The organism is Microbacterium testaceum (genome assembly GCF_029761935.1).
GTDB lineage: Bacteria > Actinomycetota > Actinomycetes > Actinomycetales > Microbacteriaceae > Microbacterium > Microbacterium testaceum_A.
The window spans coordinates 2430626-2486851 of sequence record NZ_CP121699.1 but is presented as its reverse complement, the minus strand read 5'-3'; the positions used below and the strand labels follow the sequence as shown (position 1 = coordinate 2486851).

Sequence of the window (56226 nt, the reverse complement as noted above, 5' to 3'; positions counted from 1 at the left end):
TTGAAGATGATGAGGCCCCACACGATCGCGAGGGGCACGGCGAGCCACAGGCTCACGCGCACTCCCGTCAGCAGCGCGAACATCATCGACAGCGACGAGACCAGAGCGGTTCCGGCGAGCACGAGGAACATCTGCACGAAGCGCGGCACCTCTTCGGGCACCTCGTCGAGGACGTCGTTGTCGGCGCCGCCGAGCACCGCCATCCGGCGGATCAGCGACAGACGCGGTCGTCGAGGATCGTGACGGCGCAGGCGGGGCTGGCGCGGCTCGGATGCCGCGGCCACGGATGCCGCGGGCTCGGGCACCTCGTCGGGGATCACCGCGGTCTCGTCGTCGGCGCGGGAGCGCTGGGCGCGGTCGATCACCACGGTGTCGTGGTCGTCGGCGGGGGCGTCGTCGCGGGGGGTCTCGACCGGCTCGGCGTCGCGGGGGGTCTCGACCGGCTCGGCGTCGCGCGCGTCGACGACGAACGGGTCGACGGGCTCGTCGTCTGCGGGCGGCGCGCCCCACGGCTCGGACGTGTGGTCCTGGGCCCCGGCGGAGCGGTGGGCCGCGTTCTGCGCGGCGAGGATGTCGTCGAGATACTGCTCGCGTTCCTCGTCCGTTGTGAACTCGATGCGGCCATCGGAGCCGAAGCGGCCCGGCCGGTGAGCGGAAAAGGACATTCGCACAGAGTACGACGCCCACCCTGCCCTCTCCTGAGCGGCGCCTGAGGCGCAGCCGAGCGCCCCTCTTCGCGTCGCAACGCGGCGGAGCGGAGCCGAAGCCCCGCCCCACCGTCGTCCGCGGGTCAGGCCACGCGCTGCTTCGGCGATACCTCGTAGGTGTTCTCGGGGTCGGAGTACACCGCGTCGCCGAGGGCCGAGTCGATCGCGGCGAGGGTGTCGGCATCCAGAGTGACTCCCGACGCCTTCACGGTGTCCGCGAGCTGTTCGGGTCGCGATGCACCCACCAGGGCTGCCGCGATGTTCGGATTCTGCAGCACCCACGCGATCGCGAGCTGGGGCATCGAGAGTCCGGCTTCTTCGGCGATCGGCTTGAGGCGCTGCACGGCCTCGAGGGTCTCGTCGCGGAGGAACCGCTTGATGAAGGTGGCGCCGCTCTTCTCGTCGGTCGCGCGCGAGCCCTCGGGCACGGGCTGACCGGGCAGGTACTTGCCGCTCAGCACGCCCTGGGCCATCGGCGACCAGACGATCTGCGAGATGCCGAGCTCTTCGCTGGTGGGCACGACCTTGCCCTCGATCACGCGCCACAGCATGGAGTACTGCGGCTGGTTCGAGATGAGCTGGATGCCGAGCTGCTTCGCGAGCGCGTGCCCGTCGCGCAATTGCTCTGCCGTCCACTCCGAGACGCCGATGTAGAGCGCCTTGCCCTGGCGCACGATGTCGGCGAAGGCCTGGAAGGTCTCTTCGAGCGGCGTCTCGTAGTCGAAGCGGTGCGCCTGGTAGAGGTCGACGTAGTCGGTGCCCAGGCGCGTCAGCGACCCGTTGATGGAGTCCATGATGTGCTTGCGGCTGAGGCCGGTGTCGTTGGGGCCAGCGGGGCCGGTGGGGAAGTAGACCTTGGTGAAGATCTCGAGCGACTCGCGCCGCTGCCCCTCGAGGGCCTTGCCGAGAACCGTCTCGGCGGCCGTGTTGGCGTAGGCGTCGGCGGTGTCGAATGTCGTGATGCCGGCGTCGAGGGCGGCGTGCACCGTGGCGATCGCCGCGTCGTCACCGACCTGCGAGCCGTGGGTCACCCAGTTGCCGAGGGTGATCTCCGAGATCTTGAATCCACTGTTGCCGAGATAGCGATAAGCGACCATTCCTCCACGCTAGACCCGGCCACCGACACCGGGGCCGCGGCATCCGGATATCGGCGTGAGGGGTCGGAATGTGTCGCCGCGAAGCGCCGGAAGCGATCGATTCCGACCTCTCACGAGGGCGACCGCAGGATGCCGAGCTCCATCGCCCGCGTGACGGCGCGCGTGCGATCCGCAACCTCGAGTTTTGTGAAGGCCTTGAGCAGATGCGTCTTGACCGTCGCCTCGCCGAGGTGAAGACGGACGCCGATTTCGCGGTTGCTCAGCCCCTCGGCGACGTGCGAGAGCACCTCGACCTCTCGAGGGGTCAGCGTCGGCATGTCGGGCGCCCGCCCCGCCTGCCCCACCAGCACCCGGGCGACGCTCGGCGCGAGAGCCACCTCGCCGGCTGCGACCGCGCGGATGCCCGCGATCAACTCCGCTTCGGGAGCGGCCTTCAACAGGTACCCGCTCGCCCCCGCGGCGATCGCGCGCATGATGACGTCGTCGCTCTCGTAGGTCGTCAAGACGATGACACGCGTCGCGGGCACGCTCTCGCGCAGCATCGCGGTCGCCTCGTCGCCGTCGCGGCGCGGCATCCGCATGTCCATCAGCACCACGTCGGGACGTTCCTTCTCGACGAGGTCCACGACCTCCACCCCGTCGGAGGCCGCTCCGACCACGTCGATCCCGTCTGCGGCGTCCAACAAGCCGACGAGCCCCGCGCGCACGATGGGGTGGTCGTCCGCGACGACGACGCGGATCACGAGCGTCCCGCCCTGACAGGGACTCCGGCGCGTACCGTCGCAGCCCCCGGGGTGCCGTCGACCTCGAGCGATCCGCCGAGGGCGCCCAGGCGTGCACGCAGCCCCTCGATGCCGTAGCCGTGCGCGCTGGCGGTGGCGTCGAAACCGACGCCGTCGTCGCGCACGGTGACCTCCACGACGCCGTGCCGCTCGGCGAGAGTCACCTCGACGCGACGGGCGCCGGAGTGCCGTCTCGCGTTCGAGAGGCCCTCCTGCGCGCACCGCAGGAGCGCCACCTCGGCCTCGCGATCGAGCGGCGGTACGACCGAGGTCACGAGCTCGACGTCGAGACCCGTTTCGCGGACGGCCCGCGCGACCACCGTGCGCAACGCTTCAGTCAGTCCGCCGGCCCCGACCGAGGCGGGGGCTCCCCCGGCGACCAGCTCTCGGGTCTCGGCGAGTGCTGCCCGTGCGGCCTCCTCGACGAGCTCGAGGGTAGACGGCGACAGAGCTCCCTCGACCAACTCGCGCCGGGCGCGCTGTGCGAGCATGACCGTCCCCGCGAGGCTCTGCGCGATCGTGTCGTGCATCTCGGCGGTGAGGCGCTCGCGCTCGGCCATCGCGCCGGCGTCGTGATGCAGAGAGGCGAGTTCGCTCTGCGCTGCCGTCAGCTCGGTGACGAGAGCGTCGCGTTCGGAGCCGTACCGCGAGATCCCGCTGATCCAGAGCCCCAGCACGACGGCGGAGACGAACGACGCGCCCTGTACGAAGGCCATGACCGCCCACGATCCTCCACCGGTCCAGGGCAGCAGCGCGGCGAAGATCGACGCGGCCGAGACGAAGCACGCGCCCACCGCGATGCGGGTCGACGCGGCCAGCGTCCACAGCAGCGGGAAGACCCAGAACTGCAGCATCGCGAGCCACGGCACGAGGGAGGTCAACAGCGCGACCGCGAGCACCGTGACCACCATGGTGACCACGTCGAGCGCGCCCATCGTCCCCGCCTCGCGCCGCAGCAGACGGGGCAGCACGAGCAGGATGAACACGGTGTAGGCCCCGAGAAGCGTCAGCGCAGCGACAGCCGAGGCCCACGGGATGCCGGCGACGACCGCGGATGCCACAGCGATGCCCGCACCCAGGATTCCCGCCGCGAGGAAGGCGACGATCCACCCTCGCGTCGTGGGGAGTCCGACATCCGCCGCGTCCGAGGCGGCGACCGGGGTGGCGGTGAATTGCGACATCACGCGTCCTTCCGAATCCACCGGAACGTCAGCCGCACGAGCGCGAGTCCCAGCACCAGCCACAGCCCCGTCACCAGCAGGATCAGCGGGTGGTCCCACGAGCCCGACGGCTCGCCGGCCGCGAAGCTCTCGGGCAGGAAAACAGAGCGGAAGCCCTGCGCGAGCCACTTCAGCGGGAAGACGCTCGCGACGTTCTGCAGCCACTCGGGGAGGGCGGCGAAGTTGATGTAGACGCCCGAGATGAACTGCAGCAGCAGCACGATCGGAATGACGACGCCCGTGGCGCTCCGGCCGGTGCGGGGCAGCGCCGACAGGCCGATCCCGAGGATCGCGCAGGTGGTGACGCCCAGGAGGAACACCCACGCGAAGGTCAGCCAGCGCTCCGGGTCGGTCGGCAGCGGCACGCCGAAGAACACCGCGGCCACCACGATGAGCAGCGCCGACTGCAGGAATCCGGTCACCAGCACCTGCCCGAGCTTGCCGATGAAGTACGACACCGGACTCAGCGGGGTTCCGCCGAGGCGTTTGAGCGTGCCGTCGCTGCGCTCCATCGCGATGTCGATCGACATGTTCTGCAGGCCCGACAGCAGCACGCCCGCGGCGAGCATCGCGGGGAGGTAGAACTGCGCGGCATCCACCTCGTCTCCGGGCGGGCCGAAGGTCTGCGCGTCGAAGGCGACGGCGAAGATCAGCAGGATCATCACGGGGAACAGGAACGTGAAGAACACCGAGTCGCCCTGGCGGAAGTACGAGCGCACCTCGAACGCGACACGGGCGGCACCCAGCCGCAGCACGCGGCTCACGCGGTGCCTCCCGCCGCGGCCGTGCGGCGCGCTTCGTCGCCAAGGAACGAGAGGTACACGTCTTCGAGGCTCGGGCGCACGACCTCGAGCCGCTCGGGTTCGCCGACACGGGCGTAGAGCTGGGCGACCACCGCTCCGGGATCCTGCGTGCGCTGCTCGCGGGTCTCACCGCCCTCGCGCCACCGCACGAGAGGCACACGGGCATCCGGTCCGCCGAGTTCGTCGATACGACCGACGGATGCCACTTCTCCGCCGACGATGATCGCCGCGCGTTCCGCGAGTTCAGCTGCCTCGTCGAGGTAGTGGGTGGTCAGCAGGATCGTCGTGCCCTCGCGCTGCAGGTCGCGGATGAGGTACCAGAAGTGCCGTCTGACCTCGGGGTCGAAGCCGGTCGTCGGCTCATCGAGGAACAGCAGGTCGGGTCGACCGACGATCCCGAGCGCCACGTCGACGCGACGACGCTGCCCGCCCGACAGCTTGCGCACCGAGACCTTGGCCTTCTCGCTCAGCCCGACCGAGGCGATGACCTCGTCGACGTCGCGCGGGCGCGGGTAGAACGAGGCGAAGTGCGCCAGCAGCTCCCGCACGCTCGCCGTGGGCGCTTCGCCGGTGTTCTGCAGCACGATGCCGAGTCGCGCCTTCCAGTCGAGGCCGCCGCGGTGCGGGTCGATGCCGAGCACGCGCACCTCGCCGCTCGTGCGGTCGCGGTAGCCCTCGAGGATCTCGATGACCGTGCTCTTGCCCGCGCCGTTGGGACCGAGCAGCGCGAACGTCTCGCCCCGGCGGATGTCGAACGACACCCCGCGCAGTGCCTCGAGGCCCCCTCGATAGGTCTTGCGCAGGTCCTGAACCTCGACGACGTTCTCGCTCATGCCCTCAGTCTGGTGGTGCGCGACACCGACGGGAACGACGACCCGGGGGACTCGGCATCCCCCGATCGGTGGATGCCCCTTAACACGACGCCGACGAGCGCGAACCCTGGCAATCGCCTGTGCCATCCAAACCATTCCCCCCGTGCACCCCCGAATCACCCGTGCGAGACGTTTCACCCCCGGTCGTCGCGCATCTCCCCTTACCGCCCTCGAACCGTCCACGTGGACGCTGGAGGTTGTCTTTTGTCGTTCCCGCACGTTCCCCCGCTCACCGCCGCCGCACCCGGTCCCACACCCGAACCGCTCCTCACCCCCGTCGCTCCCGCCCCCGGGCAGGGGTCGACGGGAACCACCGAAGTCCCCCTCCCGGCCCAGCCCGGAACGACCGTGTCGGGCGGTTTCCTGCCCGACTGGTCGATCGGCGAGTGGCTCGGCTACAGCGGCATCATCATCCTGGCGCTCGCCCTGACCGTCGTCGCGACGACGACGCTGTGGTGGATGCTCCACGCCTGGCGTTCCGCCGATGATCTGCGCGCCACGCAGTTCAGCTCCTCGCCGCGTCCCGCGCGGCACCGGTTCACGCTGCTCGTGCCCGGGCGGCACGAGGAAGAGGTGATGGGGCAGACGCTTGACCGCCTCGCGCAGCAGGATCACCCCGATTTCGAGATCATCGCCATCGTCGGCCACGACGACCCCGGCACCGAGATGGTGGTGCGGCAGGCCGCTGCCCGGCATCCCGATCTCATCAAGGTCGTCGTGGATGACAGCGTCCCGAAGAACAAGCCCAAGGCGCTGAACCGCGCCCTGCAGATCGCGACCGGTGACGTCGTCGGCGTCTTCGACGCCGAGGACGAGGTGCACCCCGGCCTGCTGACGGTCGTGGACTCGAAGTTCCAGGAGACGGGTGCCGACGTCGTGCAGGGCGGCGTCCAGCTGATGAACTTCGAGACCAGCTGGTGGTCGCTGCGCAATGTCCTGGAGTACTACTTCTGGTTCCGCTCGCGCCTGCACTTCCACGCCCGCTCCAAGTTCATCCCCCTCGGCGGCAACACCGTGTTCGTCACCCGCGACCGCCTCGCATGGTCGAAGGGATGGGACGACCAGTGCCTCGCCGAGGACTGCGAGCTCGGTGTGCGCCTGTCCAGCGACGGCGCGAAGGTCGTCGTCGCCTACAACCCCGAGTACGTCACGCGCGAGGAGACCCCGCCGACCCTGAAGTCGCTGTACAAGCAGCGCACGCGCTGGAACCAGGGCTTCCTGCAGGTGCTCGGCAAGGGCGAGTGGAAGGCGCTGCCGACGCTGCGCCAGCGCATGTACGCCCGCTATCTGCTGAACATGCCGTTCCTGCAGGCGGCGACCGGACTGCTGATCCCCATCTCGCTCGTGTTCATCCTTCTCGTGAAGGTGCCGACACCGGTGGCGCTGCTGACCTTCCTTCCGCTGGTACCCACGATCATCACCCTCGTCGCCGAGGCGGCGGGACTGACCGAGTTCGGACGCGTCTACGGCAAGAAGGTGCGCGTTCGCGACTACGTCCGCCTCGTGCTGGGACTCGTGCCTTACCAGGTGTTCCTCGCCGCCGCCGCCGTGCGCAGCGTCGTGCGTCAGGTGCGCGGTGACGGCAGCTGGGAGAAGACCGAGCACACCGGCGCCCACCGCGACGCCGCGACCGCGACCCCGTCCACCGCGCGCGACCTCATCGGCGCCGGCGCGGAGGTGACCCGATGACCTCGACGATCGACCGCGTCCCCACCGGGACGATCCCCTCCGACCGCGCGTCCGCGGGGCTGCGCCGCCGGGTCTCGCCCTGGCGCGCCCGGCTCGGCGACGCGCTGTGGCTGCTTCCTCCCCTCGTCCTCGGCCTGCTGGTCAACGCGCTGAACCTGGGCGGCTCCCCGCAGCGCATCGACGACGAGGGCACCTACACCGCGCAGGCGTGGAGCATCGGCAACCTCGGCGAGCTCACGCACTACACATACTGGTACGACCACCCGCCCCTCGGATGGATGCAGATCGCCGCCTGGGTCGGTCTGACCGACGGCTGGAACCGCTACGACGTCGCCGTCCTCGCCGCCCGCGAGGCGATGCTCGCGGCCACCGCCGCAGCCGCCGTTCTGCTGTGGTTCGTCGTGCGCCGCATCGGCTTCGCCCGGTTCACGGCATCCGCCGCGGTCGCGCTGTTCCTGCTGTCGCCGCTGGCGGTGCAGTTCCACCGTCAGGTCTACCTCGACAACATCGCGACCGCCTGGTTGCTCGCCGCCCTGCTGCTGGCGATGAGCCGACGCGCCCAGCTCGCCGGGTACATCGGCGCCGCCGCCGCGTTCGGCGTCGCCGTCCTCACGAAGGAGACCTACCTGCTCGCGCTGCCGTTGGTGGCGTGGTTCATGTGGCGCGGGGCGGAGCGCACCACGCGCCGGTACACCCTGTCGGTCGCCTCGGCCGTGCTGGGACTCATCGGTCTCGCGTACGTCGCCTTCGCCCTGGTCAAGGGCGAGGTCGCCCCCGCCGCCGGGCGCGTGAGCCTGTGGGACGGGCTGGCGTTCCAGCTCGCCTCGCGCGAGGGCAGCGGATCGCTGTTCGACCCCGAGAGCCTCATGGCGCGCACCGTCGGACTGTGGTGGCAGCTCGACGCCGTGCTCATCGTCACGGCACTCGCGGCCGCCGTCGCGGCCCTGTTCGTGCGTCGCCTGCGTCCGTGGGCGATCGCTCTGCTGGCGCTGACGGCGTTCATGTTCCGCGGGGGCTACCTGCCCGTGCCGTACGTCATCATGCTGCTGCCGTTCGCGGCGGTGGTCGTCGCCGGAATGGGTCAGGTGGCCGTCGAAGCCCTGCGCTCGGCGGGCGCGATGCGGCGCCTCGCCGGAGTCGCCACCGCCGTCGGGCTCGTCGTCGCCGTGCTGGCCGCGGGTCCCCTGTGGGCGTCGCAGCTGCGCGGGTTCCTCCTCGCCGATCTCGACCGTCCGCTGCGCGATGCCGAGGCGTGGATGACGCAGAACGCACCGGCCGACTCCCGCATGCTCGTGGACGACGCGATGTGGGTCGACCTGGTGCGCGCGGGCTTCGAGCGCGAGAACGTCGTCTGGTACTACAAGGCCGACACCGACACCGACGTGCAGCAGCTCGCCCCCGACGGGTGGCGCGACTACGACTACGTCATCACGACCGACTCGATGCGCACCTTCCCGACCGAGTTCCCGACCGTGCGTCAGGCTATCGAGAACAGCGCCGTGGTGGCGTCGTTCGGAGAGGGTGCGCAGAAGGTCGACGTGCGCCTGGTCGACACCGCCCAGGCGGCGCTCGCGCAGGCCGCCGACGACGACCTGTACGCCGCCCGATCGGTCGCCGGGCAGCAGGTGCTGCAGAACCCCGGCGTCGGCGTCCCCGGCGAGGAGCAGGATCTGCTCACCTCGGGCGTCGTCGACGGGCGGATCCTGCTGACCCTCGGCCAGCTGTCGTCGCAGGGCCGCATCGACGTGGCCGACATCGCGCAGCTGGAGGGCGATCCCTCGGGCGTGCACCGTCAGCTCACCGTGAGCGAGTTCGCCGGTCAGGACGCCCGGGGGGATGCCGCCGGGGCCGACGCCCTGCTGCGGTTCTACGACTCGCTGACCGGCCCCCTGCGTCCGGTCTCGGTCGAACGCGGCGACGCCGGCGTGGTCATCACGTTCTCACCCGACGAGCCGGTCGACCTGCTCCCCCGTCCCACCTCCTGATCCTCTCCTCCCCCCAACGAAAGGACCGCCATGTTCCGTGTCACTCCCTCCCTTCGTCCCGCGCGGCTCGCCGCGATCGGCGCCGCCGCCCTGCTCAGCGCCGGGATCGGCGTCGCCACCGCCCCGGCCGCCTCCGCGGCCCCCACCGCGCCCGGCGGGTGGGCGCGCGTCGCCCACCTCTCCCCCGACACCAAGTCGGTCGACGTCCAGCTGACGGCGCTCGCCGGTGGGGCCGTCGTCTACGAGCTCGACGACGTCGCCTACGGCGCCGTGAGCCCCTACATCCCCCTCGCCGACGGCACGTACGTCGTGTCGATGGTGCCCTCGGATGCCGCCGACGGCACGCAGCCGGTGGTGCAGCAGTCGATCGACATCGCCGAGGGCGAGCCGCTCACGGTCGCCGCCTACGGCCGCAACGCCGACCTGAAGACCACGGTCTTCGAGGACGACCTCTCGGCCCCCGCCGCCGGACAGGCGCGCGTACGCGTCGTGCAGGCCTCGACAGTGGAGCCGACGGTGGACGTCGACACCGCCCAGGGGCGCCCGATCGCGCGCGACGTGCCCGCGGGGTCGGCGACCGACTACGCCGCGGTGCCGGCCGGTTCGTGGGATCTGGAGCTGACGGGCGCGGACGAATCCGCGACCTCGGCGGTGGACCTGCCGGCGGGGTCGGTCTCGACCCTCTTCGTGCTCGATGACGCCCAGGGAGCGCTCACGGCGCAGACCATCACCGACTCCGCGACCCTCGCCGACATGCCGGTCGGCGGCATCCACACCGGTGGCGGCGGAACCGCCGCCGCCACGACCGCGCCCACGGGTGCCGCCGCAACGGGCGCCGGCGCGATGGCCGTGGCGCTGGGCGCCGTCGCGCTCATCGCGGCGCGTCGGCGCCGCCGCGGCGAGGCGCGCGCATGACGTTCGCACGCCGGGCGTCGACGGTCGGCGCGGTCGCCACCGTCGTCGCCCTGACGATGGCGGCGTGCAGCACCGCGACCGAGCCGGAACCCGACATCGCCGACGCCACCACCGCGACGGCCGAGGCCTTCCTCGACACCTACGTCGACGCCGGTCGCGTGGTGCGCACGGACCAGGGCGGCGACACCGTCAGCGAGGGGCAGGCATACGGCCTGCTCCTCGCCGTCGCCGCCGACGACCCGTCGCGCTTCGACAGCATCTGGGACTGGACGACCACCCACCTGCAGCGCGACGACGGCCTGCTGGCGTGGCAGTGGAAGGACGGCTCCGTCGTCGACGAGCAGCCCGCCTCGGACGCCGACCTCGATGCGGCGCGCGCGCTGGTGCTCGCGGGCGACGCCTTCGACCGCGACGACCTCCGCGAGCAGGGCGTGTCGCTCGGCGCCGCGGTCCTCGACGAGATGACGACAAAGAGCGCGCTCGGGCGCATCCTGCTGCCGGGACCGTGGGCCACGGCTTCGCCCCACGCCTACAACCCCTCGTACGCGTCGCCGGCCGCGTTCGACGTGCTCTCGCGCGCGTCGGGCGACCCCCGGTGGGAGGAGCTGGCCGCGGGTAGCGCAGCGGTGACGAGCGCACTAATGGATGCCAACACCCTGCCGACCAATTGGGCCACGGTCGCCGACGACGGCACCGTCGCGCTCGCGGGCTCCGCGGGCGGCGGGGGCGAGCCGGCCTACGGCTACGATGCCGCGCGCACGACCATCCGGTTCGCCGAGTCGTGTCATGACGGCGACCGCGCCCTCGCGGCGCGCGTGGCCGCGGCGCTCCCCGGCGGGGACGAGCTGCCCGCCGAGCTCGACGCGGGAGCCGGCGCCCTCACCTCGGACCGGCATCCGGTCGCGTACGCCGCACGGGCGGCCGCGCTCGCCGCGAGCGGGCGCGACGACGAGGCGCGAGCCGATCTGCAGCGCATGGCCGACACCGCGGCATCCACCCCCACGTACTACGGTGCGGCCTGGACGGCCCTCGCCACGGCGATGCTCACCGACGACGTGCTCGACGGCTGCCCCGCGCTCGCAGGCGACCCGGCCGCGGCGGACGCGCCCGGTGCGACGGGCGCCGGGGCGACGACGGCGCCGGGCGTCGGCGCGGCGGGCGGCTTCCAGAATCCGGTGACCCCCGCGGCGGCCAACACGGCCCCGCCCGTGCACATCTCGATCCCGGCGATCGGGGTGGACTCCGACCTCATCGGCCTCGACCGAGGGGACGACGGGTGGATCCAGTCGCCCCGGGACTACGACGCGGTCGGCTGGTACGAGAAGGGGGTCCTGCCCGGAGAGGTCGGTCCCGCGGTCATCGCGGGCCACGTCGATTCACCCACCGGACCGGCCGTTTTCTACGACCTCCCGCGACTGACGCCCGGCGATACGGTGTCGGTCCGCCGCGCCGACGGATCGACGGCCGACTTCGTGGTGACCGGACTGCAGACCGTCGAGAAGAACAGCTTCCCCACCGAATCGGTCTACGCACCGACACCGACGCCGCAGCTGCGGCTGGTCACGTGCGCCGGGGCGTGGGATCCGGCCAGCGGCCATTACGTCGACAACCTCGTCGTGACGGCCGTCGCCGCCTGATCGCGGCCTCGGACGCATGCGGGCGGCCCCGCCAAACGTGATCGTCGCCCGCGTGAACACGAAGCGCCCCCGGCCGCTCGGCCGGGGGCGCTTCCGCGAAGGGTGTCAGCCGACCGGGGTCGCCTCGGCGGCCGCCTCGTCTTCTTCGGTCGCGACGAGCTGACCGCACGCCCCGTCGATCTCCTTGCCGCGGGTGTCGCGGAGGGTCGTCGGGATGCCCGCGTCGTTGAGACGGCGCACGAACTCGTTCTGCACCGGCACCTCGGATGCCGTCCAGATCGAGCCCGGGGTCGGATTCAGCGGGATGGGGTTCACGTGCACCCAGCCGCGACCGCGCGCGTTGAGCTTGTCGGCCAGCAGGTCGGCGCGCCACGCGTGGTCGTTCATGTCCTTGATCAGGGCGTACTCGATCGAGACGCGGCGCCCGGTCTTGTCGAAGTAGGCGCGCGCGGCATCCAGGGCCTCGTCGACCTTCCAGCGGGAGTTCACCGGGATGAGCTCGTCGCGCAGGTGGTCGTCGGGGGCGTGGAGCGAGAGGGCGAAGGTCACCGGGATGTCCTCGTCGGCAAGCTTCTTGATCGCGGGGACGAGTCCGACGGTCGACACGGTGATGCCGCGGGCGCTCATGCCCAGGCCGTGCTCCTTGTCGACCATCACGCGCACCGCCTGCATGACGCGCGCGTAGTTGGCGAGCGGCTCACCCATGCCCATGAACACGATGTTCGACACGCGGTCGAGCGAGTGGTCGTCGCGCTTCTTGCCGCCCAGGCCGCCGGCGGCGATGAGGGCGTTGGCGCGCACGATCTGCTCGATGATCTCGGCGGCCGACATGTTGCGGGTCAGCCCCGCCTGCCCGGTGGCGCAGAACGGGCAGTTCATGCCGCAGCCGGCCTGGCTCGACACGCACAGCGTGATGCGGCCGGGGTAGCGCATGAGCACCGACTCGACGAGGGCGCCGTCGTGCAGCTTCCAGAGGAACTTGATCGTGTCGCCGCGGTCGGTCTCGAGCCGACGCACCTCGGTGAGCAGGGGCGGCAGCATCCCCGCGACGAGCTCTTCGCGACCGGATGCCGGGAGGTCGGTCATGTCGGCGGCATCCGACGAGTAGTGCGTGAAGTAGTGCTTCTCGAGCTGTTTCGCGCGGAAGCCCGGGAGGCCGAGCTCCTTGAGCTTGGCGATGCGCTCGTCATGCGTGAGGTCGGCGAGGTGCACGGGCGGCTTGCCGCGCTTGGGGCTGGCGAACTGCAGCAGCGGACGACCGGTCTCGTCCTTGGCCTGCTGCCAGCCTTCGGTCTTCGGGCGCACCTGGCGGATGCCGGTGTCGGCCGGGGCCCCCTCGGGGCGCACCGAGCGGGGCGTCGTCGTGCGCACGGGGGGCTGTTCGGTCATGGTTTCCAGGGTACCGGGCGCATCTGCACCGCGGCTGGGCGCGGTACCGGCTCGCGTGAGGGGTCACGAAGTGTCGCCTCGTGAGGCGGTAGGCGACAGATTCCGCCCCCTCACGCGAGCCACGAAGAAGGGCCGGACCCCAGAGGGCACGTGAGGGGCCGGGATGCCGGGCGTCGGGGGATACACCCGGCGCGGCCCCTCACGCGATCGGGTCAGGCGGCGTCGAGATCCTGCTCGAGCAGCGCCTGAAGTTCGTCGGCGACGCGGTCGGCCTCGGGACCGTCGACCTCGAGGGCCACCTCGTCGCCCGTCTTCACGCCGAGCTGCAGCAGCGCGAGGATGCTGCGGGCGTCGACGGAGGTGTCACCGGCGGCGAGGGTGACGGTGTGCTTCGACGCCGCGGCCGCGCGGGCGAGAGTCGCCGCGGGGCGGGAGTGCAGGCCGGAGGACGAGCCGAAGACGGCGGTGCGCTGTGCCATGGGGACCTTTCGGGGTGTTCAGCTCGACTGGGCGCGAGCGATATGCAGGGCGAGGTAGCCCACCTCTTCGTCGGAGATGGCCACCTCGTGCTCCTTGAGGACGAACGCGCGGATGCGTTCGGCCGTCGCGACGGCGCGCGGGTGCTTGGCCGTCATGGTCGCGAAGAGCAGGTCTTCGTCCTGACCGGCGAGGCGGTCACTGAACAACCGCTCCGCGAAGAACTGCAGGTGGGTGAGGAACCGACGGGTGTGGAGGTCGTCGGCATCCAGGGTCACTCCCCCGGAGTGCGTGACGATCGTCGTGATGTCCGACACGAGCCCGACCACGCGCATCGAGTCGACGGCCGGTCGTCCCACCTCGGAGTTGACGAGGTGGAAGGCGATGTTGGCGGCCTCCTCGTCGGGCAGCGAGACCCCCGTGCGGTCGCGGAGCAGTCCGAGGGCGCGAAGGCCCACCTCGTATTCGCGCGGGTAGACGGTCCGCACCTCCCACGCCAGGCGGTTGGTGACCTGCAGGCCCCGCCGCTGGCGCTCCACCGCGAAATGCAGGTGGTCGGTGAGCGTGAGGTAGATGTGCGCGTCGAGCTCGATGCCCACCTTCTCGGCATCCATCACGATCGCCCTCGTGAGCTCGACGAAGCCTCCGGGGATCTGGGCGAGCAACTCGACGAGGTTCCGCTGATCGGCGTCGTCGAGCGCGACGAAGACCCGGTCCGTCGATCCCGGCGCGACGGTGTCGCCCGGGCGCGCGGCGAAACCGATGCCCTTGCCCAACAGCACGCGCTCCACGCCGCGCTCGTCCTCGACGAGCACGACGCTGGAGTTCAGCACCTTCTTGATGATCTGCATGGGTGTCTCCGTCGACCCCGGCGGACGCGCAGCGAGTGCGGTCGTCACGCCAGGTCGGCCCCGTTCGAGGCGATGACCTTCTGGTACCAGAAGAACGAGTCCTTGCGACGCCGTTCGCCGGTGCCGTTTCCGAGGTCGTCCTGATCGACGTGGATGAAACCGTACCTCTTCGAGATCTGCGACGACGAGGCGCTGATGATGTCGATCGGCGCCCAGCTCGTGTAGCCGCGCAGTTCCACGCCCTCGTCGACCGCGCGGATCATCTCTGCGAAGTGAGAACGGAAGTAGTCGATGCGGTAGGGGTCGTGGATACGGCCGTCGTCCGCGAGCTCGTCGCGCATGCCCAGGCCGTTCTCCACGATGAACAGCGGCTTGCCGTAGCGGTCGTAGAGGTCGATGAGCGAGATGCGCAGGCCCACCGGGTCGATCTGCCACCCCCACTCGCTGGACGGCAGGAACGGGTTCTTCACGCCGAGCACCGTGTTGCCGGGGGTCCGCTCGGCATCCGGGCGCACCGATTCGGTGAGGGTCATGTAGTACGAGAACGAGATGTAGTCGACCGGGTGCTCGCGCAGCAGCTCGACGTCGCCCTCGGCGAAGGGGATCGTGATGCTCTTCGCCTCGAGCGCCTTCAGCGCCAGCCGCGGGTACGCCCCTCCGGCCTGGACGTCGGTGCACAGGTAGAGCAGTCGTTCCTTGGCCTGGGTCGCCGCGACGTCGTCGGGGTGGCAGGTGTTCGGGTAGGTGGTGAGCATCGTGAGCATGCACCCCATCTCCGACTCCGGCCACATGTCGTGCAGCATCTTCGTCACCGACGCGGATGCCACGAACTGGTGGTGTAGCGCCGTGTAGCAGGCCTGTTCCAGGGAACCCTCGACGGTCTCGTCGATGATGCCGCCCGAGGTGAACGGGTGACGGATGATGCCGTCGATCTCGTTGAACGACAGCCAGAGGTCGACGAGGTGGCCGAAGCGCTCGAAGCACGTGCGCGAGAAGCGCTCGAAGAGGGCGATCGTGCTGCGGTCGACCCACGCGTTGTTCTTCAGGGCGAGCGCGAGCGGCGGGTCGTAGTGCGACAGGGTCACCAGGGGGCGGATGCCGAGACGGCGCATCTCGGTGAAGAGGTCGAGGTAGAACGCGATGCCTTCCTCGTTCGGCTCGAGCTCTTCGCCGGTCGGGTACAGCCGCGACCAGGCGATCGACACGCGCAGCACCGAGAAGCCCATCTCGGCGAACAATGCCAGGTCTTCGCGGTAGCGGTGGTAGAAGTCGATGCCGCGGCGCTTGGGGAAGAAGGCGATGTCGTCATCGGCCATCGCGGCGGCGATGGACTCCAGCGTGTGCTGGTGGTGCACCGCGTACTCGCGCGGGTCGACGTTCGGCCGGTACTTCGACACGTCCGAGACCGCGGGACCGCGGCCCCCTTCGTTCCAGGCACCCTCGGCCTGATTGGCGGCGAGTGCGCCGCCCCAGAGGAATCCGTCAGGCAATCCCATTCGCGGTCTCCTTCGCATCGGTCGACAGCAGAGCGGCGCCCGCGGCGACGCGTCCGGTGACGAGGGGGGCGACCTCGTAGGCGTCGCCGTTGAGCACGACGACGGGCGTCGTGATGTCGAGTCCGGCGGCTTCGATCGCCGCGAGGTCTGCGGTCAGCACGGGCTGACCCGCCTCGACGCGGTCGCCCTGGGCGACGTGGGCGGTGAAGGGCGCGCCTTCGAGGCGCACGGTGTCGAGACCCACGTGCACGAGCACCTCGAGGCCGTTGTCGCCCAGGATGCCGAGCGCGTGGCGCGAGGGCAGCAGGCTCGACACGGTGCCGGTGATGGGGGCCCGCACCTCGCCGTCGGTGGGGCGGATGGCGACGCCGGGTCCGAGGATGCCTCCCGAGAACACCGGGTCGTCGACCTTCTCGAGGGCGATGACCTCACCCGTCATGGGGGCGACGATCTCGCCGGCGGCGCGTGCCGCAACCGGGGTCGACGTGCCCGCCTGCTTCTCGAGCAGACGCACGGTGGCCGAGTCGGAGTCCTTCCAGATCACCAGCGACACGATGAACGAGGTGATCATGGCGACGACGGCGCCGATGACCGCGTGCAGCAGGTTCCAGGGGTTGGCCATGTCGATGAACATCGAGATGGACGCCGCTCCCGGGCTGACGAGGGCGAAGGCCGAGATCGCCGCGATGCCGAGGTACGAACCACCCACGAACGCTCCGATGACGACCGAGATGATCGCGCGGCGGTTCTGCAGCGTCACACCGTAGAGCGCCGGCTCGGTGATGCCGAAGAACGCCGAGATGCCCGACGAGATCGCGGTGCCGCGCAGCGTCTTGTTCTTCGTGCGCACGGCGATCGCGAGGCTCGAGCCCGCCTCGGCGAGGTTGTGGGCGAGCGACGCGACGAGGTAGAAGCTCTCCTTGCCCGCGGAGGCCATCGTGGCCACCGTGGGCGGGATGAACGCCTTGTGCATGCCGACCGAGACGATGAACGGCAGGGCGGCGGCCATCAGCGCGACGGCGATCCAACCAAGGGTGCCGTACAGCCACAGCATCGCCCCGGTCAGCAGGGTGCCCAGGAAGAAGCCGAGCGGACCGAGCAGGAAGATCGTGGCGGGCGCCACGATGACGAAGCAGATCAACGGCACGAGGAACGTGCTGATGACGCTGGGGCTGATGCGGCGGGCGAAGCGCTCGACGACGGCGAGCAGCAGCACGGCGAGGATCGGGGGGAACACCTGCGCGTTGTACGCGATCGCGGGAACCGCCAGACCGAACAGTGCGACGCCGCCCTCCTGGGTGAGAAGACCCGCGAAGGTCGGGAACACCAGCAGGCCGACGATGCCGAGCGCGAGCGGGATGTTCACGTCGAGCTTCTTCGCGGCGGTGTAGGTCACCAGCAGCGGGAGGAAGAAGAAGACCGCGTCGGGGATCGCGGTGAGCACCTGATAGGTCTGATCGGTCGTCTGCAGCCAGCCGAGCGCGACGGCGAGGATGAGGAACGACTTGAAGATTCCCGCGCCGGCGACGGCGGGGATGATCGGGGTGAAGACGCCGACGACGAAGTCCATGAACACCGACCCGGCGCGCTTGAGGGTCAGCTTCGGCGCGGCGGAGTCGACGCGCGCCGCGGCGCGCGTGCCGCTCCCGGTGCGGAGCTTCTCGATCTCGCGGAAGTAGTCGTTGACGCCCGAGCCCACGATCACCTGGGTCTGGGTGCCCAGCACCACGCCGATGACGCCGGGCGTGGCCTTGAGGGCGGCCTCATCGGCCTGCGAGTCGTCGGCGAGCGTGAAGCGGAGGCGGGTCGAGCAGTGGTGGAGCGAGGCCACATTGGCCGCTCCGCCGACGTGCTCGAGGATCGCGCGGGCGCTGTCCTGAGTGGTCATCGAAGTCCTTCCTTGGATCGAAGGACATGCGTCGCGACGTCGACTCCGAAGTCGCCCGGGCAACAAAAAAGGACCCGAAGGCGGTGCTCTCGCACTGCGTTCGGATCCTGCCTGCATGACCAGTCACATGTCCGTCGGCGACTCTACACGACGATTCCCGGATGGCGAATCGCGACGTCCCACGCGCGGGCCGGTCGAGTAGCGTGGCGGTGTCGTCGGTTCTCCCGAGACCGGGATCGATGGCCCTCGACGCGGCATCCGCCGTCGATCCCCCGACCTGATTCGCGCCTCGGCGCCGATCGCTGTGGAGTGCACATGACCCGCATCGCCTTCCTCGACGTCGACGGCACGATCCTCGAGCACGGTTCGGTGATCGCCCCCTCGACGGTGACCGCCGTGCGGAAGGCGCGCGAGAACGGCCACCTCGTGTGGCTCTCCACCGGGCGATCGGCGGGCGACATCCACCCCGAGGTGCTGGCGATCGGCTTCGACGGGGCGATCACCAACGGGGGCGCGTACGCGACCCGCGGCGGCGATCCCGACGAGGACGCCCTGATCGTCGAGCAGCCGATGCCCCGCGCCGACGTCGAAGCCCTCGAGCGCTACTTCGAGGCTCACGGCATCCACTACTTCCTCCAGACCCACGGGGGCGTGTACGCGAGCGCCGGCATGGGTCCCGTGATGACCGAGTACCGCCGCGAACGGCATGAGAAGCGCGCCGCCGAGCTCGGAGCCGAGGGCTTGCCGCCCGAGCAGCCCCTCTGGCGTGAGCCGCGGCCGGTCTCCGAGGTCGACCGCGACGCCGTCGCGAAGGCCGTGTTCGTCAGCCCGTCGACCGACACCGTCGCGCACGCGGCGGCCGCTCTCGGCGAGGGCTTCCACGTCATCCCGGGCTCGATCCCGCTGCCCGGCGGGTCGAACGGCGAGATCGGTCAGGCCGGCGTCACCAAGGGCTCCGCGATCACGGCGGTGCTCGATCAGTTGGGCCTGTCGGCGACGGATGCCATCGGCATCGGCGACAGCTGGAACGACGTCGAGATGTTCGAGGTCGTCGGCACGCCCGTCGCGATGGGCAACGCCGCGCCGGAGCTGCAGCGTCTCGCCGGCCGGGTGACCACCGCGGTTCTCGACGACGGCGTGCACAACGCGTTCGCGGAGCTCGGCCTGATCTGAGGTCGGGCCCCGCCCCTCAGCCCCGCCCCAGTCCGATAAACGCTGATCCTCCCGAGACACGCGGCGGCACGGCGTGTCTCGAAAGGATCGGCGTTTATCGAGGCGCGAGGGGCGTCGCCGCTGCCCCCGCGCCCCCCGTCAGTCCAGGAAGATATCCGGGTACATCGCCTCGTCGGGGGTGCCCGGCACGGCCGCGTACCCCGAGAAGTCCGTCACGCCCGAGGCTTCCAGCACGTCTTCGACGATGAGCGTCTGCCCGGTGCGCTCGCGCGCGGGCGCGATCAGCACCTCGTAGGCGGCGTCGGCGTAGATCTCGGGCGTGCGCGACACGGCCATGAGCCGGTCGCCGCCGATGACGTTCTGCACGGCGGCGGTCGCGATCGTCGTGCGCGGCCAGAGTGTATTGGCCGCGATGCCGGCGTCGGCGAACTCGGCCGCGAGCCCGAGGGTGGCCATCGTCATGCCGAACTTCGCGAGGCTGTACCCCGTGTGCGCCCCGAGCCACTTCGGCGTGACGTTCAGCGGCGGCGAGAGCGACAGGATGTGCGGGTTCTCGGCGTCCTTCAGCGGGGGCACCGCAGCGCGCGAGAGGAGGAACGTTCCGCGCACGTTGACGTCCTGCATGAGGTCGTACTTCTTGGTCGCGAGCTCGAGCGAGCCCGAGAGGTCGATGACGCTGGCGTTGTTGACGACGATGTCGATACCGCCGAACTCGCCGACCGTGCGCATCACGGCCTCGGTGATCGAGGCCTCGTCGCGCACGTCGCCCACGATCGGCAGCGCCTGCCCGCCGGCCGCGCGGATCTCGTCGGCGGCCGTGTGCACCGTGCCGGGGAGCTTCGGGTGCGGGGTGTCGGTCTTCGCGAGCATCGCGATGTTCGCGCCGTCGCGGGCCGCGCGCAGCGCGATCGCGAGGCCGATGCCGCGGCTTCCGCCCGACATGAGGATGGTCTTCCCGGAAAGCGTCACGAGCGTTGTCCTTTCGCGGAGGCGGCGGCGAACGCGGCGACCCGCGCCCGCGCTTCGGGGGTCTCGAAGGCCGCGCCGATCGTGGCGGCCTCGTCGTCGAGGTTCTCGGAGAGGGTGCGCGCGGCGCCCACGCGGACGAGGCGCGTGGCCTGCCCGAACGCCGCGGTCGCCCCCTCGAGCCAGAAGCGCGCGATCTCGTCGACGCGCGTCACCAGATCTGCGGATGCCACGACCTCGGCCACCAGACCCCAGTCCAGGGCCTCCGCGGCGGTGAGCATGCGGTCCTGCAGCAGCAGCTGCAGCGCGCGGCGCTGGCCGATCGCGGCGGGCAGCAGTGTCGAGACGCCCAGGTCGGGGGTGAGTCCGATGTTGGCGTACCGGCTGACGAAGCGCGCGTTCTCGCTCGCGACGATGTAGTCGGCCGTGAGCATGAGCCCGAGCCCTCCGCCGGCGACGGCGCCCTGCACGGCGGCGACCATCGGCAGGGGGGCCTCGGCGAAGGTGCGGATGCCGTCGTGGATCGCGTGCGCCGTCTCGGTCACGTCGCTTCCCGCGGCACCCGTGGTCGACATCGCCACGACGTCGCCGCCCGCGCAGAACGCCGGGCCGTTGGCATCCAGGATCACCGCTCCCACCGCGGCGTCGGAGGTGACCTCGTGGGCGACCTCGCGCCAGCGGCGGGCCATCGGGAAGTCCATCGCGTTCAGCGAGGCGGGCCGGTCGAAGGTGACGCGCGCGAGCCCGTTCTCGATGCGGAGCAGGATGCCGTCGGTCATTTCGGTGCCATTCTGATCGCGCCGTCGAGGCGGATGGTCTCGCCGTTGAGGTAGCCGTTGTCGGCGATCGCGAGCACGAGGCGCGCGTATTCGTCGGGGGCTCCGAGGCGCGAGGGGTAGGGCACCTGCTGGCCCAGCGAGTCCTGTGCCGCCTGCGGGAGTCCTTTGAGCATCGGCGTCTCCATGATCCCGGGGGCGATGGTGACGACGCGGATGCCGTGGCGGGCGAGCTCCCGGGCGATGGGGAGCGTCATGGCGTGCACGCCACCCTTGCTCGCGGAGTACGCGGGTTGGCCGATCTGTCCGTCGAAGGCCGCGACGCTCGCGGTGTTCACGATGACGCCGCGGTCACCGCCGCCGGTGGGGTCGGTCTGCGCGATGACGGCGGAGGTCTGCGCGATGACGTTGTACGTGCCGACGAGGTTGACGCGGACGACGCGCTCGAAGTCGGCGAGCGCCGAGGGGTTCCCGTCGCGGTCGAGCACCTTGGCGGGCGGCGCGATCCCCGCGCAGTTCACGACGACGCGAAGCGGTCCGGCGGCGGCGGCGAGGGCGGCGGCCGCGGCGATCTGCTCGGCATCCGTCACGTCGGCGGGGGCGAACGATCCGCCGAGCTCTTCGGCGATCGCGGCCCCGTTCGATGTCGGCAGGTCGACGATCGTGACGCGCGCTCCCGCCTCGGTCAGACGACGCGCGGTGGCGAGTCCGAGGCCCGAGGCGCCGCCGGTGACGAGGCCGGATGCTCCTGCGATATCCATGCGTTCTCCTTCGAAGCTGAAACCGAGTACCACAGTAGTCGAGACTCAGGACCGCGCCGAGCCCCACCTCTTCTTCGCCCGACGCCCCGGCTGCGTGCGGACGGCGCCGGTCGTCGCGCCGTCCACGAGCAGGATCGTCTGCTCGGGCTCCCACCCGTACGCGGTCTGCAGATGGGCGCCCAGGGCCGAGACCGCGTCGGGGACCGTGGTCTCGGTCCCGCGCGGCACATCGGCGGCGCCGGGGTCGAGATCGCGTGCCGCGGAGCGCAGGTCGGCGACGAGGCCTCGCATGCGATCGGGGCCGTAGGCCGTGGATGCCAGGTCCCAGTCCCCCACGACGACCGCCGCTCCCGCGGGACACGGCGCGACCTCCGCCGCGACGCGCGGCCCGAAACGCACGCGGACGACCGCCGCTCCGATCGCGAGGACCGCGGCCGCCCCGAGCACCGTCGCCGGGGCGAACGAGAAGACCACGCGGAACAGCGTCGAATCCCAGCCGACGACGACGCCCACGATCGCCCGCGACAGCGAATAGACGGCGAAGACGGCGTTCGTCAGTGCGATCACGCGCAGCGGACCGAACGGTTCGACGCGCGAATGGCTCGCGACCCACGCACACGCGCCGCAGGTCGCGGCGACGGCGACGGCCTTCACGGCGAGGGATCCCGGAAGCGGCACGGTGGCGGTCACGATGGCGACCGCCAGCGCGAGGACGAGGATCCCGATCGACGTCCTCCGCGCGGGCCGTCCTTCGAGAGCGCTCAACGCGACGATGAGCAGGGCCGGTGCGAGCACCATGGCCACGTCGCCGAGGACGAGGGTCAGGATGCCGCCGCCCGCGCCGTAGATGAAGTACATCGCGCTGGAGCCCGCGGCCGTCACCCCGGCCACGGCGGCGAAGCGCAGGAACAGGGTCATGGGTCCGGGAGTGCCGATCCGCGGCATGGCGACGAACATCACGGCGCCCGCGACGGCCACACTCACCGCGAGTATTCCGAACGACCATCCCATGGCATCCCCCGACCTCATTCTGCCGCTGTCCGAACCGATCGACCCCCGCGATCATTCCCTACGGACGTGTCTCGCACGCGTCGGCCTCGCCCCGCACCGTGGTCGCCGCGCGGTGCGCCTAGGCTCGATGGGTGCATCTCCCGGACTTCCGCATCGAGAAGGTCGACGTCGACGATCCCCGCGCGGTCGCCCTGCGCGCCGCGCTGGATGCCGATCTCGACGAGCGGTACCGCGACGCCGACGCCGACGACACCCCCGAGGTCGCGGCGAAACGCGGAGAGGCCCTCGCCGTGCACCCCGAGCAGGTCGTCGCGACGCTGCTGGCTCTCGATGCGGACGACACGCCGCTCGGACACGTGATCCTGCGCCGCCTCGGCGAGGAGTGGGAGCTGAAGCGGTTGATCGTCGTCCCCGCGGGCCGTCGACGCGGGATCGGCACGGCGCTCACCGCGACCGTGGTCGACCTCGCCCGGCGCGGAGGTGCGCACCGGGTCATCCTGCAGAGCGGTCGCATGCAGCCCGAGTCGCTGCGGGTCTACGCCGCCGCGGGATTCACGCCGATCCCCGTCTACGAGCCCTACGTCGAGACGATGCCGCGATCGCTCTGCTTCGAGCACGTGTTCTGAGGCGAGCGCGAGCTCTCGCCTCCGGTCCACGCCGCCCGGTGACCCATCCGCGCCGAGCGTTGCGGACCCTCCACGGAGATCTACGTCCCCACCACCCGGAAGGCCCCCGACACCACCGCGGCCCCGAGGGCGACGGCGATGAGCGCGAGCGCGGCGGCCAGGGCCACGGCATCCCGACCCGAGAGAGTCGAGGGGCGCGCCCACGTGCGCTCGATGTCGGAGCCGAACCCCCGCGCCTCCATCGCCGTGGCGAGCTTCGTGCCGCGCCGAACGGCGAACACGAGCAGCACGAACGCCATCGAGAAGAAGCGGCGGAGGGCCCCGCGGTCGCCCAGTCCACGGGCGCGCCGGGCCAGGCTCATCGTGCGCCAGTCGTCGACGAACAGGCCGACCGTCCGGGCTCCGGCCAGAACGCCCAGGACGAAGCGGCTGGGCAGCTTCGCCACCTGTGCGAGGGCGTCGGCGAGCTCGGTGGGGTCGGTGCGGGCGAAGATCAGGATGATCGGCAGGGCCAGGGCGATCACGCGCACCAGCACGGCGAGCGAGAGGGCGATCGAGTCGTCGCTCACCGTCGCGAACAAGAACGTGCCGTACACGGTTCCCCCCGGCCGGGCATAGAGCAGCATGCTCACCGCGGCGACGGGGGCGAAGACGATCACGGGCACGAGGCGCGTGAGGACCGCGGCGAAGGTCAGTCCCGTGAGCGGCACGCACAGCAGTTCGAGCAGCAGCGCCGTCGCGGCGCTCACGGCGTCGATCGAGACGAGCAGGGGGGCCGCCAGCCCGATCACCATCGCGACCTTCGTGACGGGGTTCACTCCGTCGAGCCAGGCGGTGCGTGGACGCTCGGTGGTGACGGCGCTCACGCGGCATCCCCCATCCGGATACGGTGCTGACCGAGGTGACGCACCACGTCGGCGTCGTGCGTGACGGCGACCACCGTGCGCCCGCGCGCGATCTCGCGCTGGAGCAGGGCGACGAGCTCCATCCACCCGCGGCGGTCCTGACCGAAGGTCGGCTCGTCGAGCACGATCACCTCGGGAGAGGCCGCGAGCACCGTCGCGACCGACAGCCGCCTCTTCTGTCCCCCCGACAGCGTGAAGGGATTGGCGAGAGCGAGGGATGCCAGATCGAGGCGCTCCAGCAGCTCGTCGACGATGCGGTCGACCTCGGCCGGCGCCATGCGCAGAGCACGGGGGCCGACCGCGAGTTCGTCGCGCAGGGTCGCGGCGAGGAACTGGTGCTCGGGCTCTTGGAACACCGTCCCGATGCGGGTGAGCAGCTCGGTCGATCGCCAGCGCACCGGGCGACGGACCCCGCGCGCGGCGAGTTCTTCGGCGGCGACGACCTCCCCGGCGAGTTCGGGGAGCAGTCCCGCGAGCGTGAGCGCGAGGGTCGACTTCCCCGCGCCGTTCGGTCCCGTGATCACCGTCCCCGCCGCGCGCGGCAGGGAGACGTCGAGCCCCGAGGCCACGACGGCGCCCTTCTCCCGCCCGATCGACAGGGCGGACGCGCGCAGCACGGCATCCGGCGCCGAGACCGGAGCGAGTACGGGAAGGTCGACCGGGCGGCCCGGCACCCACACGCCCGCGGCGGCCAGGGCGTCCCCGTACTCGGCGAACACGCGCTCGGGCGGTCCGTCGGCCAGCACTCCGCCGCCGGGGGCGAGCACGACGACCCGGGTCATGAGGTCGGCCCACACCGCCGTGCGGTGCTCGATGAGCACGAGGGTCGTGCCTTCGCGCGCCACGACCCCCTCCACGGCGACGCGCACCTCGGCCACTCCCTCGGGGTCGAGGTTGGCCGTGGGTTCGTCGAGCAACAGGAGTCCCGGTCGCATCGCCAGCACCCCGGCGAGGGCGAGCCGTTGCTTCTGCCCGCCCGACAGCGCCTTGGTGGGGCGGTCGAGGGGAACGGCGAGACCGACGGATGCCACGGCCTCGGCCACCCGCGCGGGGATCCGCGCCGCGGGGACGCCGAGGTTCTCGCACCCGAAGGCGATGTCGTCGCCGACCTTCGACAGCACGATGCCCGCCTCGGGATCCTGCAGCACCAGGCCGATGCGGCCCCGCTGCGTCTCGGGCGGGGCGCCGTCGACGATGATGCGGCCGGTGGTCTCCCCCTCGTCGCTCCCGCCGAGCAGTCCCGCCAGGCCCGCGAGCAGGGTCGACTTGCCGGCCCCCGACGCGCCGAGCAACAGGACGCGCTCCCCGGGCTCGATGACGAGGTCGACCTCGCGCGTGGCGGGCAGCTTACGACCGGCGTATCGCCAGCCCCAGCCCTCGACGTCGACGCGTGCGGGGCCCGTCATCAGACGTCGCGACGCGCTTCCCGGCCCGCGGCGAAGCGGCTGAGCGCTCCGGTGGCGGCGAGGGCGCGCACGAGCAGCCAGCCGACGAGACCGGCCAGCAGAGCACCCGAGACGGCGAGGGTGCCGAGGTAGATGAGGTTGAACTCGACGGACTTGGCCAGGTTGGGGGTGAGGAAGAGCTCGAGCACCCACGCGCCGACGCCCGCACCCACACCCGCGAGCATCGCGACGGGCAGCGTGAACCGCAGGTAGAGGAAGGCGAGGAAGATCAGCTCCGCGCCGAGGCCCTGGGCCAGCCCCGAGAAGATCGTGGTGACGCCCCACACGTTGCCGATCAGCGCCGACACGATCGCCGCGATCAGCTCGACGAGCAGTGCCGCGCCGGGCTTGCGGATCACGAGGCCGCCGATGACGCCGCCGATCAGCCAGATGCCGACGGCGATCCCGCCGAGGCCCGGGGTGAGGCCGTCCATCGCGGTGAACCAGAGACCGCCGACGGTGTTCCAGCCCCAGAAGAGCAGGCCGATGGCGACGCCGAGGACGGCGGCGACGACGATGTCGACGACGCGCCACCGGAAACGGTCCGTGGTGGCGACCGAAGAGCGGTTCGCGAGGGCAGACGTGGACGTGTGCATTTCTCTCCTCCCTGCGCCGGCATGATCCGGATCAGGTTCGACGGTCGAAGCGTGGATTCGCTTCCTCTCAGCCCGGCTCACCGGACTCCCGTGGTTGTCGTGAAGAGTATAGGGCGGGGTAGCGTGGGCGGGTGCACGAGCAGACCCCGGCCTCACGGCGTGCGCTGCGTGCACAGGATTCCTCCCCCCGCGCGGCGACCTCCGGCGACTTCGGACCTGCCCTGTCCACGACGGACGCCCTGGGCCCGGCCCTCTCGGTTCCGGATGCCACGTCCCCGGCTGTCCGCTCCGAGCCGGCGGCGCATGACGCGTCCACCCCCGCGGCGAACGATTCCCTCACGGGCGGGGCACCCGCCGCGGCCACCGAGCCCGCGGCATCCGACTCCCCCTCCCGAGACGCCCCCGCCGTGACGGGCGAGCCATCTGCTCCCGCCACTCCTCTTCCGGTCGCGCTCGGCGCACTGCTGTGGGTCGATCCCGACGATGCGAGCGCTCCGCGCCCGGCCCCCGCTTTCGTCGTCTCGGGTGCCACGTCCCGCTCCGCGGACCTGCTCGCCGGCGCCCGTCGGCCGATCCTTCGCCCCGGCACGGTCATCCCCACGCTTCTTTTCGTGCTGATCATCGCCGCGTACGCCGCGACGACGCTGCTGTGGCCGTTGAACGCCGTCATGCCGACGACCCGCCCCGTGGCCGTGCAGCCGATCGCCGCCGCGGCGGCGGTTCCGGCGTGGCCCGCCGAGGGCGAAGCGGCGATCGCGATCGACGGTGTCCCCGACACCCTGTCGTCGTCGGCCAGCGCTCCCGAGTCGATTGCGAGCATCACCAAGATCGTCACGGCGCTCGTGGTTCTCGACCGGCTGCCCCTCGCCCCGGGAGAACAGGGCAAGAGCTACAGCTTCACGCAGGCCGACAGCGCCGATTACTGGCAGTACCGGGCCCGGGGCGAATCCTCGCTCGACGTTCCCGCCGGCGGCAGCCTCACCCAACTGCAGATGCTGCAGGGCATGCTCATCGCCTCCGCCAACAACTACGCGCAGCGTCTGTCGACGGATCTCTTCGGAACGGATGCCGAATTCTCGGCCGCCGCGACCCAGTACCTCGCCGAACGGGGCATCGAGGGCATCACGATCGTCAACCCCACCGGGATCGAAGCCGGAAACACCGCGACTCCCTCCGCCCTCATCGCCCTCGCCGAGCGGGCGCTCGCCAATCCCGTGATCGCCGAGATCGTGCGTACCCCCGAGTTGACCCTGCCCGGGGCCGGCACGTTCAAGAACGGCAACGCTCTGCTGGCCGACCCCGGAGTGGTCGGCGTGAAGACGGGCACGCTCGACGCCTGGAACCTGCTCAGTGCGAAAGACATCACCGTCGGAACCGCCACCGTGCGCGCGTACGCCGCCGTGCTCGGTCAGCCCGGGCCCGACAGCCGCAACCAGGCCGCGCGCGACCTCTTCGCCCGCATCGAGCAGGAACTGCAGCCGAAGCCCTCGGTGCCCGCCGGGACGCTGGTCGGCAAGGCCGAGACGCTGTGGGGTCCCGACATCGATCTCGTGACAGCGTCCGATGCCACGGTCGTGCTGTGGAACGGCGGTGCGGCGCAGACCTCCACGTCCTTCAGCCTCGGCGACACCACCACGGCGGGCTCGACCGTGGGGACGCTGACCGCGACCGGTCCCGTCGACGCCGACACGGTCGATGTGAAGCTCACCGGCGACATCGACCCGCCGAGCCCCTGGTGGCGCCTCACCCACCCTCTCGACCTCTTCGGCCTGAACGACTGAGCGATGGATCTCTCCGTGGATGCCACTTCGTCGGTGCCGTCGTTCGAGCAGGTGCGGACGCAGGTCATCGCGCAGATCGACGCAGGCGAGCTCGTCGCGGGGACGCGGCTGCCGCCCGTTCGGGCTCTAGCGACGGAGCTCGGTCTCGCCGCGAACACCGTCGCGCGCGCCTACAAGGAACTCGAGGAGGCGGGCTACGTCGAGACGCGCGGCCGTGCCGGCACGTTCGTGAAGGGGGCCGACGCGGCCTCCGCTCGCGCCGCGGGTGCGGCGCGCACATATGTCGAGGCTGTGCGCCGCCTCGGGGTTTCCGCGGACGATGCGGTCGAGTTCGTGCGGGCGGCGCTGCGCGATAAATGAGTGCTGCGGCTCGCTGGCGTTTGGCCGGTGGGTGGGGGCAGGGTCGCCGCGCTTGCGCGCGAGGTGGCTGAGCGCGTCGAAGCCGCCGGCCAGCGGGACGTAACCCCCGCTTGCGCGCAACGTGGCTGGGAGGTTCGAAACCACCGGTCACGGCTGCTCCTGCCCCGTCGTTCTTCACGCCCAAACGGTCCCCGTGGGACCCTCCTTCCTCCACAGGCCTACTCCGCGATTAGTTATCCCCACCTGGGGTTTTCCTCCCGTCGCAATGTCGGAGGTCCCCGCTAGCATGCACACATGCACGATGGCTCCTCCGCGACGAACCCCACCGACGGACCCCGCGTTCTGTCGGTGCTCGTCGACGAGGTCCACCGCGCCAGGACGGCTCTCGCTGCAGCCGACGCTGCCCGCACCCGCGCCCTCGCCGAGGCCGGCCACCTCGCCCTCGACGTCATGGCGGGACAGTGCGCGTCCTCCCGCGCCGCCGAGCTCGCCCTGCGCGAGGTGGCATCCGAGATCGCCGCAGCCGAGAACCTCTCCGACCGCACCGTGCAGACCCAGATCACCCGGGCGATGACCCTCGTCGACGACTACCCCGACACGTTGTCGGCGTGGGAGGCCGGTGCCCTGACCCGCACCCACGTGAACACCATCCTCGATGTCGGCTCACCCCTCCCCGTCGAGGTGCGGGAACAGTTCGACGCCCTCGCGGTGAGCACCGCAGAAGGCCTCAGCCCCGGGCGCCTCCGCTCACGCCTCGCCGCCCTCGCCGAACGCCTGTACCCCACCACCCTCACCGAGCGCCACCACCGCGGCCGCGACACCCGATGCGTGAGAATCGTGACCGGCCCCGACGGAATGTCGGACCTCGTCGCCACCCTCCCCACCGTCCTCGCCATCGGAATCCACGACCGCCTCACCCTCCAAGCCAGAGCCCTCATCGACGCCCGCCTCGACGACCCCCAGGCAGCCAGCGACGAACGCACCACCGCGCAGCTCCGCGCCGACATCCTCACCGACCTGCTCCTCACCGCAGCCCCCGAAGCCGACCCCACCCGCACCGACGACGGCCCCGGCACCCTCGGAACCATCCGCGCCCGCGTCCAGGTCGTCGTCCCGGCCCTCACGATCCTCGACCCCACCGCCGAGCATCACGACCCCGCCGACCTCATCGGGCACGGCCCCCTCGACGCCGCCACCGCCCGCGGCCTCGCCGAAGCCACCACCCTCCCCTGGGACCGCGTCATCACCCACCCCGTCACCGGTGCCGTCCTCCACACCGACACCTACCACCGCACCACCGCCATCGACCGCTACCTCCGCGCCCGCGACCGCCGCTGCCGTTGGCCCGGGTGCACCGTCCCCGCCATCCGCTGTGAAGTCGACCACACCCGCGACCACGCCCTCGGCGGCCCCACCCACGTCGCGAACCTCGCCCACCTCTGCCAACGCCACCACACCCAGAAGCAGTTCACCCGCTGGAGCGTGAAACAACTCCCCGGCGGAATCCTCCAATGGACCAGCCCCACCGGCCGCACCTACACCGACGAACCCCTCCCCTACTCCCCCGCCGTCCGCTTCCTCCCCGACGATCCACCCCCGCCCGACCCCGACGACGACGGCACACCCCCACCGTTCTAACCCGCGTGACTTGTTACCCGGGATGCTTTCTGCGTGGGGCCTGGGCGCTTCACGCTGGGCTCGTTCGGCGGGGTCTCGTGGCAGGACTGCAGGTGTGGCGAGGCTCCTCACTGGGTGTCCACGCGCACGAGCCGCTCCGCTTGTCGACCCGCACGGAGCAGGGGGAACATCCGATCGCGTACAGGGCGGCCGACCCGCGTCGACGAGAGCGTCGGCCGTGCCCTCTACGCTCAGCTCCGTGCCTCTCGCCTTGGTAACCTGAGCAGCTCGACCGAACAGCATCGCGGCCGGCATCGTGCCCCGGCTCAGAAGTGACGGCTGGGAGGTCGTGACGAGCGACCTCTCCGATGGTGACTATCCCTGCGACCTCGCACACGTCTCGGGCCCCACGAAGCTCGTCGAGCGCGTCTCGATCGATCGCGGGCCGATCCAGGCTCTCGTCCTGAGCCACGCTCACGACATCGAGTCCGGCATCATCGACACCACCGCGGAAAGCTTCGATCGCCATATCGCCGTGAACGCCCGCGCGTCCCTCCTGCTGATCGCCGCGTTCGCCCGGCAGGTCGCTGACACGGGTGGCGCGATCGTCGCCTTCACATGCGATCACACCACTGGCAATTTTCCGTACGGCGCCTCGAAGGGGGCTCTCGACCGCATCGTCATCTCGGCCGCACGCGAGCTCGGTTCGCGCCGCATCTCCGCCAACGTCGCGAATCCGGGTCCGATAGACACCGGCTGAATGGATGACACCACCCGTGACGGGTTAGCCCCACACCATCCCCTGGCTCGGCTCGGGACACCCCGCGACATCGCGGCCATCACCGCTTTCCTGCTGTCCGACGAGGGCCGCTGGATCAGCGGTCAGCTGCTGCACGCCGACGGTGGGTTCTCCGCGCGGTACTGATCGCGCCCGGGAGGAGGGCCGACTGCTGTGGATAACTGGTTTGCTCAACTCGGCAGATGCGCCATCATTGACTCGCAAGCGAAACCGGGGGGCGACGCTCACAGCGACGGTCAGGATCCCCGTTCGTGCCGCGCGAAAGGAACCTGGACATGGTCGGAATGATCCGCGTCGAAGACGGAGTGGGCGACTACCACGTCTCGCGCATCCGCCGAGCGAGCGGTGACCTTCCCAGTGATGCGGCCATCACGGTCGTCCACGGCAACCGCGAGGAAGACGCTCCCGAGGCGTACACGAAGAAACTCGAGAGGGTTGCGGCGGAGATTGCAGCACGAGTACAGGAAGTCCGCGAGTTCGCTCTGCGAAATGCCGATGCGCTCGCACAGGCCGTAGCGATGCTTCAAGATCAGGACCAGATCAGCGACAGCAAAGCCCGGGAGATGACGGCACTGATTGACGACATCGCCGGCCAGCCGTCCCCCGGATCGGCGAACTCTCCACGAACCGCCCCCTCCTCGACTTCTCCGACACCCGGCGCCTCCGAGTCGGATTCTCGTTCGGGGTTCGGCGCGTGATTCGAGAGACACCGTGGCGAAACCGGTGGGTCCGCTGCGTCACCGCCGCTGCGATGTCGACAGCTCTGATCCTGACCCCCGCGCTCGCTGCGGATGCCGCCCCCGACGACAACTGGTGGTACGACGCCTATGGAATGACGACCATCCACGGCGAAGGCTGGACCGGTGCAGGGGCGAAAATCGCTGTCATCGATGCCAACATCAATCCCGAGCTGCCGGTCTTCGAAGGTCGCCACCTAGTCGTCGACTCGCGGCCGCTGTGCGCTGAATCGTCCTCACCGACGACGGCTGAGCCCACTGGGGACGCCATACACGGCACGACAGTCGTTGCTCAGATCATCGGGAGTGGAAAGGGCCCTGACGGGATCCGCGGGATGGCACCTGATGCCGAAGTCAAGTTCTACAGCTTCGGCACCAAGACCACTTCCGATCAGTGCAACCCAGCCGAATACGAGGGCGGGCTCACCCCACTGGGGTTGGGGGTGCAACGCGCCATCGAGGACGGCGCCGACGTCGTCGTCAGCTCCATCGCGGGCGGGACATCGTCATTCGACTCGGACGTCATCGCCAACGCAGTCGCGAAAGGCGTGATCCTGGTCGGCTCGGGACCAAATCCCGAGACGAAGTCCGCGACAGGGTTGCGCGAGTATCGAGGCGTTGTCGTCGCCTCGGCGGTTGACGACAAAGGTCAGCTCCCGTCTGCGGATGGGGCACCTTTCGTTTTTTCGGGAACCACGGTGGTCGCGCCCGGAGAACGCCTCGGGACGGTCGGCAGTGAGGAAAATGGGTGGGGAACGGGTGGAGTGGCCTCCGGTTCCTCCTTCGCCGCTCCGATCGTCGCGGGAATGCTGGCGCTGGCGAAACAGCGGTACCCGACGGCCACGCCTGCACAACTGGTTCAAGGGCTTGTCCGCAACACCGGCAACAAGGCGCACGATCTGGTGAACGATGCGGCGAGTGGTTTCGGCTACGGGCTCGCTTGGCCCGCGCGACTTCTCGCCACGGACCCCACCAGCTATCCAGACGAAAACCTCCTGCTTAGCGACGGCCGGACGAAGCCGACCGACGAGCAGATTCAGGCCGCTGCAGCGCGTGGGTCAAGCTTCCCCACGACGGAAACGCCGACAGCTAGCTCGACCGATCCCCCTCGACCTCGTGACGGGGAAGACGATGCACCGCAGGTGACGCCGTCGTCGGACCTTCTCCCGACCGTCATCGGCATCGTGGTCGGCATCGTAGTGACGGTTGGGGTGGTCGTCACGATCGTCATCGTCCTCGTATCTCGTATGAACCGTCGAAAGGGAACCGATGACCGGTCAGTATGAGCGGGCTCTAACGAACCTGGCCGATGCCGGCGAGCCGTTCGGCGTTCCGGAGTCTGCAAACCTGGTGGAAAAGCTAGCCACGCTGCGAGACGTCGTAGCTGGCGCCGCTGACCTTCCAGGGATTGAAGGTGATGCGGCTGACGCTGCAGAGAAGATGTTTCGGGCAGGCGCGGAGACCATCGGTCGGCAGATTGCCTATCTTGAAGCAACGCTCACGAACGCTCTCAAAGAGGCCAACGGCCTCCGACAAGCTGCGCGTGAGAAGCTCGCAGCCCTCCCGGACGGGGCGCTCTCACCCGGTCAAGAACTCGCCGTCCGTGGCGCCGCACTCGGCACGACGCTCTTTCTGGGCCCCATCTCGTTACTCGCTGGTGAAGGCGCGGTCCAGGCCTTCAATGGCATCCTTGCGCAACGACGCGAAGCGCAGGCACAGGCCGATTTCACAACGATCAGTCAGACGATGAACGGGATGGCGCCGCCGGCGCCCCCTGCGGCCACCTTCTCCGAGAATGGACAAGAGTTCTCGAAAGGGCAACGAGAAGTCGAGACACCCCCATCCTCAACGGGGACGAGCAGCCCCGGTCGCGTTGGCGGCCTCGGCAGCAACGACGCCTCCCCCGTCCCCGTTCCACGCAATCCCGACTCGATCGACGGCTCCCCACTGCCTGCGCCCATCCCCCCGCATCTCATTCCCGACCCCGGCACTTCGCACCGTGATGATCCCGGCATCGACCTCGGCCAGGTTCCCTCGCACTACACCCCGCCGACGCCGGACGGCTCGATCTCGGGCATCGGCACCCTCCCCGGACATGTCTCCGGCTCCGGCTTGATCGGGGGCCCCTTCCCCGGCGGGATCTCCGGGGGCGGGGCGGGCCTCGGCTCGGGCCTCTCGGCCGGACTGATCGCGGGGGGCGGTGGCGCCGCCGCCCTGAGCAGGTTGAGCTCGGGGATGGGCTCGGGCACCGCAGCCGCCGGACGCACGATCAGCGGGAGCGGAGGACTTCTCGGCAAGAGCGGAGCCCCGGCCACCGGTGCCGGACTCGGCGGACGCTCGGGCACCGGCTCCCTGGGCGGCGGTGCCACAGGCGGCACCGGCACGCCCGGAACCGGCGCGAACGCCGCCGCGGCCGGAAGCCGCGGAGCCACAACCCCAACCGGCACCGGTGGAGCGGGCGGCGGCACGGCCGGCGCCGCCGGCAGCCGGGGCGCCGGAGGTATGGGCTCGGGCTCACGCTCCGATCGCCGCGACGAACGACGCGGCCTCGGCGGCCCCATCGCCCCTCGCCTCGAAGACGACGAAGAGACCGGTCCCCGCTCCGAGAATGCCGCTGCGGGCTCGCGCGACGACTGAGGCGCGGCATCCGGAGCGCGGCATCCGGAGGCCGACGACCTGCTAGCGTGCCAGACAGTGACACGGGGTGCCCGCCAGGGCTGAGAACACACCCGTCGAACCTGATCTAGTTCGTACTAGCGAAGGGATGTCGCGAATGGTCGTTCGCACGTCGTCGTCTCCGTCCACCCTCACACCCAGCACCGCCGCAGCAGCCCTCGACGCTCTGCGCGAGGCCGCCCCGCTGACGCAGTGCATCACGAACGCGGTGGTGACGAACTTCACCGCAAACGCACTGCTCGCCCTCGGCGCGGCACCCGCGATGTGCGATATCCCCGGAGAGGCCGGGATGTTCGCCGGAATCTCGGGCGGGGTGCTCGTCAACCTCGGCACCCCCACGAGCGAGCAGAGGGATGCCGCCCGCGAGGCCGTCACCGCGGGAACCCCCTGGGTCCTCGACCCCGTCGCCGTCGGCGCCCTGCCCGTGCGCACCGCCCTCGCACACGAGCTCCTCGAACACCGACCGGCGATCATCCGCGGGAACGCGTCCGAGATCCTCGCCCTCGCGGGAGCCGGCGCCGGCGGCCGCGGGGTCGACGCCACCGACTCCGCCGAAGACGCCCTCGACGCCGCACGCTCCCTCGCGATCCGCACCGGCGGCACCGTCGCCGTCTCGGGAGAGACCGACCTCATCGTGGATGCCACCCGCACGGCGCGCGTGACCGGCGGCAGCGCCCTGCTGACCACGGTCACCGGCGGCGGCTGCGCGCTCGGGGCCGCGATGGCGAGCCTCCTCGCCGTCGCCCCCGCGTTCGATGCGGCGAGCGCCGCCAGCGCGATCTGGGCCGTGGCCTCGGAGCGGGCGGCATCCCGAACACGAGGGCCGGGGTCGTTCGCGGTGGCGTTCCTCGACGAACTGGCCGCGATCCAGCCCGCCGACCTCGACGGACGCGTCCGCATCGACACCGAGGTCGCACGATGACCGCCGACCTGTCCCTGCACCTCGTCACCGATCACCGCGTGCCGTTCGTGCGCCTGCGCGACCTCGTCGACGAGGCCGTCACCGCGGGCGTGAGCGTGGTGCAACTACGCGACAAGGTCGCGAGCGGCGCAGAACTGTTCGCCCGCACCCTCGACCTCGCCGACGTCATCGCGGGACGCTGCACGTTCGTCATCGACGATCGCCTCGACATCGTCCTCGCCGCGCGCGAACGCCTGGGCGCACCGGTCGGTCCCACCGGAATCCGCGCTCGCGTCGACGGCGTCCATCTCGGTCAGAGCGACCTGCCCGTCGACGCGGCGCGCGCCCTGCTCGGACCCGACGCCCTCATCGGATGGACGGCGAACACCCCGGCGCACCTCACCGCGGCGAAGGCGCTGCCCACGGACACGGTCGACTATCTCGGCGTCGGCGTCATCCGCGCCACCTCGACGAAACCCGACCACCCGCGACCGCTCGGCATCGACGGGTTCGGCGAGCTCGCGGCATCCACTCCCCTCCCGTGCGTCGCGATCGGGGGGATCGGCCTCGACGACGTCACCGCCCTCCACCGCGCCGGTGCGGCGGGAGTCGCCGTCGTCTCTCTGGTCAGCGAGGCCGACGACCCGGGCGAGATCGTCCGGCACCTGCGCGCGGCGTGGGAGGACGGAGCGTGATCCCCCGCGTCCTGAGCATCGCCGGCACCGATCCGACCGGCGGGGCGGGCATTCAGGCCGACCTGAAGTCGATCGCCGCGTTCGGCGGCTACGGAATGGCCGCGGTCACGGCCCTGGTCGCCCAGAACACCCGCGGGGTCCGCAGCGTCCACGTACCGCCGACGGCCTTCCTCGAGGAGCAGCTGCGCGCGGTCAGTGACGACGTCGACATCGACGCGGTGAAGATCGGCATGCTCGGCTCGACCGACGTCATCGCCACCGTCGACCAGTGGCTCACCGCCACGCGACCGCCGATCGTCGTCCTCGACCCCGTCATGGTCGCCACCAGCGGTGACCGCCTTCTCGAGGCGGACGCCGAAGACGCCGTGCGCGCACTCTGCCGCCGCGCCGACCTCGTCACCCCCAACCTCCCCGAACTCGCGGTACTGGTGCGCGAACCCGTCGCGATGACATGGGACGCCGCGGTCGCCCAGGCCGAACAGCTCGCCGCAACGGCCGACACCGCGGTCCTCCTCAAGGGCGGGCACCTGGACGGCCGACAGTGCCCGGATGCCATCGTCGACGCCACCGGTGCGCACGAGGTTCCGGGCCGCCGTGTCGACACCCCGCACACCCACGGCACCGGCTGCTCGCTGTCGTCGGCCATGGCGACCCTCGCCGCGCACGGCCTGCCCTGGCCCGACGCCCTCACCCGCGCGAAGCGCTGGCTCACCGGAGCCCTGGAGCACGCCGAAGCCCTGCACGTCGGTCGAGGCAACGGCCCCATCGACCACCTGCACGAACTGTGCCCCCACATCGACCTCGGCCGATCGTGGAGCAACGCGCGGTGGGATGCCACCGTCTCCCTCCGCGCAGAGGTCGACGAGTGCGGGTTCGTGCGGGGTCTGGCATCCGGAGATCTCGACCGCGACGCCTTCGCCTGGTACCTCGGCCAGGACCTGCTGTACCTGCGCGAGTACGCCCGCGTGCTCGCACGCGCCGCCGCCCTGGCCCCCACGGCCGAGGAACAGCGGTTCTGGGCCGCGGGCTCGGTGGCCTGCCTCGCCGAGGAGGCGACATTGCATCAGTCGCACGTCGACCCGACGGGCCTCGAACCCTCCCCGACGACCTGGGCGTACACCGACCACCTGCACGCCGCCGCAGCCGGCGGGTCGTACGCGGTCCTGGTCGCGGCGATCCTGCCGTGCTACGTGCTCTACACCGACATCGGGGCCCGCTGGAGAGGCACCTTCGGCCCCACCCACCCCTACGCCGACTGGCTCACGTCCTATGGCGACGAGACGTTCGCCGCGTCGTCTGCCGAGGCCGAGAGGATCGCGGATGCCGCCGCGCGGGCGGCATCCCCCGCCACCCGCCGTGAGATGGCGACGGCGTACGACCGATCCATGGCGCTGGAGCTGGCGTTCTTCGACGCGCCCCTGAAACGCGCGTGAGGTGCCGGGGGTCTCGCGCACGAGACGTGATCCCCGGCACCTCAGGTGACGTCGGCCGAGAGGCTCAGCCGCTCTTGCGACGGAACTCCCGCTTGGTGACCGCTCCGTGCGTTCCCTGCACGGCGGAGTGGCCGTCGAGGTGCGCCTGACCCGAACGGTGCTGACCGTTCTTCTTCTCGAGCGCTTCCTTGAACTTGCGCTTCATGTCGTCGGATGCCGAGGCACCCGCGGTCTCGTCGGTACTCATGCCTCCACCCTAGGCATGTCCGCGGCGGGTGTCGCGGGTCAGACGTGCCGCACGCGCTGCTGCAGACGCGTGCGGATGTCGAACAGCTCGGTGCCGCCGACCTCGCGCCCCCCGGTGATCCCTCTGCGCAACAGGGTCGTGAGCGCACTGCGCGTGACCAGCGCCACGGGCGTTCCCCGCACTTTGCCGAGCTCGGTGATCGCATCGAGCACCGCGTCGTCGGGCAGCACGACCATCGCCCCGCTGAAACGGACACCGGCCGCGCGCGCGATCACGCGAGCGCGCGACACGAGCTCGGTCACGGGGGATCCGATCACGTGGGGGCCGGTGATCTCGCCACGGCGCACCCCCACGGGGCCGCCGAAGTCCTCGCTCAGCAGGGCGTAGAGGCCGCTCGGACCGAGGACGAGGTGATCGAGCTTCTGCTCCGGGTCGCGTCCGTCGCGATCGGCGAACACGTCGTGCCAGACGGTGTAACCCATGCCCAACTCCGCGACGAGCCGGGCGGTCTCTTCCTCGGCGAGCGCGTCGGCGAGGATGTGGCGGATCTCGGGCGGGGCCGACCGCACGAGAGCGGGGTCGTAGGGGTCGGCGATGTCGACGCCGCGCCCCACCCACTCGCGGATGAGGCCGAGATACCGCTCGCGACGCCACCCGCCGGGCTGGCCGTGCGATCGCGCGCGCGGCCGCGTGTCAGCCGGACGGGAGGGAGCGGATGCCGGCACCCCACCGCCCCATTCGCCGGGAGCCGTCCCGCGACCCCGGTCGTAGGCGCTGCGCGCCTCGGGCGTGCCGACGAGCTCCCAGGCGCGCTGGACCTGGACGAACAGGGCGGCGTCGCCTCCGGTGTCGGGATGGGTCTCGCGCAGACGCACGCGGTAGGCGCGGCGCAGACCCTCGTCATCGATGTCGGCCGCGACCCGGAGCACCTCGTATGCCGAAGACGACATGGGACTGTCGAACACGTGCGTTCATCCGTTCTGCCGCGAGGACGCGGCGTCTCTCAGGCTAACCCGATGCGGCTGAGTGCGGCCCGGACGGCGAGGTCGCGGACGTGGGAGCGCGGTCACATCTCGCGGACGCGACGGCGCTGTCACCAGAGCGCGAGCTCCGGCGCATACGCGAAGGCTTCGGCGACGCGCTCGGCAGGGAGGTCCTCGAGGCGTGCCGGAGACCACGACGGCGACCGGTCCTTGTCGACCACCTGGGCGCGAATCCCCTCGACCAGGTCGGGTTGCGTGAACGCGAACCACATGACCAGGCCGTATTCCTGGGCGAGAGCGGCGCGCAGCGAGGGCAGCTCGCGAGCGCGACGCACGGCCTCGAGAGTCACGGCGAGCGCGGTCGGCGCCGACGACGCCAGCAGCTCGGCGGTCTCGCGCGCTTCGGGCTCGGGCCGCGCGCGCAGACGATCCACGATGCCGGGCACGTCCTCGGCGGCGAAAGCGTCATCGACCCACTCCCGCGCGTCCTCGAGCCGCGACCGTTCCGGGGTCTCGTCGAACAGCAGCACCAGCTCGGTGGGACTCGACGGGTCGGCGCGGTTCTCGAGCGCCTCGTACAGCGCCTCGAGGTGCGCGGTGGGCACCATGTGGTCGGCGAAGCCGGCGTACACCGCGTCCGCGGCATCCATCGTCCCTCCCGTGAGGGCCAGATATTCGCCGAGACGGCCGGGGGCCCGCCCCAACAGCCACGATCCGCCCACGTCGGGGGTGAAGCCGATGCGGGTCTCGGGCATGGCGAGCTTCGAGCGCTCCGTCACGATGCGGATGGCCGCGTGACCGGCCAAGCCGATCCCTCCGCCCATGCAGACGCCGTCGGCGATCGCGATGACGGGCTTGCGCGAGATCGCGATGCGGTGATCGAGCGCGTACTCCTCACGGAAGAAGGCGTGCACCTCGTCGACCCGACCCGCCGTGACCATCTCGTGCAGCGCCCGCACGTCGCCACCGGCGCAGAAACCGCGCTCCCCCGCCCCGTCGAGGAGCACCACGTCGACGTCGGTGTCGCGCTCCCAGCGATCGAGCGTCACGTGGAGGGCGCGGATCATCTCGAGGTCGAGGGCGTTGATGGCCCGCGGGCGATTCAGCGTCAGATGACCGAGGCCGCCACGGCCTCCGACCAGGACGCTGTCTGCGGCGGTGTCGCCGGCGCTGACGTCTTCGGTTCGCGGTGCGTGCACGGTGCCACGTTACACAGGCGGTTCGCCGCGCCCTCGGCTGTGGGTGACTGTGTTTTCGCCCCCGGATCGGGGAAGATGGGAAGAACGCACGCAGAACGAAAGGTGCCGTATGCCCGACGGACAGGTGCTGGAGCTCGCCGGGCTCACCAAACGTTTCGGCTCGATCTCCGCCGTCGACAATCTCTCGGCCCGGATCGAACCCGGACAGGTCACCGGCTTCCTCGGTCCCAACGGCGCCGGCAAGACCACCTCGCTGCGCATGCTGCTGGGCCTCGTGCGCCCCACGTCGGGCACGGCGACGATCGGCGGCACGCACTTCAGCGAGCTCACCTCTCCGCTGCAGACGGTGGGCGCGGCCCTCGAGGCCTCGAGCTTCCACCCCGGGCGCTCGGCCGCGAACCACCTCAAGGTCTACGCGCGCGCGGCGGGCCTGCAGACCTCCCGCGTCGACGAGGTCCTCGGCCTGGTCGGGCTCGCCGATGTCGCCGGTCGACGGGTCGGCGGCTTCTCGCTCGGCATGCGCCAGCGTCTCGGACTCGCCACGGCGCTCCTCGGCGACCCGGGTGTCGTCGTGCTCGACGAGCCCTCGAACGGCCTCGATCCCGAGGGCATCCGGTGGATGCGCTCGCTCCTGCGGCACCTCGCCGAAGAGGGTCGCACGGTCCTCATCTCGTCGCACCTCCTCGCCGAGGTGCAGCAGACGGTCGACGCGCTGCTGATCATCTCGCGCGGCCGCCTGGTGTTCCAGGGCGGCATCGAAGACCTCGCCGACCCCGACGAATACGCCACCGTGGTCGACTCGCCCGATCGCGCCGGCCTGTCGCGCGTGCTCGACGAGCGCGGCATCGAGTACCAGCTGCTCCGTAACGGCTTCACGATCCGTCACCACGATCCCGTCGAGATCGGCGGCCTCGCCGCGGGTGCGGGGATCGCCCTGTCGAACCTGCAGAGCAAGGGTGCGAGCCTCGAGGACATCTTCCTCGAACTGGTCAGCGGGGTGCGCGTGCACGAGAGCGCCGGTGCGGCCGCCCCGGCCGAGCCCGTCCCGGATGCCGAGACGCCGCCGTCCACCACGCACCTCGACGCCTTCCCGGCTCCCACCGGCGCACCGGCCCCCGCGGTGAGCCACGACGCGCTCTCCTCCGACGCACCCGGTCCCGACGAAGCGCGACCCTCGACCGCCCTCGTCGCGGTCATGGCACCGCCGCGCGCGGTGCGCACCGCGCCCGAGACCCCCGGGGCGGGTCCGCGGCAGTCGTACGCCGTCGCGTCGACCGGGGTGATCGACATCGTCTCGCCCGCCGGCCACGACCACCGGGCCGCGGACCGACCCGCCGATCAGCCCCTCGACCAGGAGGTGCCGCGATGAGTCTCGTCGCTGCCACGCGCTCGGAGTACACCAAGCAGTTCACCACCGTCGGCTGGTGGGTGCTCGCGATCGTCCTGGTCGCCTACGTCGGCTTCACCGCCGCCGCCCTCGCGTTCGTGTTCGGCGGCGTCGCCTCCGGCGAGCTGACCGGAGCGAACGGCCCCGCGATGTCGAGCGAGGGTGTTCCGGCCCTCGTCTACAGCTCCGCCACGGCGGTCGGCTACGTTTTCCCGTTGCTCATCGGCACCCTCATGGTCACCACCGAGTTCCGTCACAAGACGCTGACGCCGACCTTCCTCTCGACTCCCCGTCGCGGTGTCGTCCTCGTGGGCAAGTTCATCGTCGGCATCATGGTCGGCCTGCTCTACGGCATCCTGGGCTCGATCGCCGCGGTCGCCGCCGGGGCGGGCGTGCTGAGCATCTTCGGCATCGACTCGGAGCTCGGGCAATCCGACACCTGGGTCCTCATCGGACGCATGCTGCTCGCCTTCGCCCTGTGGGCCCTCGTCGGCATCGGCGTCGGAACGGTCGTCCGCAACCAGGTCGCTGCGATCGTCATCGTGCTCGCCGTCACGCTGTTCATCGAACCGATCGTCCGCACCATCGGTGGCCTCGTCGAGGGGTTCGGCGATGTGGTCAAGTGGTTCCCGAGCGCCGCGAGCGACGCGCTGGTGGGACAGACGATCTTCGGCACCATGGGCACCGGGAACAACAGTTCGCTCGAGTGGGGGGCGGGCGGTCTCGTGCTGCTCGGCTACGCCGTCGTCTTCCTGGTCATCGGCCTGTTCACCACCTGGCGTCGCGACATCGACTGAGCGCGTCCGCTACGCGCGGCGTCCGTGCATTTGGTCGCCCCGCCCGGGTCAGTGAGAATCAACCGTGCTCGATGGACCGGTGATCGCCGAGTGGCTCCCCGTCTCGGTGGCGGCCCTCGCGCTGCTGTTGATCGCCGCGGGGGTCGCCGGCTGGGTCGACGCGGTCGTCGGCGGGGGCGGTCTCATCCAGCTTCCCGCGCTGGTCATCGCCGTCCCGAAGGACGTCGCGACCCCGTTCATCCTCGGCACCAACAAGTTGTCGTCGTTCTTCGGGACGCTGTCGGCCAGCTGGGTGTACCTGCGCAAGATCCGTGTGCAGCTCGTCCTGCTGATCCCCCTGGTGGCGGGGGCGTACGCGGGCTCCACGGTCGGCGCGGCGCTCTCACGATTCGTTCCTCGTGAGGTGCTGACCCCGATCGTCCTCGTCGCGGTGATCGCCGTCGCGCTCTACACGCTGTTCAAGCCGCAGATGGGCCTTCACCACGAGCCCCGGCACGACAGGGCGACGGCCATCGCCTGGCGTGCGGCGGCGATCGGTCTCGCGGTCGGGTTCTACGACGGCATCCTGGGGCCGGGCACCGGCTCGTTCTTCGTCATCCTCATCGTGAGCGTGCTGGGGTACGGCTTCTTGCAGGCGAGCGTCAACGCCAAGATCGCCAACCTCACCACCAACCTCGCCGCTCTCGCGGTGTACGGGGTGCACGGCGAGATCCTTCTCGTGCTCGGGCTCGCGATGGCCGCCATGAACATCACCGGCGGCTTCATCGGCGCTCACATGGCGACGCGACGCGGCAGCGGGTTCGTGCGGATCGTGTTCCTCGTGACGCTGTCGATCCTGATCGTGAAGCTCGCGTGGGACACCGTGGTGCAGTTCACGTCGTAGACGGCGCTGATCAGCTCACGATGTCGGCGACGTTCTCGGGCTCGGATGCCACGTCGAGGCGCAGCGCCTTGAGCAGGGCGACCCCGTGCTTCGTCGTCAGCACCAGGCGCTCGAACTCCTCGTGTCCGGAGAGGTCGATCACGACGCTCGGCTTGCGACCGCGGATGATGACGAAGTCGTTGCCTCCGGCGGACTTCCAGGTGCCCGCTCCGACGGCGACGGGGAGGTTGATGCCGGGGTTGGGCACCCCCCGGATCCACGTCCACGCGTCGTCGGTGAGCTGCACCCGTTCGATGTGCTCACGGGGGACGACGATGTTGCTCTTACGGAAGGACAGCGCACGCTCGGTCGGCGAGAGCACGACCTCGAGCTGCGTCGAATCGAGCAGCAGGGTCACCATGTGTTCCATCCTGCCAGCGTCGGGCGGGGCGAACGGGCCTCTCACCTCACAGGACCGCAACGATCAGCAGCCGACCACCGTCACGGCCCGGATGTCGGAGCCGCGGGATAGCCTTGACCAATGAGCACGGGCAGCGTTGCGCCGCGAGTCGCACCGGCCCGAGGCGCGTCGATCGACGATCTCCTGACCGCGATCGCGGCGGGGCACCGCCCCGACGTCGACGAGACCGAGGCGCTCCTGCACGCTCCGCTGCCCGCTCTCTTCCGCGTGGCGTCGGTGCTGCGCGACGAAGGGCTCGAGAACGCCGGCCGGCCCCGTGTCATCACGTACTCGCGCAAGGTCTTCGTGCCGCTCACGACCCTCTGCCGCGATCGCTGCCACTACTGCGTGTTCGTCGACACCCCCGGCCAGCTCGCCCTGCTGCGAAAGCCCGCGTACATGAGCCCCGAGCAGGTGCTCACCGTCGTGCGCCAGGGGCAGGCGATGGGCTGCAAAGAGGCGCTGCTGACCCTCGGCGACCGCCCCGAAGAGCGCTGGCCCGAGGCCCGCGCGTGGCTCGACGAGCACGGCTTCACCTCGACCATCGACTACGTCGCGCACATCGCCCGGCTCATCACCGCCGAGACCGGCATGCTCGTGCACGCGAACCCCGGCGTCATGCACCCCGACGAGCTCGCCGCGCTGCGCCCCGTCTCGCCCTCGATGGGCATGATGCTCGAGACCACCTCGCGCCGCCTCTACGAGGAGCCCGGCCAGGTGCACTTCGGCTCGCCCGACAAAGACCCCGCGCTGCGATTGAAGGTCATCGACGACGCCGGGACTGCCGGCATCCCGTTCACGACCGGCATCCTCGTCGGTATCGGCGAGACCGTGCGCGACCGCGCCGAATCACTGGTGGCCCTGCGCGAGATCGACGATCGCCACGGTCACGTGCAAGAGGTCATCGTGCAGAACTTCCGCGCGAAGCCCCGCACGGCGATGCAGGGCGCTCCGGATGCCGACATGCACGACTACCTCGCCGCGGTCGCCGTCGCGCGACTCGTGTTCGGCGCCGACATGCGCATCCAGGTGCCGCCGAACCTCTCCGACCCACGCGAACTGGGGCTGCTCATCGAAGCGGGTATCGACGACTGGGGCGGCGTCTCGCCCCTGACAGCCGACCACGTCAACCCCGAGCGTCCGTGGCCGCAGATCGACGACCTCGCCGCCCAGACCGCGGCGCAGGGATACGTCCTCCGCGAGCGCCTGACCGCGCACCCCGAATACGTGGGCGACGCCGAGCGCTGGATCGACCCCGCTCTGCACGCTCCGGTTCGGGCATTGGCGGATGCCACGGGACTCGCGGCCGACGTGAAGCCCGCGGCGGCACCGGCCTCGGTGGTCACGCCCGGCGCGAGTGCCGTCGACCCCGGAGTGAAGCGTCTGGCCGAGCGGGCGGCATCCGCCCCTCTCGACCTCGGCGACGACGACTGGGTCCGGCTGCTTCGCGCCACCGGTGCCGAGCTCGACGAGCTCACCGCCGCCGCCGACGACGCACGCCGCTACACCGTCGGCGAGCCCGTCACCCTCGTGCAGAACCGCAACCTCACCTCGACCGGGTTCCGTCGCACGGGTCGGGCGGGCGCGGGAGAGTTCGACCTCGACGACGCCACCGAGATCGCCGCGGATGCCGCCGCTCTCGGCGCGACCGAAATCTGCATCCAGGGGGCGCTGCGGCCCGACGAAGACCCCTCGGGCTACCTCGACCTCGTGCGGGCGGTGAAGCGCGGGGCTCCCGGCATCCACGTGCACGCGTACCGACCGCTCGACGTGCGCGACCTCGCCGACCGCGGCGGATTCGGACTCGACGGCGCACTCGCGGCGATGCGCGACGCGGGTGTCGACACCGTGCCCGGCACGGGCGTGAAGCTCCTCAGCGAGCGCGTGCGCGCCCTCATCGCCCCCGGCGATCTCGAGATCGATCGCTGGGTCGAGGGCATCACCGCGGCGCATCGCGCGGGCTTCCGCTCGACCTCTGTGCTGTTCTACGGGCACGTCGAGACCGCCGCGGAGCGCATCGCACACCTGCGACGCCTGCGCGAGATCCAGGCCGACACCCGCGGCTTCGCGGAGTTTGTGCCGATCCCCCTTCCGGGCGCAGACGTGGCCCTGGTCGAGGGTCGCAGCCCGATCGACGAGCATCGCGCGATGGTCGCCGTGTCGCGCCTCGCGCTGTCGGGGAGCATCTCGCACGTGCAGATCCCATGGACCCGCGTCGGACGCGAGGCCGCGGCCGTGCTGCTGCGCTCGGGCGGCGACGACCTCGGCGGCACGCTCTACGACGGTCGGGTGCTGCCCGACACCGGCATCGAGCAGGGCCTCGAACTGCCGGTCGCGGCCGCCGAGCGCATCGCGCGGAGCCTCATGCGGCCGTTCCGACTGCGGACCACCGACTACCGGGTCGCACCCCGACCCGGCGACGGGCACCCGGCATGAGGATCATCGACACCGTCGTGGTCGGGGCGGGCTTCGCAGGCCTCGCGATGGTCGGAGCCTTGCGGCGAGCCGGCCGCGACGACGTGATCGTGCTCGAGCGCGCGGCCGACGTCGGCGGAACGTGGCGCGACAACACCTACCCCGGAGTCGCGTGCGACGTGCCCGCGCACCTCTACAGCCTCGCCGCGCACCCCAACGCGGGCTGGTCGCGCACCTTCGCCCCGGGCGGCGAGATCCAGGACTACCTGCGCGACGTCGCCGCCCGCGAAGAGCTCGGCGACAAGCTGAGGTTGCGCACCCCGATGCTGGGCGCCGCGTGGGACGCCGAGACGTCGGTGTGGCGCATCGATACCGGCGCGGAAGAGCTCGTCGCCCGCTCGCTCGTGCTCGCGTGCGGTCGCCTGACCGAGCCGTTCGTCCCCTCGATCCCCGGGCTCGAGTCGTTCGCGGGGCCGCTGTTCCACTCCGCGCGGTGGAACCACGACGTCGACCTCACCGGTAAGAGGGTGGCCGTCGTGGGTACCGGGGCGAGCGCCGTGCAGCTCGTGCCCGAGCTCGCCCGTCTCGCCGCCCACGTGACGCTCTTCCAACGCACCCCGGCGTGGATCGTGCCCCGCGGCGGCGGTGACATCCCCGTCTTCGAGCGCGAACGTCTCGCCGACAGCCCCGGTGCCCTCGCGCGCCTGAGGGCGGAGCTCTACGCCGAGGGCGAGCAGCGTTTCGCCTCGCGTTCGGGTGACACCGTGGCATCCGCCGCCGCCCGCGATGCCGCCCTCGCCCACCTGCACGCGCAGGTCACGGATCCCGCTCTGCGCGCCGCGCTCACCCCCGACTACGCCTTCGGCTGCAAGCGCGTGCTGCTCTCCGACGCGTTCTACCCGGCGGTGGCGTCGGATGCCGTGACCCTCGAACCCACGGAGCTCGCCGCGGTCGACGGATCGACCCTGACCGCCGTGAGCGGCGAGCGGTACGAGGCCGACGTGCTCGTGCTCGCGACCGGCTTCGCCGCGGCCGAGCAGCCGTACGCCGACCTCGTGCGCGGTGACGACGAGTCCCTCGCCGAGCACTGGTCCGAGGGCATGACCTCGTTCGGGTCGACGGTCGTCGCCGGCTTCCCCAACCTCTTCGTGCTCAACGGGCCCAACGCGAGCCTCGGCCACAACTCCGCCGTGCTCATGGCCGAAGAGCAGTCCGCGTACGTGGTGCGCGCCCTCGCCGAACGCGACCGCCGCCCCGAGCGGGTGCTGCGCGTGCGCCCCGAGGCCGAGGCCGCCTATACCGATGAGATCGACGCCGCCGCGGCATCCACCCCCTGGATGACCGGCGGATGCCGCAACTGGTACGTCGACGCCCGCTCGGGCCGGCTCACCCTGCTGTGGCCGGGCACCGTTCAAGCATTCCGCGAGCGCCTCACCGGCGCCGACGGGTCGGAGTTCGAACCCGCGCACAGTCCCGTGCGCAGCTGACACTGGAGGAGTCACAGATGAGCGTTCCCCTGAGATTCGGCTACAAGGCCTCGAGCGAGCAGTTCGGGCCCAACGAGCTGCTCGACTTCGGCGTGCTGGCCGAGGAGGTCGGCTTCGACTCCGTCTTCCTCTCCGACCACCTGCAGCCCTGGATGCACGACGGCGGCCACGCCCCCAACGCCCTCCCCTGGCTCGGCGCCCTGGGTGCGCGCACCGAACGCGTCATCATCGGTACGAGCGTGCTCACCCCGACGTTCCGCTACCACCCGGGCGTCATCGCGCAGGTGTTCGCGACCCTCGGCGTGATGTACCCGGGCCGCGTCGTGCTGGGCGTCGGCACCGGCGAGGCGCTCAACGAGGTGACCCTGGGCCTCGAGTGGCCCGAGCCGCCCGAGCGCTTCCAGCGCCTCAAAGAGGCCATCACGATCATGAACGAACTGTGGGCCGGTGAGCGCGTCACCTACAAGGGCACCTACTACTCGGTCAAGGACGCCACGATCTACGACCGCCCCGAGCAGAAGGTACCGATCTACATCGGCGCCTCGGGTCCCGCGGCCACGCGCCTGGCCGGCCGCATCGCCGAGGGCTACATCACGACGAGCGGCAAGGATCCCGAGCTCTACACCGAGAAGCTGCTGCCCGCCCTCGACGACGGCCTGTCGAAGGCCGGCCGTTCGCGCGACGACGTCGACACGCTCATGGAGGTGAAGGTGTCGTACCACCCCGACCACGACACCGCGATGGAGAAGACCCGCTTCTGGGCTCCGCTCGCGCTCACCGCCGAAGAGAAGATGAGCGTGCACGACCCGATAGAGATGCAGCGCCTCGCGAACGAGCTGCCGATCGAGCGCGCGGCCTCGCGCTTCATCGTCTCGACCGACCCCGACGAGCACGTGGAGCGCATCGCGCAGTACGTCGACCTCGGCTTCCGCCACCTCGTCTTCCACGACCCCGGGCACGACCAGGAGGAGTTCCTGCGCATGTACGGCGACGAGATCCTCCCGCGCCTGCGCAAACGGTTCGCCTGAGGCGGTGGGGGTGGCAGGGCCTGCACGTTTCGCGGCACCCCGCCACCCCCGCACGGGAATGTCGGATGCCCGGCGCACAATGGAGGCGATGAGCATTCCTGACATCTCCGGCTGGACGATCGTCGTGCCGGTCAAGCCCGCCGCGGTCGGCAAGACCCGACTCACCGACGTCGGCACCGACCGCGAGGCCCTCGCGCGTGCCATCGCACTCGACACCATCGCTGCGGCGGCCGCCGCCGATCTGGTGTCGCGCGTCATCGTCGTGACCGACGACGAGGGTGTCCGCTCCGAGTTCCGTCGCTCGCGCACCGTCGACGTCGTGCCCGAGGGCGACACCCGCGGCCTCGACGCCGCCATCGCCCTCGGCGCCGAGGCGGCCGGTGTGGGCGCCCCGCGCGCCGCGCTGTTGGGCGACGTCCCGTCCCTGCGCCCCGCCGATCTCGACGCCGCGCTCGAGCTCGCGGCATCCGTCGAACGAGGTCTGGTCCCGGATGCCGAGGGCACCGGCTCCACGCTCATCACCGCCCGCGCCGGGGCGGTGTGGGTCTCGGCCTTCGGCCCCGACTCCGCCGCGCGACACCGCCTGCTCGGCTGCACCGACCTCGCCGTCGAGCGCGACTCGACGCTGCACCGCGACGTCGACACCGCGGCTCAGCTGTCCGAGGCCGTGGCGCTGGGCGTGGGCCCGCGGACGGCGGCGGTCTTGGCGGCGGCAGCGGCCTGAGCGGACTGGGTATCCGAGCGTTCGACCGCATTCCCGAAGTCCGACGAGCGGATCGAGAACCTTTTCCGCGAATCGGACAATACCCAGTGTGAGCACCCACGACGGCGACATCATCGTGCGGTCCCTGACACACGGGGCCGTCTTCGCCGATCTCTATGACCGGCACCAGCGCGTGGTGCACCGTTACGTCGGCAGACGCCTCGGCGTAGCCTTCGCCGAAGACGTGACGTCCGAGACGTTCCTCGTCGCCTTCGCGCGTCGGGCCTCGTTCACCGGTGGCCTCGACGCGCGCCCGTGGCTCCTCGGTATCGCCACCGTCCTGATGCAGAAGCACTCGCGCCTCGAGGCCCGGGCCTGGCGAGGAATGCTCGCGGCCGACATCGCGCGAGTGCACGTCGACGACATCGAGACCGCCGAGGAGCGGATGGATGCCGATGGACTCGCCCCGCACCTCGGCACCGCGCTCGCCGACCTGTCACGCGGCGACCGTGACGTGCTGCTGCTCCATACGTTCGGAGACCTCGATTATGCGGGGATCGCCGAAGCCCTCGACATTCCCCTGGGAACGGTCCGCTCACGTCTGAGCCGCGCGCGGCGAAAGGTCCGCGCTGCGATCACCCCGCACATCACCCCGGCTCCGAGCCGAGAAAGAGAGCACCACCGTGGATGAGATCTCGCTGCTGAACCGCGTCCGGGCCGACGTTCCCGAGCGGAATCCTGACGACGTGATCCGCGGCCGCGCCGCGCTGTTACGCGCAATCGACGCGCCCGCCGCTCCCCCCGCTCGCCGTCATCCACGCCAGCGGTGGATCTGGGTCGGTTCGGCTGTGGCGGCAACCTGCGCCCTCACCGGGGTGCTCGTGTTCGGCGGCGCCCTCGGCGCCCCCGTCGGTGCGGACCCCGCCGCAGCGGCGGTACTGGGCTCAGCGGCCGCGGCGGCACGCAGCGTGACGGACCCCGTCGTCGGTCCGGGACAGTACCTCGAGGTGCGCACCGACGCTCTGTACGCCGCCATGGGCACCACCGAGGCGGATGCCGAGGAGGCCCGCCGCGAGAACGACGGCAACCTCCGGGACGGCGACCTGACGACGTTTCTCGAACGCGATCTGCGAGCCCTCTGGGTGCCGGCCGACCGATCAGCTGACTGGATCGAGGTTCGGTGCGCGCGTGAGCCCGTGCAGACGTTCGGCCCCCGCTCGGAGACGTTCGCCGCTGAGGCAGGGGGCCTCGAACACGACGCACGTCAAGCATTCCCGGGAGGAGAGACCGAGAGCGGCTACTCCGTCGTCACCCTCGATGCCGACACCGCCGCCGCGCTCCCCCGCGACCCACGGCAACTGCTCCAGAAGATCTATCAGGACAACGGGGCTGCCGGACCGTCGCGCGATGGAGAGGCCCTGGTGTGGATCGCCGATCGCCTCCGCTCGGGAACCGTTTCGGCCGAACTGCGCTCGGTCTTCTACGACACCGCAGCACTCATCCCCGGCGTCACGATCACCGAGCAGCAGGCCACGCTGAACGGCCGGACCGGCACCGCGATTGGCCGCGACGAGACCGAGGGTGGCTTCCGCCAGGACATCATCATCGATCCCGAGACCGGGGCGTTCATCGGCGAACGGCAGGTTCTCCTGCATCCGGTCGCCGACTTGCCAGCGGGGACGGCCACCGGCTCGAGCTCCGTGACCACGACGGTCGTGGACGCGGCGCCCGAGGGTACGAGCCTGTGCGGGGGGTGAGGGGATTGGGGCCCGCAGACCTGCTGCTTCCGCCCACGCTCAGTGTGACCGTCGCGTTTCAGACCCCCAGTGCCGCCTCGGCGATCGCTGCCGAGGTCGCCTCGTCTCGCATCCACAACGGGGCGACCACCGCGCGGATCCCGGCGGCCTCGACGTCCGCGTCCGCAGCCGCATCCTCCTCCGCGAGCAACCACGCGTCGAGCACGCCGTCCGCCGACCGCGCGCCGTAGTGCCGGGCCACGGCCGCGGCGGAGGTCTCGACCCCGACCGCGGTCAGGCACACGTCGGCCATGCCCCGCACGACCCGCCCGCCGATGATCGGCGAGACGCCGACGACCTTCGCCGACGTCTGCCGCACGGCATCCCGGATACCGGGAACCGCCAGAATCGGACCGATCGACACGACGGGGTTCGACGGTGCGATCAGCACGACATCGGCCCCCGCGATCGCCTCGGCGACGCCCGGGGCGGGCACGGCATCCGTGATCCCGGGGTTCTCGAAGGCGCGGGGCGTGAGCTTCGCGCGGTGGCGCGTCCACCACTCCTGGAAGTGCATGCGTCCGCCGTCCTCGAGCAGCACGTGGGTGTCGACCTCGCTGTCGGTCATGGGGAGCATCCGGATGCCGAGCGGCCACCGCTGCGCCATGCGTGCGAGCACCTGGGTCGGCGTGAGGCCGTCGCACAGCCACCCCGTGCGGGCGAGGTGCGTGCCGAGGTCGAGGTCGCCGAGGGTGAACCACGGCCAGCCCGCGCCCCACGCCTGGAGTTCTTCGTTGACGCGCTCGGTGTCGCCGGCCCGACCCCAGCCGCGCTCGGTGTCGTTCACCCCCGCGAGGGCGTACGTGATCGAATCGACGTCGGGCTGCAGCCGCACGCCCGAGAGCCACAGGTCGTCGCCCGTGTTGACGACGACCGTGGCCTCGGGAGCGCTCAGCCGGCGAAGAGCGGCACGGACGCCGAGGGTGAACTTCGACCCCCCGACTCCACCGGCGAGCACGACGACACGGGGGTGCGAGAGAAGCATTGGTTCAGTCTTCCACCCGATGTGGAGTGCGCGCCGTCGGTGTCACCGTTGATCACACCGGGGTTACGATCACTCGGGTGAGGAGCCATGCATGAACGAGGATCTCGGATGCCAGACCTGCCTGACGCACTCCGGAAAGCCGTACCAACCGCGATTCGTCCTCGCTACGTCTCCGTCCGACCTGTTGTATCGGTGTGGCTTCTGCCGGACGTGGTGGATCGGAACGCAGCGCTATCAGAACCCCGTGTCGCCGGATGCCGCGCGAGCGGCGTTCCCCGAAGCGCGTATAGACGGCTGAGACGCCTCACCCCGAGCGCGCCAGCATGAACGGCGCGAAAATGAAAGTTCTCACATCTTTGACCCAGGTCATGGACTCGGGGACTACCATCACCCGAGTGACAGACCTCTTCTCTTCTCGTGAAGCCGAGGCGGCCATCGCTCGGATCGAGCAGCAGGTGGCCGAAGCGCAGGTTCGGGCAGCTCAAGCGCAGCAGGTGCAGGCGGACATCGACGCGGTTCGCGCGTCGGCGACTTCTCCGCGCCGCGAGGTCACGGTGACCGTCGATGCGGCGGGACGGCTGGCCGGTATCCGCCTCGCCGACGCCGCGTACGAACTGCGTCCTGACGCGTTGGAGCAGCTGATCGTCGAGACGGCGGGGCGCGCTCAGGTGCTGGCGGGTGAGCAGGCGTTGGAGATCACGCGGGTTGCGTTCGGCGCTGATTCACCGATCGTCGGTCACCTCGCGGGTGAGCTCGATCGTGAGCCGCCGTCGCAGCCTATGGGTTTCCGGGTCTGACGCGCATGGCCGACCGTATCGCCGTCGACTCCGAACTGATCGGCTCGCACGCCTCGCGGCTGAGCGCCGTGGCGTCCGACATCTCCGTCGCCCGTGACGCCGGGTCATCGGGCGGATTGAATGCCGAGGCGTTCGGGGTGTTGTGTTCGTTCCTCGTGCCGCCCGCGACGATGGTGGCCGACGCCGCTCGGTCGTTGATCGGTGCCGCCGAAGACATGGTGCGCCGCTCCGCCACCGAGATCGTGGGTGTCGGAAGCGATATGGACGCGTACGAGCAGAAGGTCCTCGAATCGATCCGTGCGTTGGAGACGGGTCTGTGAGCAACGCGCTCATCGCGGGTCCCGTCGACACGGCGACCCCGTTCAGCGGGGCGGGGCTTCTGGATTCGGGGACGCAGCTCGCCCATGCGATCGAGTCCGGCAACTGGGTCGAAGGCGGCCTTGCGGCCTTCAGCACGGTCGTCGACACCGTCGCCACCGCCATCGATCCCCTCGGGTCGCTCATCGCCGCCGGCCTCGGCTGGCTGATCGATCACTTCGAGCCCATCAAAGGCTGGTTCAACGACTTGACCGGAGACGCCGGCGCCGTCGCCGGGTTCTCCCAGACCTGGACCAACGTCCAAAACCAGCTCAACAGCTCCGCCGACTACCTCGACCGCGTCGTCAGCGACCTCGACGACATGGCCGGCGAAGCCATCGACGCCTACCGACGCTTCCAAACCGACGCCGCCGCCCACATCCGCGCCTCAGGCCAATGGGCCGGCGCCATGGCCACCGGCCTGCAGATCGCCTCGACCATCGTCCAGGTCGTTCACGACCTCGTCCGCGACATCCTCTCCCAGCTCGTCGGATCCGCCATCTCGTGGGCCACCGAAGCCGTCGTCACCGTCGGCATCGCCACCCCCTGGATCATCTCGCAGGTCTCCTCCCGCGTCGCCAGCTGGACAGCGAAGATCAGCGGCAAGCTCACCGGCCTGCTGCGCTCGTGCGGCAAGCTCGGGGATCTTCTCAACGAGCTTCGGGCCCTGATGAGCAAGGGCGCTGGACTGCTCGGAAGCGTGCCGCGGCGCGCACCCCACGGGGAAGCACCCCCGCGGGTTCCGCGCTATTCCGCAGAAGCCCCGCGCGCGCCCCTCGACGTCCAGCCGGGCGAAGCGCTCACTCCTTCACACCTCGCCGAGATGGATGCAGCCGGCTACCACTCGTCACTTTTCGGCGATGGCGCTGTTCACTACTACGACGTCGACAACGCCAATCTCGGTGCCCCGAACGGAGATGTCTGGGCCATGCCCGTCTCTGATGCTGCCCGCATCGACAGCGTGAGCGCAGCCGCGAAAGAAACAGGTATGGCGCCTCAGGCGGCCGACGCCTACATGAACGGCGGCGATGTCTACGCGGTTCACTTCCCGGTCGACCCGCGTGACCTCCGCCGCCCGGTGCTTGAAGACGCGCAGGGCAACCCGAACTTCTACCACGACCCCACGAGCGCCGATCCGACGTACGGACACACCGCGGTCGTGATGGACTCCGGGTATCTCGTGAACCAGACGCGGGAGACGATCTATCCCGGCGGCGCGCCCGTTCCTCCGGGATCCGTCCTCACCAAGCTCGTGGACGGATCATGGCAGGTCGTGAGGAAGTATTGAGTGACACCGGGCTCGCCCCCACACCGTCTCGGTCATCCGTTTCATCGCCAGCCACACAAGGAGATCTCTGATGGCTTCAGTGCTCGAGACAGCGATCGCCCGAGCGCGATCGGGCCAGCTCACCATGCAGTCGGTGCTCTGGACGTTCGCGGCGAGCACGCTCTACGTTCCGAGCGGAGCGGACCCGGGAGAGACGTTCAAGAACTTCCAACCCGTGCTGTTCCCGAAAGACGACCACTCGATGATGGCCGTCTTCACGTCTCCTCAGGAGGCCGAGCGCGTTTCCCACCTTGCGCCGTTCGTCGTCGCCATGTCGGGGAGCCAGCTGCTGCTGCAATCCCCGGCAACGCAGGGCCTCGTCGTCAACCCCGGTTCGAACCTCGGGTTCGACATCGAGCCGGCGGGGATTGCGAAGTTCCGAACCGAACTGGCGTGACGGCTCTGATGCCGTCGAGAGACCTCGGATGTCCGGCGTGCCTCGACCTCGCCATGCGCGAGCAGCAACCGAAATTGGTGCTCACGACATCGCCCGACGACTTCCTGTACCGCTGCGACTACTGCCAGACGTGGTGGACCGGGAACAGTCGGTTCCGCAACCCCGTCACCGTTCGTGACGCCGAAGCGCGCTTTCCCGGACACGGTGTTACAAGCTCACCCGCCGTCGACGACGCGGAGCTGAGCGAAGCGATCGTGCTCTACACCGGCTGGGGTGTCTCCCCGGAACCCAGCGATGATCTGGGAGCCGTGGTTGCCCGATTCGGTGATGATGCCTCCGACCTCACCCCTGTGCTGACCGCATTCATTCGTGGTTCGGCCTCCATCGCGTTCCACGAGGTCGCGCCCGCGGACGACGGGCTTCTCGGGCGTGTTCGCACCAAACTGGCGGCCATCATGCCGCGTCTCTCGACAGACGCCGTAGACGCTCTGGCGTGGCGTTGGCCGACCGTGGTCCCGCAGACCTCGCCGTTCTAGAACGCACTGCCCTCGCTGGGAGTCGGACACAGAGCTGGCCCAGAGCGAATCGCACGAAAGTCGAGACTCGAGCATGAAGGACCTCACCTTCCAAGAACTCTGCGACATTCTCCGAGACGAATTCGGTTCGGCTCCCGTGTCCAGCCCGGATTACCCGCACGTCGGCGACGGGGACCCCGTCCTGGGCACTCTCGTCCTCCTGAACGAGAGATCGACCGGGTTTGCCGTCGGGACGCAGGAGCGCGGACAGTGGGCCGAACTCGCTCGGTTCGATTCGGAATCGGACGCGTGCGCCTTCGCTCTGGATTCGATTCGGAAAAGCCGCCGACCGGGTGCGCCTCTCGGCGCAGCGGAAAGAGCCGCATCCGAACGGATCACCCGCGAAACGGATGAAGCCCTGCGGCGTTCACTCGGTTCATAAGCACGTCCGCCAGCACACAACGGAAAGGGAGGAGCCGCCGATGGCCGATGCTGCCGAAGCCGCGCGAAGGTTTTTGAGCGCTCTCGAAAAGTTGCCCGCTCACACCGGGATCGTCTTCCACGGCCTCCCGTACATCCCCCAGCTCGCACCTGCCCGGTGGACCCGAGGCGTCACCGCCACGAGCAAGGACCCACGCATCGCGACCGAGAACTTCTCGAGCCCCGCGATCGCCGCCATCGTCAGCCGCACAGGACGCGAGATCGCGGCCTTCTCCGCCCACCCCGCGGAGCAGGAGGTCGTCCTGCCTCCCGAAGTCGTCCTTCTCGAGGTCGCGCGCATCAATCTCCCCGACGGCCGTCCCGTGGTGATCGTCGAGCAACTCGCGGAGCACGATCCGACCAGTGACCTCCCGCCGACTCTCAACGACCTGGTCACTCTGGTGAACGACGCACTGAGGTCGGCGCAAGCCCTCGAGTCGGCACCGATCACCACCCCGGGCAAATTCGTCGAACCACTCTTCTTCCTCGACGTTCGCGCCGCAGAGAACTCGGGTAACTCATGAGCGAGGTGGACGAGGCGCCACCGCCCAGCACAATGCCAAGGGAGCCGCGGGGTACCCCGGTGAGCTCAGCGAAGGACGCACCATGACCCTCGACACCGCCCTCACCGCCTACATCTGGGCCGACGGCTCCGCCGTCCCCGGCCGGCATCCCGAGTCCGTCCCCGACCGAGCCGTGCGCACGCGCGTCGAGGGCCTGATCGAACGAATGGATGCCATCACCCCCGGCGACGACGCGACAGACCTGGCCGCGTGGGCTGACCGCACCGTCCGCGCGCTCGTTGCAGAGCGCGATGACGTGGGCGAAGCCGGCATCCGGGCACTCTCCGCTCTCCTCAGCTGGACGTGGCGCTGATCTCAGACCTGACCACGCGGGCACGGCTGCCAGGTCGCGCGACGGCGCCGAGGTGCCGTCGA

At 70.5% G+C, this 56226-nt stretch carries 56 protein-coding genes, 1 pseudogene and 2 riboswitches (2 of these 59 only partly in view); of the genes and pseudogenes, 33 read left to right on the top strand and 24 right to left on the bottom strand.

What is annotated here, in order from left to right; genetic code table 11:
• The 6 genes from QBE02_RS12065 to QBE02_RS12040 form a co-directional block, all read right to left on the bottom strand.
• Positions 1 to 665, bottom strand: the 5' portion of a protein-coding gene (locus QBE02_RS12065; protein WP_279365914.1) for a DUF4407 domain-containing protein. 1003 nt of this gene lie to the left of the window's left edge; only the first 665 of its 1668 coding nucleotides appear in the window; the start codon lies at positions 663 to 665; its stop codon lies off the left edge, out of view.
• A gap of 125 nt (positions 666 to 790) precedes the next feature.
• Positions 791 to 1804, bottom strand: coding sequence for an aldo/keto reductase family protein (locus tag QBE02_RS12060; RefSeq protein WP_279365913.1), 1014 nt, complete (start codon positions 1802 to 1804; stop codon positions 791 to 793).
• A gap of 110 nt (positions 1805 to 1914) precedes the next feature.
• Positions 1915 to 2547, bottom strand: a complete 633-nt coding sequence (locus QBE02_RS12055) for a response regulator transcription factor (protein WP_268102534.1) — start codon at positions 2545 to 2547, stop codon at positions 1915 to 1917.
• Complete coding sequence (locus tag QBE02_RS12050) at positions 2544 to 3767, bottom strand: sensor histidine kinase (protein ID WP_279365912.1); 1224 nt, start codon at positions 3765 to 3767, stop codon at positions 2544 to 2546. Before QBE02_RS12050 ends, QBE02_RS12055 begins: the two co-directional genes overlap by 4 nt.
• On the bottom strand, positions 3767 to 4570 hold the full coding sequence (locus QBE02_RS12045) for an ABC transporter permease (RefSeq protein WP_056224531.1): 804 nt from the start codon (positions 4568 to 4570) through the stop codon (positions 3767 to 3769). The genes QBE02_RS12050 and QBE02_RS12045 overlap by 1 nt, the downstream gene beginning before the upstream one ends.
• The gene (locus tag QBE02_RS12040; RefSeq protein WP_279365911.1) at positions 4567 to 5442 is read right to left on the bottom strand and encodes an ABC transporter ATP-binding protein; all 876 of its coding nucleotides are present in this window, start codon (positions 5440 to 5442) and stop codon (positions 4567 to 4569) included. The genes QBE02_RS12045 and QBE02_RS12040 overlap by 4 nt, the downstream gene beginning before the upstream one ends.
• Positions 5443 to 5685: 243 nt before the next feature.
• On the opposite strand from QBE02_RS12040, the gene QBE02_RS12035 reads away from it, so the two are divergent.
• The 4 genes from QBE02_RS12035 to QBE02_RS12020 are packed head-to-tail and all read left to right on the top strand — an operon-like array spanning position 5686 to position 11707.
• On the top strand, positions 5686 to 7170 hold the full coding sequence (locus tag QBE02_RS12035) for a glycosyltransferase (protein WP_279365910.1): 1485 nt from the start codon (positions 5686 to 5688) through the stop codon (positions 7168 to 7170).
• Positions 7167 to 9155: a hypothetical protein gene (locus QBE02_RS12030; RefSeq protein WP_279365909.1), complete on the top strand. Its 1989-nt coding sequence runs from the start codon at positions 7167 to 7169 to the stop codon at positions 9153 to 9155. The genes QBE02_RS12035 and QBE02_RS12030 overlap by 4 nt, the downstream gene beginning before the upstream one ends.
• 30 nt (positions 9156 to 9185) lie before the next feature.
• Entirely contained in the window at positions 9186 to 10070 is an 885-nt protein-coding gene (locus QBE02_RS12025) for a DUF4397 domain-containing protein (RefSeq protein WP_279365908.1), read from the top strand.
• Complete coding sequence (locus QBE02_RS12020; RefSeq protein WP_279365907.1) at positions 10067 to 11707, top strand: class F sortase; 1641 nt, start codon at positions 10067 to 10069, stop codon at positions 11705 to 11707. Before QBE02_RS12025 ends, QBE02_RS12020 begins: the two co-directional genes overlap by 4 nt.
• A 105-nt stretch (positions 11708 to 11812) precedes the next feature.
• On the opposite strand, the gene rlmN is transcribed toward QBE02_RS12020, so the two are convergent.
• From rlmN to QBE02_RS11995, 5 genes are all read right to left on the bottom strand, one after another.
• Positions 11813 to 13096: a 23S rRNA (adenine(2503)-C(2))-methyltransferase RlmN gene (gene rlmN, locus QBE02_RS12015; RefSeq protein WP_279365906.1), complete on the bottom strand. Its 1284-nt coding sequence runs from the start codon at positions 13094 to 13096 to the stop codon at positions 11813 to 11815.
• A gap of 212 nt (positions 13097 to 13308) precedes the next feature.
• Complete coding sequence (locus QBE02_RS12010; protein WP_056224536.1) at positions 13309 to 13575, bottom strand: HPr family phosphocarrier protein; 267 nt, start codon at positions 13573 to 13575, stop codon at positions 13309 to 13311.
• Between the two features lie 18 nt (positions 13576 to 13593).
• A complete protein-coding gene (locus QBE02_RS12005) occupies positions 13594 to 14424 on the bottom strand; it encodes a PRD domain-containing protein (protein ID WP_279365905.1) in 831 nt (276 codons plus the stop codon).
• 44 nt (positions 14425 to 14468) lie between these two features.
• A complete protein-coding gene (locus tag QBE02_RS12000) occupies positions 14469 to 15920 on the bottom strand; it encodes a glycoside hydrolase family 1 protein (protein ID WP_279365904.1) in 1452 nt (483 codons plus the stop codon).
• Positions 15907 to 17808, bottom strand: a complete 1902-nt coding sequence (locus QBE02_RS11995) for a beta-glucoside-specific PTS transporter subunit IIABC (RefSeq protein WP_279365903.1) — start codon at positions 17806 to 17808, stop codon at positions 15907 to 15909. Before QBE02_RS11995 ends, QBE02_RS12000 begins: the two co-directional genes overlap by 14 nt.
• Before the next feature lie 315 nt (positions 17809 to 18123).
• Here QBE02_RS11995 and QBE02_RS11990 point away from each other — a divergent pair, with 315 nt between their 5' ends.
• On the top strand, positions 18124 to 18981 hold the full coding sequence (locus tag QBE02_RS11990) for a Cof-type HAD-IIB family hydrolase (protein WP_279365902.1): 858 nt from the start codon (positions 18124 to 18126) through the stop codon (positions 18979 to 18981).
• A 138-nt stretch (positions 18982 to 19119) separates the two neighbouring features.
• Here QBE02_RS11990 and QBE02_RS11985 read toward each other — a convergent pair whose 3' ends face one another.
• The 4 genes from QBE02_RS11985 to QBE02_RS11970 are packed head-to-tail and all read right to left on the bottom strand — an operon-like array spanning position 19120 to position 22495.
• Positions 19120 to 19950 carry an SDR family oxidoreductase gene (locus tag QBE02_RS11985; protein WP_279365901.1) on the bottom strand — a complete coding sequence of 277 codons (831 nt, stop codon included), beginning with the start codon at positions 19948 to 19950 and terminating at the stop codon, positions 19120 to 19122.
• A complete protein-coding gene (locus QBE02_RS11980; RefSeq protein ID WP_279365900.1) occupies positions 19947 to 20726 on the bottom strand; it encodes an enoyl-CoA hydratase/isomerase family protein in 780 nt (259 codons plus the stop codon). Before QBE02_RS11980 ends, QBE02_RS11985 begins: the two co-directional genes overlap by 4 nt.
• Positions 20723 to 21484 carry an SDR family NAD(P)-dependent oxidoreductase gene (locus tag QBE02_RS11975; RefSeq protein WP_279365899.1) on the bottom strand — a complete coding sequence of 254 codons (762 nt, stop codon included), beginning with the start codon at positions 21482 to 21484 and terminating at the stop codon, positions 20723 to 20725. Before QBE02_RS11975 ends, QBE02_RS11980 begins: the two co-directional genes overlap by 4 nt.
• Before the next feature lie 45 nt (positions 21485 to 21529).
• The gene (locus QBE02_RS11970) at positions 21530 to 22495 is read right to left on the bottom strand and encodes a hypothetical protein (RefSeq protein WP_279365898.1); all 966 of its coding nucleotides are present in this window, start codon (positions 22493 to 22495) and stop codon (positions 21530 to 21532) included.
• A 131-nt stretch (positions 22496 to 22626) separates the two neighbouring features.
• Between QBE02_RS11970 and QBE02_RS11965 the strand changes: the two genes are divergently transcribed.
• Complete coding sequence (locus tag QBE02_RS11965; protein ID WP_279365897.1) at positions 22627 to 23121, top strand: GNAT family N-acetyltransferase; 495 nt, start codon at positions 22627 to 22629, stop codon at positions 23119 to 23121.
• An 80-nt stretch (positions 23122 to 23201) separates the two neighbouring features.
• Here QBE02_RS11965 and QBE02_RS11960 read toward each other — a convergent pair whose 3' ends face one another.
• The 3 genes from QBE02_RS11960 to QBE02_RS11950 all read right to left on the bottom strand — a co-directional run bounded on the left by QBE02_RS11960 (position 23202) and on the right by QBE02_RS11950 (position 26067).
• The gene (locus QBE02_RS11960) at positions 23202 to 23987 is read right to left on the bottom strand and encodes an energy-coupling factor transporter transmembrane component T family protein (RefSeq protein WP_279365896.1); all 786 of its coding nucleotides are present in this window, start codon (positions 23985 to 23987) and stop codon (positions 23202 to 23204) included.
• Complete coding sequence (locus QBE02_RS11955) at positions 23984 to 25432, bottom strand: ABC transporter ATP-binding protein (protein WP_279365895.1); 1449 nt, start codon at positions 25430 to 25432, stop codon at positions 23984 to 23986. Before QBE02_RS11955 ends, QBE02_RS11960 begins: the two co-directional genes overlap by 4 nt.
• The gene (locus QBE02_RS11950) at positions 25432 to 26067 is read right to left on the bottom strand and encodes an ECF transporter S component (protein WP_268102547.1); all 636 of its coding nucleotides are present in this window, start codon (positions 26065 to 26067) and stop codon (positions 25432 to 25434) included. Before QBE02_RS11950 ends, QBE02_RS11955 begins: the two co-directional genes overlap by 1 nt.
• Positions 26059 to 26169, bottom strand: a riboswitch (TPP riboswitch). It overlaps the preceding gene by 9 nt.
• 29 nt (positions 26170 to 26198) lie before the next feature.
• On the opposite strand from QBE02_RS11950, the gene QBE02_RS11945 reads away from it, so the two are divergent.
• The 10 genes and pseudogenes from QBE02_RS11945 to thiD all read left to right on the top strand — a co-directional run bounded on the left by QBE02_RS11945 (position 26199) and on the right by thiD (position 37066).
• Positions 26199 to 27848, top strand: coding sequence for a D-alanyl-D-alanine carboxypeptidase family protein (locus QBE02_RS11945; protein ID WP_279365894.1), 1650 nt, complete (start codon positions 26199 to 26201; stop codon positions 27846 to 27848).
• 15 nt (positions 27849 to 27863) lie between these two features.
• Positions 27864 to 28208, top strand: a complete 345-nt coding sequence (locus tag QBE02_RS11940; protein WP_347710261.1) for a GntR family transcriptional regulator — start codon at positions 27864 to 27866, stop codon at positions 28206 to 28208.
• Positions 28209 to 28502: 294 nt separating this feature from the next.
• Entirely contained in the window at positions 28503 to 29846 is a 1344-nt protein-coding gene (locus QBE02_RS11935; protein ID WP_279365892.1) for an HNH endonuclease signature motif containing protein, read from the top strand.
• A gap of 238 nt (positions 29847 to 30084) precedes the next feature.
• Positions 30085 to 30750 (top strand): annotated as a pseudogene (locus QBE02_RS11930) (SDR family oxidoreductase).
• 149 nt (positions 30751 to 30899) lie between these two features.
• Positions 30900 to 31322 (top strand): hypothetical protein, encoded by a 423-nt coding sequence (locus QBE02_RS11925; RefSeq protein ID WP_279365891.1) that lies wholly within the window; start codon positions 30900 to 30902, stop codon positions 31320 to 31322.
• A gap of 53 nt (positions 31323 to 31375) precedes the next feature.
• A complete protein-coding gene (locus QBE02_RS11920; RefSeq protein WP_279365890.1) occupies positions 31376 to 32647 on the top strand; it encodes a S8 family peptidase in 1272 nt (423 codons plus the stop codon).
• Positions 32631 to 33998, top strand: a complete 1368-nt coding sequence (locus tag QBE02_RS11915) for a hypothetical protein (protein ID WP_279365889.1) — start codon at positions 32631 to 32633, stop codon at positions 33996 to 33998. Before QBE02_RS11920 ends, QBE02_RS11915 begins: the two co-directional genes overlap by 17 nt.
• A 53-nt stretch (positions 33999 to 34051) precedes the next feature.
• Positions 34052 to 34143: riboswitch (TPP riboswitch) on the top strand.
• Positions 34135 to 34959, top strand: a complete 825-nt coding sequence (thiM, locus tag QBE02_RS11910; RefSeq protein WP_279365888.1) for a hydroxyethylthiazole kinase — start codon at positions 34135 to 34137, stop codon at positions 34957 to 34959. Its footprint overlaps the riboswitch before it by 9 nt.
• Positions 34956 to 35633, top strand: coding sequence for a thiamine phosphate synthase (locus tag QBE02_RS11905; protein WP_279365887.1), 678 nt, complete (start codon positions 34956 to 34958; stop codon positions 35631 to 35633). The genes thiM and QBE02_RS11905 overlap by 4 nt, the downstream gene beginning before the upstream one ends.
• Positions 35630 to 37066, top strand: a complete 1437-nt coding sequence (thiD, locus tag QBE02_RS11900) for a bifunctional hydroxymethylpyrimidine kinase/phosphomethylpyrimidine kinase (RefSeq protein ID WP_279365886.1) — start codon at positions 35630 to 35632, stop codon at positions 37064 to 37066. Before QBE02_RS11905 ends, thiD begins: the two co-directional genes overlap by 4 nt.
• Positions 37067 to 37130: 64 nt before the next feature.
• Here thiD and QBE02_RS11895 read toward each other — a convergent pair whose 3' ends face one another.
• The 3 genes from QBE02_RS11895 to QBE02_RS11885 all read right to left on the bottom strand — a co-directional run bounded on the left by QBE02_RS11895 (position 37131) and on the right by QBE02_RS11885 (position 39495).
• A complete protein-coding gene (locus QBE02_RS11895) occupies positions 37131 to 37313 on the bottom strand; it encodes a DUF5302 domain-containing protein (RefSeq protein WP_056224573.1) in 183 nt (60 codons plus the stop codon).
• Between the two features lie 38 nt (positions 37314 to 37351).
• Positions 37352 to 38278 (bottom strand): DnaJ domain-containing protein, encoded by a 927-nt coding sequence (locus QBE02_RS11890; RefSeq protein ID WP_279365885.1) that lies wholly within the window; start codon positions 38276 to 38278, stop codon positions 37352 to 37354.
• 128 nt (positions 38279 to 38406) lie between these two features.
• A complete protein-coding gene (locus QBE02_RS11885) occupies positions 38407 to 39495 on the bottom strand; it encodes an enoyl-CoA hydratase/isomerase family protein (RefSeq protein ID WP_279365884.1) in 1089 nt (362 codons plus the stop codon).
• A gap of 109 nt (positions 39496 to 39604) precedes the next feature.
• On the opposite strand from QBE02_RS11885, the gene QBE02_RS11880 reads away from it, so the two are divergent.
• From QBE02_RS11880 to QBE02_RS11870, 3 genes are all read left to right on the top strand, one after another.
• Complete coding sequence (locus QBE02_RS11880; protein WP_279365883.1) at positions 39605 to 40864, top strand: ABC transporter ATP-binding protein; 1260 nt, start codon at positions 39605 to 39607, stop codon at positions 40862 to 40864.
• Positions 40861 to 41679 carry an ABC transporter permease subunit gene (locus tag QBE02_RS11875; protein WP_279365882.1) on the top strand — a complete coding sequence of 273 codons (819 nt, stop codon included), beginning with the start codon at positions 40861 to 40863 and terminating at the stop codon, positions 41677 to 41679. Before QBE02_RS11880 ends, QBE02_RS11875 begins: the two co-directional genes overlap by 4 nt.
• A gap of 64 nt (positions 41680 to 41743) precedes the next feature.
• Positions 41744 to 42562, top strand: coding sequence for a sulfite exporter TauE/SafE family protein (locus tag QBE02_RS11870; RefSeq protein ID WP_279365881.1), 819 nt, complete (start codon positions 41744 to 41746; stop codon positions 42560 to 42562).
• Between the two features lie 10 nt (positions 42563 to 42572).
• Here QBE02_RS11870 and QBE02_RS11865 read toward each other — a convergent pair whose 3' ends face one another.
• The gene (locus QBE02_RS11865) at positions 42573 to 42971 is read right to left on the bottom strand and encodes a hypothetical protein (protein WP_268102569.1); all 399 of its coding nucleotides are present in this window, start codon (positions 42969 to 42971) and stop codon (positions 42573 to 42575) included.
• 111 nt (positions 42972 to 43082) lie between these two features.
• On the opposite strand from QBE02_RS11865, the gene cofG reads away from it, so the two are divergent.
• The 6 genes from cofG to QBE02_RS11835 all read left to right on the top strand — a co-directional run bounded on the left by cofG (position 43083) and on the right by QBE02_RS11835 (position 50391).
• A complete protein-coding gene (gene cofG / locus QBE02_RS11860) occupies positions 43083 to 45437 on the top strand; it encodes a 7,8-didemethyl-8-hydroxy-5-deazariboflavin synthase CofG (protein ID WP_279365880.1) in 2355 nt (784 codons plus the stop codon).
• Positions 45434 to 46903 (top strand): flavin-containing monooxygenase, encoded by a 1470-nt coding sequence (locus QBE02_RS11855; protein ID WP_279365879.1) that lies wholly within the window; start codon positions 45434 to 45436, stop codon positions 46901 to 46903. Before cofG ends, QBE02_RS11855 begins: the two co-directional genes overlap by 4 nt.
• 17 nt (positions 46904 to 46920) lie before the next feature.
• Positions 46921 to 47931 (top strand): glucose-6-phosphate dehydrogenase (coenzyme-F420), encoded by a 1011-nt coding sequence (gene fgd, locus QBE02_RS11850; protein ID WP_279365878.1) that lies wholly within the window; start codon positions 46921 to 46923, stop codon positions 47929 to 47931.
• 88 nt (positions 47932 to 48019) lie between these two features.
• Positions 48020 to 48655 (top strand): 2-phospho-L-lactate guanylyltransferase, encoded by a 636-nt coding sequence (gene cofC / locus QBE02_RS11845; protein WP_279365877.1) that lies wholly within the window; start codon positions 48020 to 48022, stop codon positions 48653 to 48655.
• Between the two features lie 88 nt (positions 48656 to 48743).
• Positions 48744 to 49325: an RNA polymerase sigma factor gene (locus QBE02_RS11840; protein WP_267788479.1), complete on the top strand. Its 582-nt coding sequence runs from the start codon at positions 48744 to 48746 to the stop codon at positions 49323 to 49325.
• Entirely contained in the window at positions 49318 to 50391 is a 1074-nt protein-coding gene (locus tag QBE02_RS11835; protein WP_279365876.1) for a CU044_5270 family protein, read from the top strand. Before QBE02_RS11840 ends, QBE02_RS11835 begins: the two co-directional genes overlap by 8 nt.
• 58 nt (positions 50392 to 50449) lie before the next feature.
• Here the strand turns inward: QBE02_RS11835 and cofD are convergent, their stop codons facing one another.
• Entirely contained in the window at positions 50450 to 51415 is a 966-nt protein-coding gene (gene cofD, locus QBE02_RS11830) for a 2-phospho-L-lactate transferase (RefSeq protein WP_279365875.1), read from the bottom strand.
• Between the two features lie 91 nt (positions 51416 to 51506).
• On the opposite strand from cofD, the gene QBE02_RS11825 reads away from it, so the two are divergent.
• The 8 genes from QBE02_RS11825 to QBE02_RS11790 all read left to right on the top strand — a co-directional run bounded on the left by QBE02_RS11825 (position 51507) and on the right by QBE02_RS11790 (position 56164).
• Positions 51507 to 51713 carry a hypothetical protein gene (locus QBE02_RS11825; protein ID WP_279365874.1) on the top strand — a complete coding sequence of 69 codons (207 nt, stop codon included), beginning with the start codon at positions 51507 to 51509 and terminating at the stop codon, positions 51711 to 51713.
• 25 nt (positions 51714 to 51738) lie between these two features.
• Entirely contained in the window at positions 51739 to 52212 is a 474-nt protein-coding gene (locus tag QBE02_RS11820) for a YbaB/EbfC family nucleoid-associated protein (RefSeq protein ID WP_279365873.1), read from the top strand.
• Positions 52213 to 52217: 5 nt separating this feature from the next.
• A complete protein-coding gene (locus QBE02_RS11815) occupies positions 52218 to 52532 on the top strand; it encodes a hypothetical protein (protein ID WP_056224595.1) in 315 nt (104 codons plus the stop codon).
• Positions 52529 to 53857, top strand: a complete 1329-nt coding sequence (locus tag QBE02_RS11810; protein ID WP_279365872.1) for a hypothetical protein — start codon at positions 52529 to 52531, stop codon at positions 53855 to 53857. The genes QBE02_RS11815 and QBE02_RS11810 overlap by 4 nt, the downstream gene beginning before the upstream one ends.
• Positions 53858 to 53927: 70 nt before the next feature.
• Positions 53928 to 54293, top strand: coding sequence for an SseB family protein (locus QBE02_RS11805; protein ID WP_279365871.1), 366 nt, complete (start codon positions 53928 to 53930; stop codon positions 54291 to 54293).
• Positions 54294 to 54346: 53 nt separating this feature from the next.
• A complete protein-coding gene (locus tag QBE02_RS11800) occupies positions 54347 to 54829 on the top strand; it encodes a hypothetical protein (RefSeq protein ID WP_279365870.1) in 483 nt (160 codons plus the stop codon).
• A 461-nt stretch (positions 54830 to 55290) separates the two neighbouring features.
• Positions 55291 to 55812, top strand: a complete 522-nt coding sequence (locus QBE02_RS11795; RefSeq protein ID WP_279365869.1) for a hypothetical protein — start codon at positions 55291 to 55293, stop codon at positions 55810 to 55812.
• Between the two features lie 82 nt (positions 55813 to 55894).
• A complete protein-coding gene (locus QBE02_RS11790) occupies positions 55895 to 56164 on the top strand; it encodes a hypothetical protein (protein ID WP_279365868.1) in 270 nt (89 codons plus the stop codon).
• Positions 56165 to 56166: 2 nt separating this feature from the next.
• Here QBE02_RS11790 and QBE02_RS11785 read toward each other — a convergent pair whose 3' ends face one another.
• On the bottom strand, positions 56167 to 56226 hold the final stretch of the coding sequence (locus QBE02_RS11785) for a hypothetical protein (protein ID WP_279365867.1). The gene runs 72 nt beyond the window's last position; 60 of the gene's 132 nt are visible here — the last part of the coding sequence; its start codon lies off the right edge, out of view; the stop codon is at positions 56167 to 56169.

Coding starts and splice junctions, on each gene's coding strand:
- QBE02_RS12060 (WP_279365913.1), bottom strand. CDS start 1,804: ATGGTCGCTTATCGCTATCTCGGCAACAGTGGATTCAAGATCTCGGAG.
- QBE02_RS12050 (WP_279365912.1), bottom strand. CDS start 3,767: ATGTCGCAATTCACCGCCACCCCGGTCGCCGCCTCGGACGCGGCGGAT.
- QBE02_RS12040 (WP_279365911.1), bottom strand. CDS start 5,442: ATGAGCGAGAACGTCGTCGAGGTTCAGGACCTGCGCAAGACCTATCGA.
- QBE02_RS12030 (WP_279365909.1), top strand. CDS start 7,167: ATGACCTCGACGATCGACCGCGTCCCCACCGGGACGATCCCCTCCGAC.
- QBE02_RS12025 (WP_279365908.1), top strand. CDS start 9,186: ATGTTCCGTGTCACTCCCTCCCTTCGTCCCGCGCGGCTCGCCGCGATC.
- QBE02_RS12020 (WP_279365907.1), top strand. CDS start 10,067: ATGACGTTCGCACGCCGGGCGTCGACGGTCGGCGCGGTCGCCACCGTC.
- rlmN (WP_279365906.1), bottom strand. CDS start 13,096: ATGACCGAACAGCCCCCCGTGCGCACGACGACGCCCCGCTCGGTGCGC.
- QBE02_RS12010 (WP_056224536.1), bottom strand. CDS start 13,575: ATGGCACAGCGCACCGCCGTCTTCGGCTCGTCCTCCGGCCTGCACTCC.
- QBE02_RS12005 (WP_279365905.1), bottom strand. CDS start 14,424: ATGCAGATCATCAAGAAGGTGCTGAACTCCAGCGTCGTGCTCGTCGAG.
- QBE02_RS12000 (WP_279365904.1), bottom strand. CDS start 15,920: ATGGGATTGCCTGACGGATTCCTCTGGGGCGGCGCACTCGCCGCCAAT.
- QBE02_RS11995 (WP_279365903.1), bottom strand. CDS start 17,808: ATGACCACTCAGGACAGCGCCCGCGCGATCCTCGAGCACGTCGGCGGA.
- QBE02_RS11990 (WP_279365902.1), top strand. CDS start 18,124: ATGACCCGCATCGCCTTCCTCGACGTCGACGGCACGATCCTCGAGCAC.
- QBE02_RS11980 (WP_279365900.1), bottom strand. CDS start 20,726: ATGACCGACGGCATCCTGCTCCGCATCGAGAACGGGCTCGCGCGCGTC.
- QBE02_RS11975 (WP_279365899.1), bottom strand. CDS start 21,484: ATGGATATCGCAGGAGCATCCGGCCTCGTCACCGGCGGCGCCTCGGGC.
- QBE02_RS11970 (WP_279365898.1), bottom strand. CDS start 22,495: ATGGGATGGTCGTTCGGAATACTCGCGGTGAGTGTGGCCGTCGCGGGC.
- QBE02_RS11955 (WP_279365895.1), bottom strand. CDS start 25,432: ATGACGGGCCCCGCACGCGTCGACGTCGAGGGCTGGGGCTGGCGATAC.
- QBE02_RS11950 (WP_268102547.1), bottom strand. CDS start 26,067: ATGCACACGTCCACGTCTGCCCTCGCGAACCGCTCTTCGGTCGCCACC.
- QBE02_RS11935 (WP_279365892.1), top strand. CDS start 28,503: ATGCACGATGGCTCCTCCGCGACGAACCCCACCGACGGACCCCGCGTT.
- QBE02_RS11925 (WP_279365891.1), top strand. CDS start 30,900: ATGGTCGGAATGATCCGCGTCGAAGACGGAGTGGGCGACTACCACGTC.
- QBE02_RS11920 (WP_279365890.1), top strand. CDS start 31,376: ATGTCGACAGCTCTGATCCTGACCCCCGCGCTCGCTGCGGATGCCGCC.
- QBE02_RS11915 (WP_279365889.1), top strand. CDS start 32,631: ATGACCGGTCAGTATGAGCGGGCTCTAACGAACCTGGCCGATGCCGGC.
- thiM (WP_279365888.1), top strand. CDS start 34,135: ATGGTCGTTCGCACGTCGTCGTCTCCGTCCACCCTCACACCCAGCACC.
- QBE02_RS11905 (WP_279365887.1), top strand. CDS start 34,956: ATGACCGCCGACCTGTCCCTGCACCTCGTCACCGATCACCGCGTGCCG.
- QBE02_RS11895 (WP_056224573.1), bottom strand. CDS start 37,313: ATGAGTACCGACGAGACCGCGGGTGCCTCGGCATCCGACGACATGAAG.
- QBE02_RS11880 (WP_279365883.1), top strand. CDS start 39,605: ATGCCCGACGGACAGGTGCTGGAGCTCGCCGGGCTCACCAAACGTTTC.
- QBE02_RS11875 (WP_279365882.1), top strand. CDS start 40,861: ATGAGTCTCGTCGCTGCCACGCGCTCGGAGTACACCAAGCAGTTCACC.
- QBE02_RS11865 (WP_268102569.1), bottom strand. CDS start 42,971: ATGGAACACATGGTGACCCTGCTGCTCGATTCGACGCAGCTCGAGGTC.
- cofG (WP_279365880.1), top strand. CDS start 43,083: ATGAGCACGGGCAGCGTTGCGCCGCGAGTCGCACCGGCCCGAGGCGCG.
- QBE02_RS11855 (WP_279365879.1), top strand. CDS start 45,434: ATGAGGATCATCGACACCGTCGTGGTCGGGGCGGGCTTCGCAGGCCTC.
- fgd (WP_279365878.1), top strand. CDS start 46,921: ATGAGCGTTCCCCTGAGATTCGGCTACAAGGCCTCGAGCGAGCAGTTC.
- cofC (WP_279365877.1), top strand. CDS start 48,020: ATGAGCATTCCTGACATCTCCGGCTGGACGATCGTCGTGCCGGTCAAG.
- cofD (WP_279365875.1), bottom strand. CDS start 51,415: ATGCTTCTCTCGCACCCCCGTGTCGTCGTGCTCGCCGGTGGAGTCGGG.
- QBE02_RS11825 (WP_279365874.1), top strand. CDS start 51,507: ATGAACGAGGATCTCGGATGCCAGACCTGCCTGACGCACTCCGGAAAG.
- QBE02_RS11820 (WP_279365873.1), top strand. CDS start 51,739: ATGAACGGCGCGAAAATGAAAGTTCTCACATCTTTGACCCAGGTCATG.
- QBE02_RS11815 (WP_056224595.1), top strand. CDS start 52,218: ATGGCCGACCGTATCGCCGTCGACTCCGAACTGATCGGCTCGCACGCC.
- QBE02_RS11805 (WP_279365871.1), top strand. CDS start 53,928: ATGGCTTCAGTGCTCGAGACAGCGATCGCCCGAGCGCGATCGGGCCAG.
- QBE02_RS11800 (WP_279365870.1), top strand. CDS start 54,347: ATGCGCGAGCAGCAACCGAAATTGGTGCTCACGACATCGCCCGACGAC.
- QBE02_RS11795 (WP_279365869.1), top strand. CDS start 55,291: ATGGCCGATGCTGCCGAAGCCGCGCGAAGGTTTTTGAGCGCTCTCGAA.
- QBE02_RS11790 (WP_279365868.1), top strand. CDS start 55,895: ATGACCCTCGACACCGCCCTCACCGCCTACATCTGGGCCGACGGCTCC.